Genomic DNA, 49,149 nt, shown 5'->3' with positions numbered 1-49,149 from the left:
ATACGCAAAGAATCGTGATCCCGGTCACGGTGACTGACGGTAGTGGCGCTTCTGATACCAAAGCCTTGATGATGGCGGTTAGTGGTACCAACGACGCACCAACAGTCTCTTCAACAGTCGTTTTGCCCGCAGGTACAGAAGATCAGTTGGTTACCCTACAGGCGTCAGACCTTCTGGCTCACGCGACTGATGTGGATCATCGTGCCCGACTTAGTATTCACAACCTGTCAGCAGACCATGGTCGGATTACTGATAACCGTAACGGCACATACACCTTCACCCCGACTACAAATTACAACGGCCCGGTGCAATTTAGCTATGAAGTGCAGGACGAGCATCAAGCCTCTGTTGCCCAAACGGCTTCTATGAATCTGGCGGCTGTTGATCATCTTTCGATTATATCCGGAAATACTGTTGCCACCGTTGCTGAAGGTGACATTGGTGATATCAATAATGTTAGAGGCATGCTCACTATTAGTGATGTTGATGTTGGTGATAATCCCGTTTTCCCGAATGTGTCGCCCACGGCAACGACCTATGGTCATTTCACCATGGTTAATGGCTTGTGGACCTATCTGCTTGACCAGAGCAAGGTGCAGGATCTAAACCCGTCTGCTGCGGATGCCAGCAAGCGCCAGGTCACAGACTCTTATACATTTACGGCCAGTGATGGCAATGCTCAAACCGTTAATATCACCATCACGGGTACTAATGATGCGCCCACGATTGCGACGGTTGCTCTAAGTGGTACTGAAGACATACCTTATACCTTCAGTGCCGGTGACTTTGGCTTTCAGGATGTGGACGCAGGTGCAGTTTTGGACCATCTCACCATCACCCGGCTGCCTGACGCCAATGAGGGCAAACTCCAGTTAAACGGTGCAGATGTCACTGCCGGACAGAATATAGTGACCGGTGATATCCCCAACTTAGTATTCACCCCGGCCGCCAATTTTCACGGCGATGTGCATTTTGCTTATACCGTTAACGATGGTACGGCAGATTCAGCCGTTGCTACCGGCAACATCAGTGTTTCGAGTATTGTTGATGCCGCTGACATTTCGACAAGTGCCCCACCTGCAGGAGATGAAGATAAGGCCATCGCACTAAACCTGATTGTTGCATCACACGGTGATACCCCGGAAAGCATTACCCTCAAAGGTTTTTTAGCAGGTACTCAGTTTTCATCAGGTCATAGCGATGGTTCCGGTGGGTGGGTGGTAAATGCGGGCGATGTCTCATCATTGACTTTAACACCTCCGGTGAATTATCAGGGCTCCATGCCGTTATACGTCAGTGCAACGACAAGTGATGGCAGCCAATCTGTTACCTCTCCTCCCCAAGCTGTTTCGGTCACGGCCAACCCGGTAACCGATGCAGCGTCAGTTGATTTAAATTTTACCGCTGAGCAAAAAGTTATGACCTTTGGCAATGCGGGAACCGGGGGGGTTTTGAACCAGGGTCAGCTTGATACACCAGATCATATTACAAAGTTGGCCGTTGAGTTTGACGTTATCGGTAGTCAGCAAGTTGCCACAAGTGCTCATCATGGGGCTACGTTTCTAAGTTATGCCGTCCCCGCAGATCCAAATGAGTTTTTTGTCTGGAGACCAGATAACCTGACCCTTGGAATAGGCCACCATGAGTACGCTACCGGCATCGATACAACTGACGGAAATAGCCATCGCTACTCAATATTATGGGACTCAGTGACTGGTCACCTGGATCTTCTTGTCGATGGCCAAAGCGCGTATAGTCATGACAACGTCGCAACAGGGTATCAGATCCCGGGGCATGGCGTTTTTGCTCTTGCCCAGGATCAGGATCATTATGCAGAAGAGTCGGGGCCCGCTGCCACAGGGAACCATGGATTTAACCCTAATGATGCCTATCATGGTCAGATATTCAGCGCAGCGATGGCTGCTAATGTCGATGTTGACAAAACTCTGTTGGCTCATTCTCCCCTTGGCAAAGTTATATCAAAAAGTGCAGGCCTGGTTTTTGATATACAAGCAGATCAGGCTGGCACACCCGTCGATGTAACGGGTCACCATCAGTTGTCTCAGGCCGGAGCATTGACCGAACAGAAAGTATTAGTCGATACCAATATCGCTACTCCAAATAGCTCAGCACTATTGCATTTACAGCCAATGATAACACCACCTGCTGATCCGCAAGACCATATCAGTAAGATTGAACTCACAGGTTTTGATGTCGGAACGGTATTAAGTGATGGCCGTGGTCACACTCATACTGTTAGCCGAATGACAGAACATATCGATGTTCAAAACTGGACGACCACCAGCGTGACAGCACAGTTACCCGGTGGGAATGCACAAAATATGGATATCCGGCTAGTCGTAACAACCACCGGTGCAGGAGGTGATGCTGTGAGTGAACATTCTGCACCGCTGATAATGGACCCGACTCAGCCCTTGCCAGCCCCCCCGATTTCGAACCATGATCAGGCTCCAGACATTAGAAGCTCTGACGTTACCGACCAACTTGATATACGGGCACATGAAGGTAGCCTTTCCGATAAAGAACCTCAAATCAATCTGGAGTCACTGCGTGATCAAAATCAACCCCATGCTCTGGCCTCAGGTGATATCGACAGAGCTCAGCTTGTAAATGCCGGGTTCGTCCTTAGCGGAGCTTCCGAAAATGAAGCCGGGGGCTCCTTACTGCGTCAGGTTGAGCAACATCTCAATGAAAAACAAAGCAAGAAGAGTGATGAACAAAGCGTTTCGAATGAGATAAAAGGCGAATCATCACCGTCGACTGATGAAAAGCTTTTGGCAAGCAGAACTGCAGATACTGACCATGGTGATGCAACCATAGGAAGCTCAGGCTCGCACATAGATAGTTTGGTACCAAAGCCCACTGATGACTCCTTACCACTGATTTAACGGCACAACTGACAATCGTTGCAGACGTTGATCGCAGATAAGAACAGTTCCCACACTCAAACTTTGGAGAATAAATGGCAGATCAGAACAGCAATGTGGTCACTGATCGATGGGATACGGGATCTCCGGAGCCGACACACTTTGATGCCTTGCTCGACAGTTTGGTTATCGTGACCAAGTTATATGATAGACCAAGTACGGTGACTGCCTTGAGCGCTGGCTTGCCTTTGATTGAGAATAAGCTCACCCCCGCCCTGCTGCCACGGGCGGCAGAGCGGGCCAGTTTATCTGCGCGCTTATTAAATCGCGAACTCGATGCAATACTTCCCGAAGTCTTGCCTGCTATTTTGTTGCTTCATAATGGCAATGCCTGTGTGCTGACCAAGCTCGACATTACAGCGAATAAGGCCACAATTATTCGCCCGGAAGCTGGCTTTGGTATGTCTGAAATGGACCTTGATGATCTGCGTGTGTTGTACACCGGCTTCAGTTTTTTCATTAAACGTGATTACAAGTTTGATAAAGACCGTCGTCTGATGACCGGTGAAGCAGGCAAGCATTGGTTTTGGGACACCTTGCGATTGTCTTTCCCAATTTATCGTGATGTGCTCATTGCTTCTGTTGTTATTAATTTATTTGTACTCTCTACCCCCTTTTATGTCCGAAATATTTATGATCGGGTCGTCCCTAACTCAGCCTTTGATACCTTATGGGCATTTTCAATTGGGATAGCCATTATTTTTTCCTTCGATCTTTTGCTTAAATTGATCCGAACCTTTTTCCTGGATGTTGCGGGAAGGAAGTCGGACGTCATTCTTTCTTCCAGGATTTTTGCTCATGTTCAGGCTTTGAAATTAGAACACCGACCCAGATCAGTGGGTTCATTTGCTAAAAGGGTGAGCGAATTTGAGAGTATTCGAGATTTTATCACTTCTGCAACACTGACTACATTGGTTGATATACCTTTTGTAATTATTTTCCTGATCGCCATTTATATATTCAGTGGCTACCTCGCTATTGTTCCGGTGGTTTCAATTTTTATTATTTTAGTCATCACTCTGTTGATCCGCCGACCTGTTGATGAGGCTATCTCCCATAGCTATGGTGCATCCGCGCTAAAGAATGGTTTGCTGATTGAGACCCTTAATGGCCTGGAAACTGTTAAAAGTAACCGAATGGAGGGGTTAAATCAGCGAAAGTGGGAACAGAATGTTGGCGAAGCTTCATACTGGAGCAACCGTTCCCGGCTTTATTCAACGTTTGGTACAAGCACGTCTGGCTTTATCCAGCAAATGACGACAGTTGCCTTACTTATTGTGGGTGTCTATGAAATTGCGAACCATGACCTGACCATGGGCGGGTTGATTGCAGTAAGCATGTTAACAGGGCGTGTAATTTCTCCAATGACGCAGGTAGCAGGCTTAATCGCACGATGGGGACAAACCAAAGAAGCATACAACGGCATTGCCGGTATTATGGCAATGCCTGTCGAGCGCGAAGATGAAAAACAGTACCTTCAGTGTGACCTTACTGAGGGCCATTTTCAGCTTGAAAATGTTTCGTTAACGTTTCCTGAGCATACCGTTCCTGTGATCAAATCGGTGTCAATAAATATTCCCGCAGGAAGTCGATTGGCGGTAATCGGTCGTATTGGCTGTGGAAAAACCACTCTGCTCAGGCTTTTAATGGGACTTTATACGCCTACCGAAGGTGTCATTAAGCTTGATGGTATCGATATTCGTCAGCTTGATCCAAGTGACCTGCGCAAAATGACAGGCTGTGTTGAGCAGCAACCTACCCTATTCTCTGGAACGATTCGTGACAACATCGCCACGGGTACACCCTACGCTACCGACGCACAGATTCTTAAAGCCGCTGAGATGGCGGGCGTCGTCGAATTTACAGCAACTCACCCGGAGGGCTTGAACCGGGAGTGCGGTGAGCAAGGCAGAATGCTTTCCGGAGGACAACGACAGTGCGTGGCTCTCGCTCGCGCTTTGCTCCGAGATCCAAAAATTCTGATCTTTGACGAGCCAACCAGCGCACTTGATCAAGACTCGGAAAGGAAACTTATACAGCGCCTTAACCGGCTGGCACCTGATAAAACCATCATTGTTTTTACACAACGGCTTGCCATATTGAGTTTACTCGATTCCATCGCAGTTATGGATGATGGCGAGATACTGATGAAAGGCACGAAACAAGAAATTCTTGATCAGCTTGCGGGTGAGCCTCCCGGCCAGAAGAGAGCTGTATGAGTTTATCAAGGCTAAAAGGCAAATCATTCACTCAAGCCGATCTCGATTTTATTACGGACGCCTCCCAAGGCGAGTTAATGCGGACACCGTCTGCAGCCAGAGTGACGCTCTGGATATTGTTTGCCATGGTGTTGTTTTTGCTCCTTTGGGCCTATTTCGCCAACATCAATGAGATCGTTCGCGGCCAGGGTAAAGCGATCCCGATTAGCCGTACACAAGTCATTCAAAACCTCGAAGGCGGTACAATTAAAGCAATCCACGTGCGTGAAGGACAGTCTGTTATGCAGGGGGAGTTGCTCATGGAGCTTGATCCAACGGTAGCGAGTGGTTCATTGACACAATCGGTCGTGGAGACTTCATCGTTGCTTGCAGAAGAAACTCGCCTTGCGGCAGAAGTCGCAGGCACTCGCCCTGAATTCGCCCCTGAACAAGTTGCCACCCACAACACTTTTATCGACACGCAGTTAAAGCTTTATAAAGTGAGACAGGATGAGCTTCATATGCAGCTTGATAATATCTATCTGAAAACAAGTAAGGCTCGCCAGGAACTTGTCTCAGCTCAACAGCAGGCGGAAGACCAGCAGCGCCAGGTTGATTTGATCCGGCAGCAGCTCAAAATGAACGAGCCCTTACTTAAAATGGGTGCGGTGTCTGAGTCTGCTGTGATTGATATTAAACAACGACTCAGTCAAGCACAATCAGAGGTTAATAAAACAAACAATCAGATCCCAAAGCTGAAAGCAGAGATTCAGCGTCTCAAGAAAGAAGAAGGCAGTACTTTGTCAGGCTTCCGGGCAGAAGCGCAGGAACAGCTATCTGAAGTACGAACGCGTCTTGGTATTGCCCGTGGTAAAAAAACCGTCAATGAGGCAAGCGTTCAAAACACCGAACTGCATTCGCCGGTTGATGGGGTGATTCAAAAATTGTATGTCACAACGATTGGCGGTGTCGCAAAGCCAGGGGCTGAGCTTATTGATATTGTGCCAGTGGATGATGAGCTAATGGTTGAGGTCAAGGTAAAACCGAAAGATATTGGTTTTGTGCAGCACGGCCAGCATGCAAAAGTGAAAATTTCGGCGTTTGATTTTGCGGTTTATGGTGGTCTCGATGGCAGAGTACAGACCATTTCCGCTGACTCCATTACTGACCAGCGTGGCAATAGTTATTACATAGTCAAAGTCAGAGTCGAAAAAGCATACTTTGGAGAGGGTAACAGCCACCTGAATATCATTCCTGGCATGCAAGCAACTGTCGACATTAGCGTAGCAGAACGCAGCGTATTGCAGTACATCATGAAGCCACTATTGAGAGCTTTACAGTGATGACCATCTAACGCAGTGGCGATTATATGTTTATATTCGGAGCTGATAACAATGAAGCCAACATTACGCACCACGCTTATCGTTCTTGGTATGTTCTGGTGGAACAACACTTGTGCACAAAGCCTGGAGCAAACGGTTAATGATGCCATACAGACCAATCCGGATATGGCTGCAACGTTACAGGCTTACTACGCATCGCAGGCTGAACTTGACATTGCCGAGGGCAGGTTCCTGCCAAGTATTGATTTGAGTGCTGATGGTGGGCGGGAAGATCTGGACCGGGCTAATGTTGGAGAAACCGATCAAACTCGCAAGCAGGCCAGACTGAAATTCTCACTCCCGCTGTTTCGTGGCTTTGCCAATACCAGTGAATACTCGCGCGCTGACTTCAACATGCGGGCTCATTATTATCAGACACTGGCACAGGCTGAATCACTCGCTTTACAGGTGGCGCAAGCCTATACCAATGTAATGAATGCTCAAGAGGTGCTGCGTTTGTCGCAAGAAAACCTGAAGCAACATCTCGAAACTTACGATATGGTGGCTGCACGCAAGCGACAGGGCATATCCGATAAATCCGACCTTACACAAATTAAAGGTCGCATTGCCAGAGTCAGAGCTAATTTACTTGCAGCCCACAACAACCTGTCCGATGCAGAAACCTTATACAAGCAGCTCACTGGTAACCAACCTGGCAACTTTATCCGTCCAGAGGTTAATCAGTCTTACTTACCTGAAAGCCATGATCGAGCCGTTGAATTAGCACTTCAGAATAATCAGCTGCTCATCGCCAGCAAACTTGATGTGAATGCTTCAGCAGCCAATGTCAAGGGGGTTCGTTCTGAAAACTATCCCAGCTTTGACTTAGTCGCAGATCGTAGTTGGAAAGATAATGTGTCTGGTTTTGATGGTCGGGAAGACGAATGGCGAATGCTTGTAGAAATGAACTGGAACCTCTACTCCGGGGGACAAAGCAGCTCTCGTTATCGTCGTGCTCTTTACCGGGAGGAAGCCTCTCGGATGCTTTCGAATAGGGTTTATCGAGAGGTGCAGGCCAATGCGCAGTCATCGTGGGACGCTTTCGAAACACTGAAGCAATCACGCGTCCATTTGCGTGATTATGTTGAGCAATCTAAAGAGAGTGTGAAGTTATATCTGGCGCAGTTTAAGGCTGGTCAGCGCACTTTATTGGATTTACTTGATACTCAGAACGAGCTGTTTGAAGCACGCAAGCGATACCTCGCTGCTGATTATCATTACATTTATGCCCAATACCGTGTCCTTGCGAGCATAAGCAATATCCTGAGCGCGATGCGAATCAATACTATGCTGCCACTTTTGCAAAAAGGGCCACGAAAGACAATTCCACAAGTAGATGAAACGTGAAGGAACTTGTTATTGCCAGGCTGAGGCCCGGCATCCTTTTCTGGATTAAGCGAGAGCGGCTGCCAGGCATGCTGCCTGATGGCCAGTAGGCCCAGTGTCACCAGAGATTCTGTGAGAGTGGAGGTTTGTTCTGGCAGACGGTAGGCAGCCACTTCCCTTGGATCCGCAAAAGGCTACCGGGCTGAAGTCAGGCAATCACCCGCTTCTTCAGGTTTCATCGGATTATCCTTTTATTATCACTGGCTCAGAACCTGTGGCCGACCCGCATACCCTTTGTCAGCCTATAGACACTCCTGAGAACAGAACCTGGCAATGCTCTGGCCTGGAGTCCATCACCAGCGTGGCGCTCGACACCGGAGAGCCTCTTTACCTGAAAACCGATCCTCACCAGAGTATTGTCCTGCACTACAACCATGGATCCGAGCTGTTATTTCCGGAATACAACCTCTCCGATTACCGAACTTTTTTTAAAAAGCAGCAAGCTGAAAGAGAACGAATTCTTAAAATTACTATCAAAAAAATGCCCACAAACAGGCTGAAGATAAAGATCGCCGGAGAAGTAATAGACGACGACAGTTCCCGAAGGATGCACATTGCAAAAACCGAGGGAATCTCCGTCAGGGAGCAAAAAGACATTGAGGAGGAATATAAACGACGCCGTGAAGATGCTCACACCCAGTCAGACCGCTCTGTTATGGAACAACTTCATCTTATTGATACTGACTTGTGCCTGGCAACCACCATGGAAGCCTGCCGGGAGGTTCTGTCCAAAATAGTCACCAGCGTAACGACCAGATCAGGCACAACCTATGCAAACACCAGCCCCCCATCGCAGAAGAAAACACAAGGCGCTCCGAAAGGACGCAAACGCAAACGCTCCGGTGAAGGTCGGTCTGTTATCGCAGAAGCTGACAGCACAACTCAGGATCCGGAACCTCCTGCTAAAATACAAAAGCTCCAACAAGTCGGCTCTGAACCTGAATTGACAAAAGACGACCCTCAACAGCTGTTAAACCATTATCTTGAGGGATTCCATATTATGCACACTCCCAAAGATAACTTTTGCTGGCTACATGCCATCCATTTATCCGGAGGTCGAAGCGTCTCCTCACTGATTCAAATACTCAAAGTCATGATTAACCATTCTTTAAATGATGATCAGCAGGAACCGGACACTGAACTTTCAGATTTTCTATCAGGCTGGGTAACGGCAAAGGGCTTGGAAAAGGTCCAACTGGTCAGGCAACAACTCCTCGAAAATAAATGGCCAGACTTCGATATTTTATTGCCACTGCTGAGCTACCTGTTCAAGAAAACATTTGTCGTTGTCAATCTGCAGGCCAGTGGCTTGACTCAGGATCAGGTTTTCACCTACGCCACTTCTGGTGATGTTGAAGTCCACGTAGTCTCACAAGCATCGGCTATCAATACCTCAGAGGAAACGGTATATCTGGGACTTCTACTCAGGGATAATCACTTTGTTGGTATTCGGCCTGACACCCGGAATGACGATCTTTCACATCGCTGCCCTGTTTGCCTGGACAAGTTTACCAAAAGCAGTGTTGTCAAGATTACCAGTTGCTTTCACTACTTGTGTGGTGCGTGTTTTAAAAAATTCAACAAACCTCAAACGTCCGAATGCCCCGAATGCGGAACGAAACTTGAAATCACCATTGATCTGCCCAGATGGAAATGCCCCGTATGCAGGAAGCAACAGGAGTTTATTGAGCCCGAGGATCACCAATAGCCGTATTGCATGAGCCAGTCAACGTCCCAAAATGTAAATACTGAACAAAGGTGAATGCAGCTCATCCTTCCAGGGCATACCATCTTCAGGTTTCCCCAGAGGCTGATGCCAGGCCAGTACCTTGAGACCCGATTGAGAAAACACGCTGCGGTAGTCTTCATCGGTCCAGAAGAAATCTTCAAAAACCACCCCGTAGCCTGCCACAGAGCATTTAACACGACAGCCACTGGCAAGCGCCCTGTTTTCGGGAAAATCATTATTGACCATTAAAAGGGTCGATAACCCTCCTGAGTTTACCCTGGAAAATCTGTCGTGCATAAAAAAGGCAGCTGGCATGTCACAGACAGGGCAGTCATGAGCTAATGAAAAGCGAGTCTGCATCGATGAAATACACTGGTGTTAAGACTGAATCCGATATTCAACGGCGGAATTTGACAGATCCGACAATCTAACCTAATTACTCTATCTGTTCCGTTTTCCTCTCAACACCTTGCGTGTTCATTTCTCAAACCCTCTTTAGGCTCGCCATGAATACACGACTCTCACTGTTTATTGCTTTATTTTTGTCACTTTCTGTCGCTCATGCTTCTGCCGACAAAGAATGTTCTGACATTAACACTCTGGGCCTGAAGGAGAAGGAGCAAAGGTTGACTGATATGAAAGAGCGCTTTATCGGCACCCTCAAGCCATGGAAACATCTGGATCATATTCGTGAAGAGACCACCAAGCTCTCGCAACTGGATGAAGCAGGGGATCTTACCCTGCAGAGCATCCCTGACATCATTCAAAAAAATTATCCGGAAGTGCCCAAAACCGTTCAGGAAGATATCACTGAGCAGATAGAAGAACTCGACAGAGTGGCAGACTGTTTCCACCTCGGTAAACGAAGCAAAGACTCTCTGATGAAACTGCGTTACCGCAGAGTCAGGGAAACCGGTAGCCCCTATATTGGCTTTCTGTTACCAAAGGAGCGGGATCAGCCCCGCAAAGCGAAAGTAGCCAGTGCTTCATCCTGCCAGGATAAACACTGCGACTTCACCATAAAGAATGTCGATGACCTGGATAAAGATGTCATCCTGCTGGTTTATCGCCCTGCCCGACTCAGTACTCCGGTGGTCCATACAAAACCTATTGTCGACCCCAATACCACCGCCACAGAACGCCTGCCTGAACGTGCTTATCTTCTGGAGCTGAACCTCCGGAAGGTCGGCGAATATTTCACTAAGCCTGAGATCTACATGCATCTGACCTATTACAATGGCGACCAGCCAATTCGTGAAGATACGATTGAAATCCCCTGGGCAAAAGAAAAAGGCGTCAATAAAGGCAAAACAGAGCTGATTATCTGGTTAGATGCAGACTCTGTGCAACTGACTCTGATGGAAAATGACTGGGAAATCCCCTTCAGACTGATCGGCAAAATTCTCAGCAAGGCTGTAGCCATCGGAATGCAGATGGCCAGCGCCAGTTATCCTGAAATAGACCATATCCAGAATGCCCTTGGCACCCTCAGTAATCGCTCTTCAGCAGAAGAAACAGACTTCTACGATGCCCTGGACAGGACGAATGCAGACGACCTTCTGGATACCGTTCGCCTGCAAAGAACCAACGTACAAAGTTATGTCATTATGAACACCGGGATAGTAAAAATGACACTGATGCCTGTCTACACCCCCAAAACAGGATTAAATGACGAACTGTAATCGGGTGCTTATCACGTAATCCCTTCATGGAGTGTCAGAGATATTGCTCACTACCTTCCGGTGCTCACTGCCGCTATAATGGCCAGCTTTCAACAGCCAGATCAGTCATCACTGGTTTTGCTATCCTGAGTCACCTGATGCCTGAATATAGCAGCTTCAAGGTCTCAGGCCCGTTACACAGCAGACAGGAATCCGGTTTTGGCGTCTGAAAAAATCACAACAGACGTGAGCCCAGAAAGCGAAACCATGAGCGCAACAAAAAAGCTTTATATCAAGACCCACGGTTGCCAGATGAACGAGTACGACTCAGCCCGAATGGCTGATCTGCTCGGAGAAACCCACACCCTGGAGTTGACAGACAATCCGGAAGAAGCCGATGTTGTGCTGGTTAACACCTGCTCTGTCAGGGAAAAAGCCCAGGAAAAGCTCTTCCATCAGTTGGGTCGCTGGAAAAAACTGAAAGAAGCCAATCCCGACCTGGTGATTGGAGTGGGAGGCTGCGTAGCCAGCCAGGAAGGGGAAGCCATCCGCAAGCGTGCGCCACAGGTAGACGTTGTCTTCGGACCACAAACCCTGCATCGCCTGCCAGAAATGATTGATGCGACCCAGAGCAATCATATTCCCGTGGTCGATGTCACCTTTCCGGAAATTGAAAAGTTTGACCGGCTTCCGGAGCCTTCTGTGGAAGGACCAACCGCTTTCGTTTCTATCATGGAAGGGTGCAGCAAGTACTGTACATTCTGTATCGTACCCTACACCCGTGGTGAAGAAGTCAGCCGCCCCATGGATGACGTGATTGCCGAATGCGTGGGTCTGGCCGGGAAAGGGGTTCGCGAAATCAATCTGCTGGGTCAGAATGTGAACGCTTATCGTGGCGAAAAAGACGATGGTACTGTTTGTGATCTGGCTGAACTGATCACCATTGTCGCGGCAATAGATGGCATAGATCGCATTCGTTTCACCACGTCTCATCCGAAAGAGTTCTCCCAGAGCCTGATCGATGTTTACGCTGAAGTGCCCGAGCTTGTCAGCCACCTGCACCTTCCTGTTCAGGCCGGATCTGACCGGATTCTCTCCCTGATGAAACGTAACCACGAAGTTGAGATATACCGGGACAAGATTCGTCAGTTGCGTGAACACCGTCCTGACCTGAGTCTCTCTTCAGACTTTATCGTAGGCTTCCCGGGTGAAACCGATGAAGACTTTGAAGACACCATGAACCTGATCAGCGAGATCGGTTTCGATGCGTCGTTCAGTTTCATCTACAGCAAACGTCCGGGGACACCAGCATCGGATATGTCCGATGACGTTCCTGAGTCCACCAAAAAGCAGCGACTGCAAATTCTGCAGGAGCGAATCAATCAACAAGCCATGCAAATCAGTCGTCGTTTGGTAGGCAGCACTCAGAAAATTCTGGTAACGGGCTACTCCAAGAAAGACCCTGGTGAACTGAGTGGCCGCACAGAGTGTAATCGTGTCGTTAACTTCAAGTGTGCAGAGCCTCGACTGATTGGTCGATTTGCCGAGGTTGAGATTGTTGAGGCTTTCCCTCACAGTTTGCGTGGCAGCCTGGTTGATTCTGAATTGGGTGTCGTGGCCTGATACTTTGTCAGGATGGCTGGTCTCAAACTCACCGGGGTCAGCCATCAATTGTCTTTTCCCGTCTTACTGAACTAATGGCAAGGCGGATGTCCTAAAATGCCGTTTGGGGTGGTTTTTCTAAAGACTTGTCAGGTGTTTCCGTAAAAAATAAACTTATGAATAAAATAAGTGTTTAATATTTTTCTGCATTTGTCTGGGAAGCATTGTCAGTTCCTGTCCCCTTGAATTTCTATCTACAGCACAAATGCAGCGATATTCAAGAGGGCGAGCACAAAAATAGGCTTTGTGTTTTTCTAACTCATCGTTAAAGTCACAGTCCAAGTTTGGTTTTTCTGCTGCAGATTCTTCAGATGCATCTTCTTTCAAAACAGGAAGAACTCCATATCTAATAATGCTTCTGAGACCTAACTTAGAATGCTGCTCTGGATACTCTGACATAGCTGTAAGTAGAGGTTTGCCATGACCCATAAGAGAGTCAGGCTCAATTCCATTATTCCTTATTTGTTCAAACGCAAGTTCTCTGAGCTTTGGAAAATCATCCCATTTTTGTAAGCAAAGACTTTCTAGAGCAGTATCACCAGCGCCATTTGCTTCATTGCAATCTGCTCCACACTTAATCAAAAGTTTAATAATGCTTTCCAGCTTTTGGGAACGTTCGTCATCCATAGGGTTACGATCCATTGAATAGATCACATACCTCAATGGACTGATTCCGAATCTATCAGAAATATTAGGATTTAGCCCTTTATGCAACACAGTTTCCCAAGTCATTAAAGAATACCGATCTGGATAAATTGACATACCTAAAAGTAGACGTTCGCCATTAGACATAAGAGAGTCAGATTCAATTCCATTATTTCTTTTTTGTTCAAGCGCAAGTTCTCTGAGCTTTGGAAATTCATCCCATTTTTTTGAGAAAAGTATTTGTAGAGCAGTATCGCCATTGTAATTTGCTTGATTGCAATCTGCTCCATGCTTAATCAAAAGCTCAATAATAGGTACTAGTTCTTCAAAAGGAACATTTTCATTAGTGCTACTTTGTATTACTTCAATCAATGGGATCTCTTCACAATAAGAAATATTAGGATTTATCCCATTGTTCAACACAGTTTCCCAAGCCGTTAAAGAATACCGATCTGGATGAATTGACATAGCAAAAAGTAGAGGTTTGTCATCAAACATAAGAGAATCAGGTTCAATTCCATTATTTCTTACTTGTTCAAACGCAAGTTCTATGAGCTTTGGAAAATTACCCCATTCTTTTGAACAGAGTATTTGTAGAACAGTATCACCAGTGTTATTAAGTTGATTGCAATCTGCTCCACGCTTAATCAAAAGTTCAATAATAGGTGCTAGTTCTTTAAAAGGAACATCGTACTTAGTGCTACTTTGTATTACTTTAATCAATGGGGTCTCTCCAAAATAACCAGAAACATTAGGACTTAGCCCTTTATTCAATACAGCTTCCCAAGCCATTAAAGAACACCGATCTGGATGATGTGACATAGCTAAAAGTAGAGGTTCGCCATCAGACATAAGAGAGTCAGGTTCAATTCCATTATTTCTTACTTGTTCAAAAGCAAGTTCTCTGAGGTGTGGTAAATCATCCCATCTATTTGAGCAAAGCATGTGTAAAGGAGAATTAAGAGAGCCATTTGAATAATTGCAATCCGCCCCATAGCTAATCAAAAGTTTAATAATGCTTACCAGCTTTTCGGAAGGTACGTTATCCGTAGAGCAATAATCTATTGAACGGATCACATACTGCAATGGACTGATCCCAACAGCATCAGAAATATCAGGCTTAATATTTTTCAAAACTTCTTCCCATCTTTCTAAGGAGTATCGCTCAGGACCAATACTCATTAATAGAAGGTCTGCTCTTCCAAGCCCACAATGAGAGTACTGTTGCATACCAACACTTTGACCAATTGCTCCAAACATACTGCATTCCTCCTTCTTTAATTCTCATATCATGACATTTAGATTGTTGGGTAGCTTGTTAGTTTCCCGGATAACCTAACCATATGGTTAAAACACCTAACAGAATTTTTCAGGGACTGTGAACCTCCTCCGTTTTAACAGACACTCAAACCTAACTGAAACGGTCAACTCATGCCTGCTTACAAAAACCGGGAAAAAACTCGCCAGCACACCAACGAATTTCATGTGTCGGCCGTTAGAATGTCCATTAGACCCAACAAAATGATGAAGGATGGCGCAAGATCGGATACTGGTTTACCTACGGGGGACTTTCACCCCATGAGTTCATGCTCATGCCGGACCAAATGCCTCCGGTTCCGTGCCTGGGCGGCATGGCTAAAGCAGGCGTCAGCCCTCCAAAATCGAACCAGGATCAATCTCTTGACATTAAAGGTATATCTTACAAATCCTTCAATGAGGGCAGCTCTTTTTGGTCCTGTTGAGGAAAGCCATGAAGCAATGGGGCCCTGACAGAACCGCAATCTTCAGTCAGTGGGTACATAATACCGATATAGAAAACTTACACTATGCTCGTTAGAAGGCAGGTGAAGTTGATATCGTTTGGTTAAATCTTGCAACTCAAAAACCTTGCTGGTGTGTCGAAGTAAAGTGGTCTGATTTACCATGTTCTGACTCCAGAGTTCTAAAGGGGATTATCGCGTTCATAAAACAGCATGATTTAGTTGATGGCTTTCTGACACTCCCCGCCCTATCGAGGGTGTCGCAAAACTCCAACAGCTCGTTACCATGCTCTGAGGTCGTCATTCCCGCGAAGGAGGGCGTTGCAAAAGCCCTACTTCGCGGGAATGACGAGAATGAAGGCGGGAATGACGATGACGAGGCATCAGTTCTTCCGCCTGGCATCGTCATGGCTTTTCACAGGGTAAGTCATAAAAATTGGGAAACTTTTCTGCCAGTTTTTTATCTCATTATTTACTAATAAACAGAAATGGAGTTTATTTTATGACAATGAGTGTTGCGGATGCATGTCAAATCTGTTTCGGTTCTTTTAATGAAAAAGATAATGAAGATCTTCGATGTGATAATAAAAAAGTGATTCTTCCGTGCCATGAATCTCATGTTTTTGGAAGAAAATGTATTGCTAAATGGTTTGACCAATCTGAGACTTGTCCTAGTTGTAGGTCTGCAGTGCCGTCATATATTCTTGAGAACATGCCTCGATCATTGCGTGAGCGGGTAACCAGAAAATTATCTCAAATTGCTACCTATGCTTTTATTGGTGCTGTTGGCTCTGCTCTTATTGGGGCAACTTTTATTGGTACCTCTGGCATTATTAATATTGCCACTTGTTTGGTTGGGACTGATGATGTTATGACTGTCGGTGTTTTTCAAGATAGTTGTCCCGCAAACTGAATTTTAGGCCGCCTGTTTCAAGCGTGCCTCCGACTCCGGAATTCTCTCCGGGTTCAATGCTACCTCTCCTGCAGGTTGCCAGTTACTGGTTTGCCCTGACCACCGTGAAGGGTTCGCTTCTCGAGCTATGCTGTAAACCCGGTCCCGATGCTCAAGAATCTTTTGATCCCTTTTCTCGTGCCGTTGTACAGGCGTTACAAAGCGGATAGAAGCTTCTGTAAAACAGCAGATTTACGTTTCTTTGAATAGCGAGGCATATTAAACATCCACCACCCACTGTTTAACATTACTGGTTAATCAGTAACCGGGACATTGACAGGCTCAAAGAATAGTACATTGCGTTGAAACTTATTTTCTTTTCTTACAGGCTATCCGGTCGACCATTGACAGTTTCACCTGATCCGCTACAGTGTCCTCACTCCACCTGCATGCCACCTGACGCCCCTCGGGCGGCATTCCCATGACATCAGACAATATTGCGGAGCATACCATGTCAGTTTTGAGAGTCGCTGTGAACGGAGCCAAGGGCAAAATGGGACAAACAGTGGTTGAGTTTGTTCAAAAACACAGCCGTCTGGAACTGGCCGCTACTATCGATCTGGGCGACGATCTGGCCGCGGAAGTGAAAAACAACGCCGCCGATATTGTGGTTGACTTCACCCGTCCGGAAATTCGTATGGAAACCGTGAAGAACACCTTGTTCTCTGGTGCTTCTGCCGTAGTGGGCACCACCGGCTTTACGCCTGACGATCTGGAAACTATTCGTGGCTGGGTCAGGGAAACCGGCAAGGGCTGCTTTATTGCGCCTAATTTCATCGTGGGTAACGTACTCATGCAGCAGTTTGCCAAACAGGCTGCTCGTTATTACGAATACGCTGAGATCATTGAATACCACCACCAGCATAAAGTGGACTTTCCATCGGGCACGGCCGTAAAAACAGCCGAACTGATGAGCGAAGAGCGCGAGAAATTCAATAGTGGAACTCATGATCAGGTTGCCAACATTGAAGGCTCACGAGGCGGTGATTACAAGGGAATAAAACTTCACGCTATACGTATGCCGGGCTTTGTAGCGTCTCAGGAAGTGATCCTGGGCGACAGTGGTCAATATCTGACCATCCGTCATGATTCCATTGAACGCACGAGCTATATGCCTGGCATTCTTATGGCCAGTGAGTACATTCATGACAAGGCTGAATTGGTTTATGGGCTGGAACATATTCTCTGATCAGAAAGAATGAAGTGATTAACAGATGACATTATCAAAACCTTCGGTAAAATCAGACTTGTCGGCAGTCTGATTCACGCTTTATGCCCGCTATGAGTATCCTGCAAAAGACAGCCATAGCGAATAAACAACCATGGCGAATAAAATGCGGCAAGAATCGGACTGCAGTATATGCTTACCCTATATGAATCGCAGTAAGAGCTGAACTCTCGACTTGAATACCCAGATCCAGGCAACACCGACAAAAAATGCAGGTAGGACCTGCCAGTTTCTCCTAGAACCGGACGATCCACGTCGATTCGCAGAGCTCTGCGGACAATTCAATCAGCACCTGAAACAAATAGAACAGCGCCTTGGCGTTGATATTCGTTATCGTGGCAACCAGTTCACGGTCAGGGGTGAAGATCGAAATGCCCAGGCGGCTTCTGAGATTCTCAAGCGTCTCTACAGGGAGACCGGAAAAACGGGACACCTGACGGCTGAGACAGTGCACCTCTACCTCCAAGAGTCTGCGGTTGAATGGATCCACGAACCCAGGTCCGACAACCTGATCGCTCTGCGAACCCGCAAGGGTACAGTCACCCCAAGGGGTGAGAACCAGCAGAAATATGTTCGCTCCATCCTTACTCACGATATCAATTTCGGTATTGGCCCGGCGGGCACCGGCAAGACCTATCTGGCTGTTGCAGCCGCCGTCCAGGCCCTGGAAGACGAAGAAATACGTCGAATCCTGTTGGTCAGGCCTGCTGTCGAAGCCGGCGAAAAGCTGGGTTTCCTGCCGGGTGACCTGTCTCAAAAGATCGATCCTTATCTTCGCCCTCTCTACGATGCACTCTATGAAATGCTCGGCTTTGAACGAGTAGACAAGCTGATCGAGAAAAATGTGATCGAAGTTGCACCCCTCGCTTACATGCGTGGTCGCACCCTTAACAACTCATACATTATTCTTGATGAAGCCCAGAACACGACGCCGGAACAGATGAAAATGTTCCTGACCCGTATCGGCTTTGGCTCGACGGCCGTGATTACCGGTGACATTACCCAGGTCGACCTGCCCAGAGGTACCCGCTCTGGTCTGGCTCATGCCATCGATGTTCTCAAAGGTGTGGACGGTATCGGTTTCACCTGGTTTAGCGCTAAAGACGTTGTTCGTCACCCGATTGTCCAGAGAATTGTGCAGGCTTATGATCGCTTTGATCAGGCGAATCAGAACAAGTCTTTTGCAGGGGTACAGTAATGTCTGCGAACGTCCTTGTCGACATTCAAATAGCCAGCGAGAGCCCCAGGCTCCCCTCAGAAGCTGATCTGCACAAATGGGCAGCTGCGGCTATCGGTGATCATCGCAAAGAAGCCGAAATCAGCCTGCGAATTGTTGACAGCGACGAAGGTGCAGAACTCAACCGACAATGGCGTCACAAAGACGGGCCTACCAACGTTCTGTCTTTTCCCTCTGACCTGCCGAAAGCACTCAATCTGCCTCTTTTGGGCGATCTGGTCATCTGCACACCCGTCGTTGAACGTGAAGCAAGGGAACAGAACAAAACCCTTCAGGCACACTGGGCTCATATGATGGTTCATGGCACACTGCACCTGCTGGGTTATGACCACATTAAAGAAGACGAAGCCGGGGCGATGGAATCTCTGGAAACAGCGATTCTCGAGAGCCTGGGTTTTCCTGATCCGTACCAGTCTGAAAAGAGCGGATCATCATCATAGGAGAGGCTGGCCGAATCATGAAGATGTTGCCATGAGAAGGCCTTCACGGTAATACAAGGTAATGAACGACGACACTGCTCCGGGCGACTCGCCCGCCCCGACATGGAAAGACAAACTGGCGGCTCTGTTCACTCAGGACCCTCAAAACCGGAATGAGTTGCTGACTCTGCTCAATGATGCCGGACTCAGGGGCATTATTGACCATGAAGCTCTCAGTATTATCGAGGGAGCTGTTCAGGTAGCCGATATGCAGGCCAGGGAGATCATGATCCCACGCTCGCAAATGGTCTGCGTTGATGAAGATCAGGCGCCCCGGGACTTCCTGCCCAAAGTGATCGAATCAGCCCACTCCCGCTTTCCCGTCATCGGCGATACCAAAGACGAGATTATCGGTATTCTGCTGGCCAAGGATCTGCTTCCGCTGATTCTTCAGAATGGCAAATTCAATATCAAGGACCACCTTCGCCCTGCCACTTTCATTCCTGAAAGCAAACGTCTCAATGTGCTCCTGAAAGAGTTCCGGACCAACCGTAATCACATGGCTATCGTCATTGATGAGTTTGGTGGTGTAGCCGGTCTGGTGACGATTGAAGACGTTCTCGAGCAAATAGTTGGGGACATAGAAGACGAACACGATGTGGAAGAAGACAGTTTCATCAAACCGGTTGAGGAACAGTCCCGTACTTTTATAGTCAAAGCCCTGACCCCCATAGAAGACTTCAACGAACACTTTGAATCCAGCTTCAGCGACGAAGAGTTCGATACCATTGGTGGGATTGTCCTGCGAGAGTTTGGACATATGCCTAAAAGGAATGAGTTCGTGGAAATTAACGGCTTCCGATTTGATGTTCTGAATTCTGACGGTCGTCGAATTCGACTGTTGCGAGTCAGCTCCGCCTAGTTCTGGCAAACTGGCCAAGAGGACTCATGATGACTGGCTTTAATACTCAGACACTCTCCTGGCCAGTCATTGCTGAGGAAACTGACTTTCCCGTATTCCATTTATGAACAAAAAAACGCTTTACTTCGGTCACTTTGCCACGCTCTTGGCCGGAAGCTTGTTTCCACTGGGCTTTAGTCCCTTTAACATCTGGCCTGTTCTGATCGTTGCCACAGCAGCAGGCTTTGCTTATACACGTACAGAAACTGTAAAAACGACCACAGTCCGAGGCTTTTTGTTTGGACTGGGCCTCTTCGGCACAGGGACTTCATGGGTTTATGTCAGTATCCATCGTTTTGGTGCTGCCTCAGCGCCTCTGGCCAGTCTGCTCACAGCCCTTTTCGTGATGATGCTGGCTGCCTTAATGGTCATGCCGCTGTTCTATCTCTATGCCAGACTCAGACACCGATTCAATATTCGGGCACCCTGGCGACAGGCCCTGCTTTTCGCCGGATTATGGACACTGTTTGAATGGGTTCGCAGCTGGCTGCTTACCGGCTTTCCCTGGCTTCTTGAAGGCTACGCGTTGCTTGACACACCTGTTCAGTCGTGGGCACCTGTCGTAGGTGTTTTTGGCTTGAGCCTGCTCATGGCAACCGCCGCTGCCCTGATTACTGCGACACTGGTCACAGATCGCGCGGATCGGAACCCACCTCTGATCGCCCTGTCAATCACTTTAGCGCTCTGGTTTGCATCGGTTCCACTGGGTAAAGTACAGTGGACTCGTCCCGTAGGAGAGATTAACTTCAGTGCTGTTCAGGGGAACATCCCTCAGCTCTTGAAGTGGGATCCTGGCTATGTTGAGGAAACAATCAATACTTACTATGGACTGTCTAAAGCCGAGTGGGACCAAGAGCTGATCATATGGCCTGAAAATGCCATACCTCTTTTCTACAGTCAGGCCAGATCCGTGCTCAACCGGCTCAATCGTAAGGCAGCTGAACACAGCAGTGCCTTGATTCTCGGGTTACCTATTGATGAACGATCTGAAGACACGCCATCTTTATTCGAAGAAAAATATTACAACGGCATCATCGCTATGGGTCTGGGAGAAGGTCGATACTATAAGCAGAAGCTGGTTCCCTTTGGGGAGTACGTTCCTTTCGATTCAGCCCTGCGTGGCCTGATCAGCTTCTTTGACCTTCCTATGTCGGCATTCAGTCCGGGACATAGCAAACAGGAAAAACTGCAAGTCCCCAACGCTGTGATTACCACCTATATTTGTTATGAGGTGGTCTACCCTGACTTTGCTGCCCAGCAGGCAAAAGACAGTGGGTTGTTAATTACTATCAGTAATGACACTTGGTTTGGCAAATCCATTGGCCCTGAGCAACACTTCCAGATGGCCCGTATGCGCTCACTGGAAACGGGTCGATACATGATTCGCGCGACCAACGACGGCATCAGTGCTCTGATAGACGATAAGGGTCAGGTTGTTGAAAGTATCGAACGTTTCAAACCCGGAGTACTGAGAGGTACTGCTGAAGTCATGACAGGCAGTACGCCATTCATGTTATTGGGATCCTGGCCTGTTTTATTCCTGTGTTTGTTAATGATTGCAGTGGCAGGTCTGTGCGCAAGAAGATCGGGCTCTGATTCAAAGCAATAAGAATGGTCCGTCAGCCGCCCCTCTTCTGATTTAAAAAAACATTAAACAACACCCAATTCTTTCAGTCGTTCCATCAGGTAGCTGCGATGGGTATGACGCTCAGACAAAACCACCTCATCGCGTGGATGCAGGAACAGAGGCAGGGACATTCTGGATTTACCACTCTTACCACCAGTAGGGTTGATCACCCTGTGACTGGTGGAAGGGAAATAACCACCGGAAGCTTCCTGCAACATATCCCCTGTATTGATAATCAGGTAGCCGAACTTTGAAGGAACATCGACCCAGCGGCCATCTTTCAGCTTGACCTGCAAGCCAGGCTCACTGGCGGCTGGCAAAATAGTCAGCAGATTGATGTCTTCATGAGCCGCTGCGCGGATAGCTCCAGGTTCTTCTTCGCCAGTGAGCGGAGGATAGTGAAGTATTCTCAACAGCGTATTAGGCGTATCCTCAATCATACGGGAGAGCGGCTCGGAAAAGCCTTCAGACACTTCAGAAGGTGCATTACTTTCAACCCAGCCCAGCAGCTCACCCGCCAGACCAGAGGCTTTCTCATAATAATCTGTAATGTCTGATTTCAGATCAGCAGGAATCCTTCCCCAAGGGTAAATATGGTAATACTCTTTAATATCTTTCTTCTGATGCCCCTTGGCCACTTCAGACACTTCTGGCGGGAAATAGCCGTCCTGTTTCACGGCATCAAACAGAAAATCCTGTTTGGCCGGAGAATTAAAGAAATTCAACCAGTTATCGTAAATTGACTGAACCAGATCCTGACTCAGGGGGTGATTGGTTAAAACCGCAAAACCGGTTTCGCGGAGCGATTCGACAAATTTTTGAGCCGCATCTGTGGCCGTATAGTCGACTACCTGAACGTCCATTAACTTGATATCCGGTGAAAAAAAGTGACGAAGTATTATCGTTTAGTAAAAGAAAAGAACAAGCTTTACGTAGCAATAAAGGCATTTAACCGGCTTTATACAAAAGATTGATTTTTTATTCTCAACAACCGCCGATAGGCTATAAGGATCTATGATATTGGCGTTCGCGTCCGAATTCCGGACTGGATTGAGTTCCGATTCAATGAAAAACTCCAACTTCATGCTAAAGCCCTGGCGACATTTGACTCTGGCACTACTAATGGGACAGTCGACAGCCATGTACAGCTCTACAGAACCCCTATCCGGGGTGCGAATTGAACGAGATAGTCTGGGAGAAGTGACTGTTCCCAGGGATGCCCTGTACGGTGCCCAGACCCAGCGAGCGGTTGAGAATTTTCCTGTCAGTGGCCAGTCATTGCCTCACCCTTTCATTGAAGCCATTGTCCGCATCAAAAAAGCCGCAGCCCGAACCAATCAGTCACTTGAGTTACTGGCTGATGACAATGCTCTGGCCATTATTGAAGCGGCAGACATTCTTATTGAAGGAAAATACGCTGATCAGTTTCCTATCGATGTCTTTCAGACTGGTTCTGGAACGAGCAGCAATATGAATGTGAACGAAGTGATCAGTAATCTGGTCAATCGTTCTTCCGGATTAAAAATCTCGCCCAATGATCACGTCAATATGGGCCAAAGTAGTAACGACGTGATTCCTTCTGCTATTCATGTATCGTCTGCATTGCTGATTCATAATCAATTGCTGCCCGCTTTGGATCATCTTCTGAAGGTCATGGAAAAGCGTCGGATAGAGCTTGAGAATACTGTGAAAACCGGCCGAACCCATATGATGGATGCCATGCCAGTGACTTTTGGTCAGGAAATCAGTGGTTGGATAGCGCTGCTCAACAATGACAGACAGCGAATCAGGCAGACCCTTGAGCGTCTCTCTCAACTCACCCTGGGTGGAACCGCTGTGGGAACCGGAACCAACACCCATGAAGACTTTGCAAAAAAAGTCAGCAAACAGCTGAGCCAGGATACCGGCCTGCTTTTCAAGCCTGCCAGTAACTTCTTTGCTGCCCAAAGCCTGCCGGCCACAGCACTTGAACTGTCTTCTGACCTTCGCAGTGTAGCGGTGTCACTGATGAAGATCGCCAATGATCTGCGCCTGATGAACAGTGGACCTTTGGCGGGGCTCGGTGAAATTGAACTGCCTACCTTGCAGCCTGGCTCCAGTATCATGCCAGGTAAGGTGAATCCGGTTATCTGTGAATCAGTTACTATGGCGGCCGCCCAAATCACAGGACTGGATGCAGCCATTGTTATTGCAGCCCAATCTGGTAATTTTCAGCTCAATGTTATGCTGCCACTGATCGCCAACAACCTGATCAATAGCATTACCCTGGCCAGCAATAGCAGCCTGATTCTCGCCGATAAGGCTATAGCCAATTTTACCGTCAGAGAAGCTCATATCAAAGAGACCCTGAGCCGCAATCCGGTGCTGGTGACAGCGTTGAACCCCTTGATTGGCTACATGAGGGCGGCAGAAATTGCCAAACAGGCGTATCGTGAAAAACGCCCGGTCATCGAAGTCGCTAAAGAAAAAACCGGCATGTCAGAAGAGGCTTTGAAGAAGATTCTGGACCCGGGACGGGCTACCAAAGGCGGCGTTGCCAAATAGCTCTGTCCTTCGATACTCTTTCTAACGGTTGGTCAGCCGGTACCAGATAAGCCCCAGATATTCGTGCAGGGCCAATTCACTCACCCTGAGATTTCGAACCCTTGGTATCCAGTAAGTCCCCTTCTGCCAGGTAATCTCTTTCGAGGCAAATGACATGGGAGCCGGAATCACTTTGAAGCCAACCCTTTCAAAACTCAATACTGACCTGGGCATATGCCAGGCATGAGTGATCAGGACAACGACAACCTGCTCTTTACCCGGTAGCTTTTTACCCCTTAGCTCTTTGCTCAGTAGTTTTTGACTGTTTCGGGCATTTTGCCGGGTTGACGTGCTCTGAGTTTCTATCCATGTCACATCAACGTTGTAGTCATTCTTCAGAACCCTGACCATCACTTCCGATTCAGGTCGTTTCCCTCCTCCAGCGACCAGAATGGGGACTTCACACTGCCGGTGCAGCAAGGCAGTATATCGAATGCGTTCAAGTGACAGAGGGGTGGGCTGATAGCCCTCCAGTTCAGGAGAGCTTCTGGGCCTTCCAGCCCCCAGTAGCACCATGGCGTCGGCCTTTTTACAAACACCTATATCAACAGGAGGATATATCTCCAGCCCCCTGGCCAAGAGGTTAGCAACAGGCGCAACAGAGAGTAGATAGAGAAAAATCAGAGCGACCCACGCCAGCCAGCCCATTGTTGTTTTAAAGATCATTCCCACAATCAGCATCCATACAATATTCAAGGGGGGTAACAGGCTTAGCTTGAGAAATGACCGAAGCGGCGACCTTGTGGCATTCAGAAAACCCTGCAATCGTCTATCCTCAGTCGATTATACCCATTGCCTGCGAAGATGTGGGATATTGGCTGCTTTCGCCAGCCCGATGACCTACTATCAGCAACCACAATATAACACCATCGTTGAGAAAAAAGCTTAACCTTGAGTAGCCACATGACCGAAAAAGAGAAAATGCTCGCAGGACTGGATTACCTCGCATTTGATTCTGAACTCACTCAGGATCGCCTGGAGGCCAAGAGACTGTGTCACCGCTTTAATCAAGTTTCACCGGACGACAAGACACAACAGGCAGAAATCCTCAATGAACTTCTGGGCACCCTTTCAGGTGTCTGGATAGAGCCCCTTTTTTATTGTGATTATGGTTATAACATCCATCTGGGAGAGAACTTCTACGCCAATCATCACTGCACGATTCTCGACGGCGCTAAAGTCACCATTGGTAATAATGTGCTGTTTGGCCCCAATGTCACCCTTAGCACTGCAGGACACCCTCTGGATGCAATCACCCGAAACACAGGACTGGAGTTCTGCAAACCCATCACCCTGGGTGATAACGTCTGGCTGGGAGCCAATGTAAGCGTCAATCCGGGAGTCACAGTTGGCGATAACTCTGTGATTGGAGCGGGCAGTGTGGTGACTCGTGACATCCCGGCAAACAGCGTGGCAGTGGGTGCGCCCTGCCGAGTGATTAAATCACTTCTGTCATAGAGAGCCCCGGATTCACGACTTCGTTTCTACTTTCTTTGATTTTCGACAAGTCAGACGAGCAAACAGAATGCCCACCTCAAAGAGCAACCACATCGGGACCGCCAGCAGAGTCTGGGAAATCACATCCGGAGGTGTAAGCAACATGCCCAGAACAAAGCAACCTACGACAATATAAGGACGCTTACCGGACATAGACTCGACGGTTGAGATTCCAGACCAGATCAGAAGCAATGTGGCGACAGGAATCTCAAACGCCATACCGAAGGCAAAAAACAGTTTCAGAATAAAATTCAGGTAACTGTTTATATCGGTCATCACCGTGACACTCTCAGGGCCGGTACTGGTAAAGAACCCAAAGATCAACGGAAAGACCACGAAGTAGGCAAACGCAACTCCGGTATAAAACAATACGACACTGGCAACCAGCAGCGGTATTGCCAGCCTTTTCTCATGCTGGTATAGCCCTGGTGCAATAAAACCCCATATCTGGTGCAGAATAAATGGAACAGAGGCAAACAGTGCCAATACCATGGTCAGTTTGAATGGCGCCAGAAAAGGCGAGGCAACATCCGTTGCGATCATGGTGCTGTTTTCCGGCAGGAACACTCTCAGAGGTTCTGAAAAGAATTCATAAAGCGAACTGGAGAAATAGAAAAGCCCGGCAAAAATAATCAGCACAACAACCATGCTGCGCAGGATACGGGTTCTCAGCTCAAGCAGATGTTGAACCAACGACTGCTGCTCGTCATTGCTCTCGGTGGTAGATGACATTAGTTTATAATCCTGACAAACCCTGCTGAAATATGTTCACAAGTGCCTGACCAGTTAGTCTCACAATCAGGCTTTATGGGAAACTTCTTTTTGAGCACTGTCGTTCTGTGCGGCCTTTTTTACAGCGGCGTCGTTCTCTTCTTCGGTCAACGCCTGCTTGAAGCTTTTCAATGCTCCCCCCAGGTCGGCGCCCAGACTCTTCAGCTTTTTCGTACCGAACAGCATTACGACAATCAACAGAATAATTAATAGCTGCCAGATACTGATTCCACCAAGACCCATTGTTGTTCACTCCGATGGTTAATCCCTATGAAGCATACTCAACTGCAACCCCTGCTCACAATCAGTAGATTCAATGGGACAGCCGCTATTTGCGAAAAAACAGGCATCATACCTGCACAGAACCCTACCGCAGAGGTTTTCCAAACACCAATTTCATTCGATTAATGATATGTCCAACCTTACAATAACGGGCAATATTTATAAGGATGGCTTATGAGACATTCAATTCTTGAGATCTTCTGGCGTTTCCTGATGCTGGGTTGCTACTCCTTCGGGGGACCCACAGCCCACATCGGCTACTTTCATAAAGAGTTTGTAGAACGTCGCAAGTGGCTTGGTGAAAGAGATTACGCAGACACCGTAGCCCTCTGCCAGATGCTGCCCGGACCGGCCAGCAGTCAGGTAGGGATGAGTATAGGCTTTGAACGTGCCGGCTTGCCGGGTGCTATCGCTGCATTTCTGGGTTTCACCCTTCCTTCTGCCCTGATTATGATCCTGCTGGCACTGGGCTACAGCGAAATATCCGGCATCCCTGCCGCTATGGGAATGCTTCAGGGCATTAAGCTGTTTGCCGTCGCTGTGGTGGCTGATGCCCTTATCAAAATGGGCAAATCATTATGTCCGGATCGTCCCAGGGTGACGATAGCGGTGCTGTCAGCAGGAGCCATGTTACTGCTTCCCCATGTATTCACCCAGATTGGGGTCATTGTTTTGGCGGCAGCCTTTGGGTTCATCATCTATAAAGATCAGTCAGTGGATGACGAACACGCCCGGGTGAAAGGCAGCAAACGGCAGGCATGTGCTGCCTTTGTTCTGTTCCTTGCCGGTTTGCTCTTACTGCCTTTCATAACAGGTATGGCAAACTCAACCAGCCTGAACCTCTTTGACAGTTTCTATCGGGCCGGCGCCCTGGTATTTGGCGGCGGCCATGTCGTTCTGCCAATGCTTCAGGCTGAAGTTGTGCATGCTGGCGGTGTTACTCCAGATGCTTTCCTGGTAGGTTACAGCGCCGCTCAGGCAGTACCCGGCCCTATGTTTGCCCTGGCTCCTTTTCTGGGCGGTGTATACGGTGGCACCTACAATATTTCCCATGCACTGGCCGCTCTTTTTGGTATTTTTGCCCCCTCTTTCCTTCTGCTGGCAGCAGCCTGGCCTTTCTGGAATCGTCTAAAGTCGATGCCAAAGCTGAGAGCCGCTATCAATGGCATTAATGCCGCGGTGGTGGGCCTGCTTCTGGCAGCCTTTTACAACCCGGTCATTACTCTGGCCATCAAGGATGCCCAAGACGTTGCCCTGGCATTAATGGCTTACCTGCTTCTGGCAGTCTGGAAGCTGCCCATTGCCTGGATGGTTCCCCTGTTTGCAAGCATTGGTTTTCTGTTGATCTAATCTTCTGGCACCTTACAGGCTCGGGGAACTATTCATTCCCCAGAGCCTCTAAGGTATATAAGCTGTTTGGAGGGTAAGATTATGCAGTTCGTAGTGTTTTGGAATATTAACTGGTTAAAAGAGCGACTGAGGCAGAAGCCTCTCTCTGGTCAAGAAACCTACCTGTACCTGTTATGTTGGCTGGTGTTTCTAACCTTGTTTTTTTTTCCTGAAAACATTAATGACAGCTTTTCCCATTCGGGCTGGCTCGAAGTAATAGAACTCTCTATTCCCTTTATTGCTATCTTTTATGCCTGGCTTTGCAACGGGGGTCGTCAGGGAGAACAGTTCTGGACTCGACTGATTTCAATAGGTTGGGTCGTCACCATGAGAACCTTGGTATTCTGCCTTCCGGTCTTTTTAATATTGGCGTTGGCGCCGATGGAACAGTCAGAACTTATTTATGAATCAGCCGCCACATTGGCAGGGTTATTCATTATCTGGCGGCTGGGGAGTCACATTGAAGGGCTAAGGGATGTCAATAAAAAAACTTTCCTATGAACGCATTCCATGTTGATGATTTTCCTTCTTAAGAGCGGCGATAGCGGCTTCCTTCGTCCCAATATCCCGCCACAGATTGAAGCTTTCTTTAGGGTTCTTATACCACTTCAGTGTGTCTCTTTGTTTGATCAAATTCTTCAATACACCTTCTTCGTTGGATATTTTAATTTTCCGATCATGCAAACGTTTAGCCTGTGACAAATCGTCTAGAAAATCTTCTGCTTCATGTTTGACTGTATCAACAGTCTTACCCATCGCTTTTTTAATTTGATCCAGAGGACTCCTATGCCTTTTTCTCCTCATTTCAGCCATTTGTTTTTCGGCTTCCTCAAGCTTATTTTCAATATGGAGCTCAGCATTGGTTTTAGCGTTTCTAGCGTCGATTTTCAGACTGCGAGCCTTCATGAGCTCCACGTCTTTCTCCATCTGGGTTACACACTTTGCAGCCCGCTCTTCACACCTTTTAGCCTCAGCCATAATTTGTTCTCTTGAGCCCTCAAGGATGGGTCTGCCACCTGCATCCTTAGCCTGCTTGCTTTTGACCCGATCCACAGGGACCGTATGCTTTTTTCTCCTGCTTTCAGCTAACCTTATGTCTTGCTCAAGCTCAGCATCGAGCTTAGCATGGAGCTCAGCATTGGTTTTGGCACTTTTGGCATGGTTTTCTGCCTCTTGAGCTCTTTGAAGTGCATTGTCTTTCGCATACCTCGATCTGTACTCCCCAGCCTGCTTTTTCAGCTTGTTAGCTTCAGCGATATAGTATTCTTTTGATTTCCTCAGGATGGGTTTGCCATCCAGAGCCTCAGCAGTACGATGATTATATCGCCCAACCCTTTCGCTTTTGACACTCTCTGGACTCTGTGAAGATGATGCCCCAACCAAGCCTTTTAGAAAATTTATTGGTCCAGCCATTGCTCACTATCCTCCCTGAGAGCAGAAAATCGCTTACATCTAACTATCGACAATTTTCCAGTTTCTTCCATTAATAGAGGGAGTCTATGGAAATTCTTCTCCCATACTCTCCCCAAAAACGTTATATTGTAACAAATCCAATCAGTTTCAGATGTCATGATCAAAGCAATCCCCACTAACCTGATTACCGGTTTCCTGGGATCCGGTAAAACCACTGCCATCCTTCACCTGCTGGCCAACAAGCCCAGTGACGAGACTTGGGGTGTGCTGGTGAATGAGTTTGGCGAAATCGGCATCGACGGCGCCATGATGTCGGGCAAAGGAGCCGTTGTCCGGGAAGTTCCCGGTGGCTGCATGTGCTGTGTTGCCGGACTGCCGATGCAGATCGGGTTGAACATGCTGATTGCCCGCAGCAAGCCAGACCGTATTCTGATTGAACCCACCGGACTGGGCCATCCTGAGCAAATCCTGCAAACGCTTTCAGGTGAGCACTATTCAGAAGTACTGGATCTGAAAGCCACTATCTGTCTGGTAGACCCCAGGAACCTGAAAGACCAGCGTTACCTGGATAACGAAAATTTTCAGGACCAGATGGCCCTGGCAGATGTCATCGTGGCCAATAAAACCGACTGTTGTGAGGATTCCGACAAGGCGCGTTTTGACGAATTCTGCCGCTCCATGAAAAACAAAGCGTTCAAGACAGCCTGGGTAGCTCATGGTGCATTGGAGCACCAATGGCTGGATCTGCCCAGAGGTCATCAGGTCGCTCTGCATCCTGATGCGCACCACTCTCACAGCGCCATGCCGGAAACGGTTCCCCTGCAACTGCCTGATGGCGAACTGTTTATCCGACGGGAGAACAAGGGGCAGGGCCATTTCAGCTGTGGCTGGCTGTACAGTTCAATGCTGGTGTTTTCTTTCGATGCACTGTTTCATCTGTTCAACAGCATACCCGCCAAACGTCTGAAAGCTGTGGTTCATACCAGCCTGGGACCCAGGGCATTTAATGCCCAGGATGGCGTTGTCAGCATCATGGAACTGGAAGAATGCGATAACAGTCGGGTTGAGGTGATTCACAACGAACCTCTGGCATGGAATGAGATTGAAGACTCACTGTGCCGGGCGGCAGGATTGGTCGCCGATTCCGAGTGAAGGTGGTTTCAGATACCACAACGGGATCTCAATCAGATCCCGTTTCCAGAGTGCGATGATTTTTAATGGATGACAAATTTGCCAGAATCAAGCACCACAACACTTCTTATATTTCTTACCACTGCCACAGGGACAAGGGTCGTTCCGACCAATTTTGGTGACAGAAACCGGATCGGGCGTTTCCATAATGGCATCCCAGCGGGTGCGTATTCCCGAACCAAGGGAAGCCAGTTCTCTAGCCACAGAAGGCACGGCAGAGAGCATCTTCTCGATGTTCGGCCCACCCGATTTTTTAGCTTTCTCCAGCAGCTGTTCAGGGTTAGACCAGACGCTCAGGAGAATGGTGCAGGCTGTCCAGGATTCTTCCAGCTCTTTCATAGCCTTGTGCTGGAAGACTTCCTCCCAGAAGTTCACCAGCATGGCATTGGCTTCACCAAAACCTTTGGACCACTGTTGCAGATTCGGGAACCGTTCATCTTCTGGCGTTTCTGACAGACAGTCTTCAGGAATAATATCCAGCCCCATTTCAACAGCACGCTCAATGGTGTCGTATAGATTGAACAATATACGATGAATGTCTTTTTCCTGCTGTTCATCCTTAAAAGCCGGTACTTCGCCAAAGATTTTTTTAAGCCAGCGATTGGGTGGAACTTGCTGAGGTGACCCCCAGATACCAAAGAGGAAACCTTCCACTTCCTGACAAGACATGCGACCATACTCAGACAGCATAGCCTCCAGCATGTCTTTCTGGGCATCGTCAAAACGCCAGTCAGGAATAAAGGAGCGAGTCTGTCTCAGACCCAGCTCAATCTCTATGTCTTCAATATCACCATGAATCTCGCGATCGACTTTACCACGCTCAAAGGCATCGCGAATGACTTTAACCGCTTCTTTACCGTGCAGATCAATCAGAGCACCGACCAGAGCCGTATTGAGATAGGTTCCATCATCTTCCCTGTCTTCCAGAAGCTTCTGAAGGCCCGCCACTGTCTTTTCACGATCCGCTTCATGGTAAGTTGCATTCCAGCGCAGAGACTCTATTGCAAGATCCCGGGCATCCTCATTGTCCTCGTTGTTCCTGGCAATACCCCAAAGCCGATCGGTGGCCACTTCGCCAAGACGACCGACCGCAGAAGGCAGATACTCTGCAATCACAAAGTGTTCATCATCCTTGTAGAACAGATCCAGCAGGGGCTCCACCGCTTCTTTTGCCTGAAGAATACCCAGAACCCTCCAGGCGTGAACGGGTGACCAGACAGTTTCGGCATCGTCATGATCAAACGAGGCCCAATCCTGAGCCAGCTTCAGAAGCTCCGGGATATGCGACTCATTAAATTCAAAACGGCTGTAATCCGTCCAATCCTGCCAGTCGCAGTAGCCCAGGCCGAGAAGTTCAGAAATGGGAGAGGTGTAGGGACTCATGAAGATATCCGAAGGTGATCTGTATACAAAGGCTCGCAATCATAGTAGATCAGTTCAACGAATCCAACACCCCCTGGCCCGGCGGGGCAGCCCGAACCAGAGACTCATGGACTCAGGCAAGGTCATCCTTTGCAGGATTAACTTAACGCCTGAGGATAGCAACCCAGCGGCCAAGATTGAGCAGGCTGCCCAGTGCTGCGGCAACATACGTCATGGCTGCCGCTTTTAAAACGTCTCTGGCAGCGGGCATATCTTTTTCTGAAAGGTAACCCTCCGCCAGAATGGGCAGGGCTTTTTTAAAGCTGGCATCCAGCTCTACAGGCAGGTTAATCAGCTGCACCCAGATAGCCGCAATCATGCCGGAAACACCGATCAGAATCGTTAGCAAAACGCTGTGAGGAACCCGGGTCAGAGCAAAAACCAACGGAGTAATCATGAGCGCCATGGCACTGAAGCGCTCTATAGTCATGGCAAGACTTATCCGTCTCTGGCGCAGCATAAATCCGGCATGTTTCTCCTGATGCTGAAGCGCGTGACCGGTTTCATGGGCCGCGACTGCGACTGCGGAAACTGAGCGTCCATCATAGTTTTCTGGAGAAAGCGAAATCAGAAATTCTTCCGGGTTGTAGAAATCTTCTCCCTGGTTGCCTTTGACGACCTTCACGCCCTCAAGACCAAAGCGCTCTACAAGATGTTCAGCCAACTCGCCACCGGTTCCCTGAAGATCCGGACGATCACCGCTGTGCAATCTGAGTGTTCGCTTTACCCAGATCTGAGGACCAAACACCAGAACAAGAATCAATAATCCCAGGATGACAAAGACCATTTCGTGCTCCCAATCCATTGACCCAATTTTTAACCCGGAAATTTTATAAAGTATCGAGCTTTTTGCTCTGCTACTCTCTCAATCTAAAGCGGCTTTATGCGCTTTCCGGTTTATTTTACCTTGACCTTTTGAGGCGAGCCATCAAAGCAGTTTCAGGATTAAAAAATGGCCTGTTCACGAACCACGTCGGCAATCATTTTCAAGACGACCAGGGCCAGAATCAGCCTTGGAGCCCAGTGCATATTTTTTACATCTTTTAAAAATTGCAGCATGTTTTTCAGCTCATCTTACCGCTTACTGTTTATGGAAAAGTCTTTCATCAGGGAGGATGCATTTACTTTTTCACTCATAGTTGTGAGGCTTTATATCATATCTGAGCCACCAGCCCATATAGGGACCATCGCTGGTATAAGCCAATGAAGGTATTTCTCTCTCCCTGCTATTTGCTCAAATCCTGTCTGAATCAGGGAACTTCGCATCCTGAGACGCTATATTTCTTAATAATTTTGCCTGGCCCCAGAATCTGCTTTTCATGGCTATACCCAATTCTGTCCCCGAGTACGATCACCATACCGTGTCCCGCCTGCTGCTGGATATTGCTGCCCTGCTGATGTCATCCGGCGCTCATACAGACCGGGTCGATCGCAATGTACGAAGAATCTCCCATGCTCTGGGTTATGACATTGAACTGTTCTTCTCCTTTGCCGGGATTACTTTGACTCTATCTGACCAGAAAAGCCCCCACCTTCAACACACGGCTTTTCGAGGAGTCGGCCATTACGCAGTCAACCTCAGTGTGGTATCCGCCATTAGTCGAATGAGCTGGAAGGTCTCCTTTGAAAACTGGCCTCTGACCGATATTGCCACAGAAATAGAACGTATCCGAAGCATTCCTCATTACCCAAAAATGGTATTACTGGCCATGGTAACTCTGATGGGTATGGCCTTTTGTCGACTGGCCGGTGGAGAAATTCAAGCCATGTTGCTGGCAGGTGCGGCAACCGCCATTGGCTTTGCCACCCATAATCAAATGGTGGCCAGGGGTTATAACCTTGCCCTGAGCATCGCCTCTGCTGCTTTTGTCGCCAGTACTCTCAGTGGACTGGGGCTGGTGTTTCACTGGGGACATTCGCCGGAAATAGCCGTGGCCACTTCCGTTCTTTTTTTGATTCCGGGCGTGCCCCTGATCAACGGTGTTATTGATCTTCTGCATGGTCATATCATTGTCGGACAAGCACGAGTCACCCATGGCATCGTTATCGCATTGGCTATTGCCATGGGTATCGTCATCAGCTCCGCACTGTTGGGGGTTCATCAACTATGAGCGGATTGCTGTTAGAAAAGTGTGTTTGGGCTGCTCTGGCTGCAATGGGCTTTGCCACACTGTTCACTTCGCCCCTTCGGGCATTCTGGGCTTCGGCTTTTCTGGCCGCCCTGGGATACGGACTGAGAGGCATAGCTCTGCATTTTGGTCTCGATATGCTGACATCCACACTGCTGGCGTCGTGCACCATCGGGCTGCTGTCTATTCAGTTAGCACATTGGGTGCACACGCCCACAACTGTGTTCATGGCACCTGCCGTTATTCCGATGGTGCCGGGTGTCTACGCCTACAGAAGTATGATGGGGCTCATAGAAATGAGTCAGACCGCCACGTTCTCAAGCGATCTTTTAATGCAGACCATCAGTGATGGGCTGAATACGATATTTATTCTTTTATCCCTGGCCGTCGGTGTCACGATTCCATACCTGCTCTTTAAGAATCGCAGCGTCAAAGACATCCGTTTGTTGAAATCCCGCCGACCCAGAGTTTAGTGCCCCCTTCATAGATGCGCAGCGGCTTAAGCTGTCATCCAGGGAGTCTCAGGCAGTTTGTCGAGATTCTGCTCATATCTCCTCAGATTAAACGATGCATTATTTTGAATGACATCGATAATTTCAACAGAGAGCGCGCAGGCGATGTAGTCCATGGCTTCCTGTCTCTCCATACCCGTCATAGTCAGCCTGAGTAGCGTCTCCTTGACTCTTGTGGGGTTATTCTCAGTCACCTGATTTTCAACGATTTCCAGCAAATGGGCCTCGGTGACCAGATCATCATCACTCATAACGGTTTTCCAAACGAACAAATTAGTTAATCTTAGCGTTTTAACCCATTGATTGGCAGCTTGGCGATGACTGAAGTGATTGAGATACGGGAAGACTATTATTTGATCAACTTTCAGTCGCTGCTGGATTTCGTTACTTATCAATATGAAGACCTTTTGGTGGATGATGAGAGCACTTTTATCAACCACTTCCGTAATGCCTCTGAACCTGCCCGGCGTCTCTACGTCCGTCTGATTTGCAGAAAGGGACCTTTGTTTCGTTCAGACACATTGAAATATCCGGAGATATTGGACATAACCCCGGCGGCCCGTGAACTTGAGAAACTGGGGTTAATGGCCATCAATACTGATACTGACGTCTCAGAAATGGTGAAGCTTGGCACCAAAGCGGAGCTTTTAAAGTGGTTCAGCTCAGTCAGTGACATTTCCTCAAAGCTGAAAAGACCTGATCTCGTTGAACGGATTGTGACCGAAGTCTCTCAGTCACCCACTCTGCCTTTTGATATCTATGAGCCTCTTTTCGCAGAACAAGTTAAGAATCTACAGTTCCTTTTTTTTGGCAATCTCCATCAGGATTTGACTGAATTTGTGCTGCAGGACCTGGGGCTCAATAAGTTTGAAAATTATTCTTTGGAAAAAAACAGTCGACTTTTCAAAACCCGATCAGAATTGAACGACGCTTTAAAACTATCACAATTAGGCATTCTCGCTTACGAGGCAGAGTTTGAAAAAGACTCTAAAGCCCTCTGCTATTTACAACATGAACTACCCGATCAACCTGCCAGCCCCATTCTAAAAAGACGGTTCAGTCGCCTGGTCAACCGAATCGCCAGAGCCTTGGAGCGAACAGAGCAGTTTGATGAAGCTCTGAGGCTGTTTGCACAATCAAACCTGCCTCCAGCCACCGAAAGAATGGCTCGCATCCGCCACAAACTTGGAGAGATAGAAGCCAGCAAAGCTATTTGCACAACTATTGTGAACAACCCTGCCAGCGATATGGAGCTGGAGTTTGCCAAACGATTTATCAGAAAATTAAAGGGCGACAGAGCCTCACGAAAACAACCCCGGTTTTCTGAAAAACACCTTTCCCTTTCGGACAACAGTGAAAGGGTTGAACTTCAGGTTCAAAAACACTTCCAGAATAAAGGCTGGGAAACGTTCTATGTAGAAAACACACTGATCTGTGGATTAGCGGGTCTGCTGTTCTGGGACATTCTGTTTGCCGATATTCCAGACGCCTTTTTCCACCCTTTCCAAAGTGCGCCTGCTGACTTATCGACCCCCGACTTTTATCGTAAACGACAAGCCTTGTTTGAAAACAGATTCAGACAACTGGAAGCGTCCAATGTGACCCGGGAGGCTCTGACAATTTACGAACAAAAGCAGGGCATCGCCAACCGGTTAGTCTATTGGCCTCGACTGTCAGAAAAGTTAATCACTCTCGCCTGCGATCTGATTCCCTGGACTCACCTGAAAGCGATGCTGGAAAAGCTGGTTTTCGACTTTGCCCATAATCGTACTGGCTTCCCTGACCTGATTCTGTTCAAGCCAGAATCTCAGGAATACCGATGGGTGGAAGTAAAAGGCCCTGGCGACCGGCTTCAGGAAAACCAGAAGCGCTGGCTTGCCTTTTTTGCTGAACGCGATATGCCGGCTGAAGTGATTTATGTGGATTGGCTTAAAAGGGTCAGGGAACACCCAAAGCATGTGAATCAGGGTTAATGCTTTAGATGCTTTTTCAGACTAAATTTCATACAAAAGTTTCCTCTTGCCCATCCGACTCTGGATTATTCCTTCGATAAGGCGGTGGAGGGTCTGCAGGTGCAGTTAGCGTGTCTATTTCTCGATAGGGTGGCGGTTGCATTGAAATAATGGGCGAATAATTACAGCTACCGGAATTTTCATCAGCCCCTGGTAAATCCTCAGGCACGGGGGCACTTACGGGCTGGTTCGTAACTGGCAAATGCCTCTGACAGGCAACACTTGCCTCAGTTATACGACGGCAACGGATACTGCAGCCATCGTTCTGATATGCATTGTAAGCGGTGTAAGCCAGGCAACCAACACAAGAACCAGTAGGAAAACCGGCAATCAATCCTGTGTAAGTATTAGTTGTTGCGAGAGCAATCAAATTCCCTGAAAATCCACCAAGCGCAGCTCCTAAGCCTGTAAAAACTCCACCACAAATCGCGTGTTTTCTGGCACTTTGCGACGTTGGGTCTGGGCAAATGCATTCTACTACGGTTGCACTTCCTGCTGCCTGCATAACCTACCTCCTTTAATATTTTGTTTCGTGATTATTTAATTGGACTTAAGTACAATAAAAAAGTTCCTCAGTTTTTTGTTAGAAAAAAATGAATATTTCTCTCTGTCATAACCACGGAGCAGCAGGCACTACAAGGTCAGCCGGATAATCTTGTCTGTAGTCTTTGATATGTGAAGTGGCGGAGTTGACTGAGCCCTGAAAGGATCGCTATTCGGTGTAACCATGGCCAATCAATGAAATGGCGCTCTCGTAGGGAATCGAACCCCAATCTCAGCCTCCGGAGGGCCGCGTGTTATCCGTTACACCACGAGAGCATTAACTAACGCAGCTTCGACAGGGCTGAATGCGGTTAGAGTTCTTATCCAGCTGAGCTGCGGCTGCTTGAAACCACTTTACTACAGTGCTTTCAGCGGAGGCCAATATTACTGATCAGCTTCCTGTCTGTCTATGGCTTTTTGCCGCAAACAGGGTTTTAGTCACTGGTATCTAAAGCTGAACAGCTTTTGGCTGATTCGACAACTGTCAACAAATAACCTTTCCCGTGGCAAGAGTCTGCAAAGAAAGCATGGCGCTTTCATATGGCCAATTGACACCTTTCCCCACCTGAAGAGGGTGTCTTACGCGAATTGAGGATAATATGAAATCTGATCTGGACGAACATGACACTGGCCTCTATACATAATGCATAAATCTGAAAGCATCACTTAATAACAAAGTCAGGGACTTCGAAGTTGATGCATTCCTTTGGAGTTTTTTGTAATGCTTGTTCTCTTGATTAAAATTAAAATGGTGTAGCCGTTTATGCGCTTGTTTCTTTCTTTAGTTTTCAACTTAAGTTTAACAATCAGCATAGGCTACGCGGACGTGTGTCCAATTTGTCTACATGAAATTGACAGTGGTCAGCAAAGTACCAGCCTTTGCTGCGGACATGATTTTCATGAGGATTGCATAGAGACATTACGATCACATCATCATGATCTATTATGCCCGGTTTGTAGGCAACGATCCCGAGTACATCGTGGTGCAAGTTCAGCAGATCATAGAATTTGTTTTGAGCAAGAACCTATGTCACAGGCACTTACCAGACCAGAGTCTCAGGCATCAATGATTGCTGTACTACAAAAAGGGCCGGCAAGTCCAAAATTACTGGTTTATGCTGCTCCATTCGTAGAATCACAAAAAGATTTCCCAGCAAGAGACGATACTGGCAGAGAATTATACGAAACATTATCTACTTTGTTTTTTCAGCGTTTATCAGAGTTAAGCGAAGCCGATAAATCGAAATATGAAAAAGGTCTTGAAGAGCTCGTGAATTTTCTAAACGAGCCAGAGACAGAGACGCAATGACAGCTGGTTTTATTGAGTGCATGTTCTGTAAGTGTTATAGCAATAGTAACTTATCTTTAACTTTATAATGGCCGACTCCGTCGTTTCATGCTGCTCAAAGTCAACCAGCATTTGAACGTTTTATTCTGTTGTAAAACCAGGAGCCATTCGGTTGCATACTCCCGAACCTCTTCCAGAGACTCAAAGAGGTGTTCGTTTACCCAGCTGTATCGAACGACTCTAAGTACCAATGTTTATATTTATATAAAATATACAATAAAATCAATTAGTTAAACAATTAGCTGATATAACAAACGTTTTGTTCTATAATCCGCGTTGCTTAAAAAGAATTCGGTTACTGGCGGTGCCCTGAGCACACAATCAATAAAATCATCGCAATGGTTTATTCAGGTCCACAAGATGTAACCATAAACAGCATAAGCGTTGAGATGTCTGCCGTAGCCGCTGGCTAATTACATGGTGCCGCAGACCTTTGTCGATATAGGGGATAAGTGAGTGTCTCGGGTAACTCAAGTACGTACGTTAATGGCCTTGGTCGGTGGCCTGTTTTCTATTCTGGCGTTCGCCAAGCCTGCTGAACTGGATGAAATTTCCCGTAAAGAAGTAGCCGAGCGAATTGCACCTGTTGGCTCAGTGTGTCAACAAGGTGAAGAGTGCGCTGCCAATGTGGGCGCTTCTGCCAGCACCAGCAGTGGTCCTCGTTCCGGTGAGCAGATCTTCAATCAGTTCTGTACAGCCTGTCATACTTCCGGTCTGCTTGGCGCTCCGAAAAAAGGTGACAAGGCTACCTGGGAAACCAAACTGTCTGCAGCGGGTGATTTCAATAAACTACTGGCTAGCGCCATCAAGGGTGTCGGCAGCATGCCTCCAAAGGGAACCTGCATGGATTGCTCCGACGAAGAGATCAGCCACGCTATCGAATATATGAGTGGCCTCAAGCCCTGACAGGCTTTCAGTCCACAGGCCTTCAGGCCAGTGGACTGACGAAACCCTCCGGCTTCACTGCCAGAATTGAACAGTAGATATTGTTCAGAATATTCTCAGCCGTATTCCCCATCAGCATTCCCCGGGCATGACGGCTCAGAGTTCCCATTACGATCAGATCCACATTAATTTCATTGGCTAAATTCTGTATTTCTCTGGCAGCGCTGCCTTTCAAGAGATGTACTTTTACCTTGTCAGAGTCAGGATCAATGCCCGCGTCCAGCAGTGTTTTATCCAGTCTCTGCTGGTAGCGCTGATGGGTACTCTCCTGAAGATCATAGACCTCTTCGTCACCCAACATCCTTAATGCAGGTTGGTTCAATGGTAGATTCCAGACCGACACTATATGCAGCTCCGCATCTTCCTGACTGCTGAGGTAATGGCCATGGAGGAGCAGACTTCTATTGAGGGCCAATGCATCACTGTCCGGATCACCAACATCGACCGCTACCAGAATTCTACCAGTGAAATCAGGTAACTGATCCCTGCAGGCCATCATCAATACGGGAACCGGACATTTTCTCAGCAATGCGAGATCATTACCCGTTAACTGATTACGAACCAGTGCCCCGCTAGGATCCGCGAGTTTGATGACCAAATCCACACCGAACTCTTCAATCAAACCCGCGATGAGCTGTCTGGGCTTGCCAGCGACAATATGAACTTCAGCATCAATGCCTTCTTCCCATGCCAGCTGCCTGAGCTTTTCGGCATCCAGCTCCAGCTGTTTTTTCATAACGGCCTCAAGCTTGCCTTCCAGAGGGATAAACTGAAGCTTGCGCATGACTTCCAGGCTTTGATCAAAAAAGGCCATGATCAGTCTGGCGTTATTGTCAGCTACCAGCCTGAAGGCCTGTCTTAACTCGAGTTCGCTGGTATGGCTTCCGGTGATGGCAACCATAACGGTCTTGAAGGCATGCATTGTCAACCCCTCATAAGATCATCTCACCAATAACCGGAATAATAGACAGCACCAGTAAAAGCGCCATAGCGATGTTAAACGCCCTTTGATAAGACGACTGTTGCAACATCTTATTCAGACGAACACCGAAGAATAACCATACACCTACACAGGGAACCGCAGCGACCAGAAAGGCCAGCGCAATGACAAGCACTTGCAGAAACACATCTCCGGACACCGTTGTATAAGCAGCCACGGCACCTGTCGCCATAATCCATGCTTTCGGGTTTACCCATTGAAACAGGGCTGACTGCATAAAAGTCAGTGGTCTGGATCTGCCGCCATTGAGATCGACAGGTGAAGACTTTGCAATGAGCCAGGCAAGGTACAGAAGATAAGCGACACCCAGAACCTTGATGATATCGTGCAGAACCGGAAAAAGATCAAACACCGCCCCCAGCCCCAACCCCACAAACAGCACCATCAAAGGAAAGCCCAGACAGATGCCTAAAAAGTGAGGGATGCTCTGCCGGGTACCATAATTCATACCTGAGGTCATGATCATGACATTATTGGGTCCCGGGGTAATCGTACTGGAAAAAGCAAAAGCCAGCAGGGGCCACAAAACAACACTTAACTCACCACTCATCATAAGCCTCCTGTTACGGTTATCAGGCCTTTCAGGTAGAGTAAAGCGCGACCACGCAGCAAAACCCTGTCCTCACACCATTCACACTCCAGTTGCCCTGTTCTCGGGGAAATTTGTTCAGCTTTGAGTGTTCTTTTGCCCAATAGTTCAGACCAGTAAGGAGTTAGCATAGTATGAGCTGATCCAGTGACCGGATCTTCTTTTATGGCGACCTCAGGTCCGCCAAACCAGCGGAAGACGAAATCCACACCCACTCTTTCCGAACGAGCAGAAATAACCACACCGCGCACCCTGCTGTTCTTCAGGCCGGTGAAGTCCAGGTTCAGACTGGCTACTGTTTCTTCATTGGGAGCAACAATTAACAGATCATCTTTATTGAATCCGGAATCCAACGCTTCAAAGGGAAGCTGTTTTGCAACTTCTTCTGGAATGGGCTCATGAGCAAAGGAAGCCGCCGGAAAATCCAGTTCAATCAGGTCTTCTTTGAATCTGACGTTTAAAAGGCCGGATAAACTATCAAAAGATAACTCTTCTGATTGATCTCCCAGCTCATGTCGGATCACATAACTGGCTGCCAGTGTCGCATGCCCACACAGACTGACCTCTGCACCCGGTGTGAACCAGCGAATGTAATAACGTCCATCCGCGCCAGCAATAAAGGCTGTTTCTGAAAGGTTATTTTCCAGAGCTATGCTTTGCATCAGTTCATCAGACAGCATCTCTTCGACCGGGCAGATAGCAGCTGGATTACCTCGGAACAGTTCACTGGTAAAAGCATCGACCTGATAGATGGGAAGCACTTTCATTGTTCATTCCTTTCTTATGTTGCCTGGTGAAAAGCGATTTACACTCTCTTGTTTTGCTTGCCTTTGCTTTCAACGTTGGCGACCCTGACCAACCCTTTTTAAACGATTATTGTCGTATGCTTGCTTCTGCATAGCTGAAAGTTCCAATGATTCACGCATAAATTGTCACCATACAATTTTATTTTTATTTTACTTTTCCATTTGATTGCAGTGTAGAGGGTGCTTAGAATCGATCAACTCTTTTATTGTCACCATGACAATCATGCAAAAAAACTAAATCTATGATCGACTGGCAACCAAATCTGGATCGATTTTCCGGACCCAAATACAAAGCTTTGGCTGACGCCATAGAAGAGGCCATAACAGGGGGAGAGCTGAATAGTGGCGATCGACTGCCCACACATCGCTCTCTGTCTGACCAACTGGGCGTCACCGTCGGGACAATTACACGTGGCTACGCTGAAGCTGAACGACGACGGCTTGTTACCGCAAGAGTGGGAAGCGGTACTTTTGTTCTTGGTAAGGTCTGGAATAAAAGAGACTTCTCAATTCCGCAGCCCCGGCCATCCGACCTGATCGACCTCAGCCTCAGTTTGCCTGTCCCGGCCAGCCGAGAGCAGATTCTGGCCAATAGCCTGAGTTCAGTGGCCGAAAAATGGCAACAACTTTCATCTTTACTGGACTACCACCCGGAAACGGGCATCTCCCGGCATCGTGAAACCATGGTGCGCTGGATGCGCTATCACGGTATGGAAGCGGAATCAGACAACATTCTGATAACATCCGGTGGACAGAACGCCAATATGCTCACTCTCCAGGGACTGCTGAGGCCCGGAGATGTTATCGCATCAGAACATTTGACCTACCGCGGATTTATTAATGCTGCCAGACAGTGGCAGCTTCGCCATATCGGGTTGGCCATGGACCAGCATGGTCTGACGCCTCAGTCGCTGGACCAATGTTGCCATCAATTCAAACCGCGCCTTCTTTATCTGATGCCAAACCTTCAGAACCCAACGGCCACTTTGATGCCACTGGCCAGACGTCAGGAAATTCTGGACGTTGCTGCTGTGCATAATCTTGTGATTCTGGAAGACGATGTGCAGTTTATTCCGCCTGAAGAGCGGTTACCATCTCTCTACAGTCTTGCCCCGGAACGGGTGGTTTATACTACGAGCTTTTCCAAATCTCTGGCAGGAGGGCTGAGAGTCGGTTTTATTTGCAGCCCGGAAGACCTTAACCAGAAAATCAGGATCGCCATGCAAAACAACTGCTGGAGCACTCCCCCGCTGATGTCAGAAGTAGTAACAGAATGGATTGACTCCGGAGAAGCCCGGCAACTGACAGTCTGGCAGCGGGAAGAAATTCTGTACCGGCAGCACATTTTGGAAGAAACTATCGGGCATCTGGATATCCAGTCACAGCCTTACAGTTTTTATGCCTGGCTCAAGCTGCCGGAACCCTGGCGGGCAGAAACATTTGTCCAACAGCTGGAAAGTAAAAATGTTAAAGTGCTGCACTCTGAAGTGTTTGCGGTTGGCAGCTCGGCTGCACCTCAGGCCGTCAGAATCTGCATCAGCAGTCCATCATCAAGAGATCAACTCAGAAGAGGTCTGGAAACTATCAGCGCAATGCTGGCCTCTGAACCCAACCCTGTTTTAAGACCCATTGTCTTTTAAATAGCCTATTGAATGGTTTTTTAGATGAAACAATTGAACACTTCCTGGTTTAACGGTGTCCTGGCTTTAGCAGGCTGGCTGATCTGCATGACGACCCAGTCAAGCTGGGCTGTCGCCGCGACGGTAGTCATTCTAATGATCCATTTCTCCACCTCCGGTTACTGGAAAAAAGAGCGGGAGATTCTGGTTATCACCCTGATTCTGGGTAGCGCCCTGGATAGTGTGATGAGCAATATAAGTGTTCTTCAGTTTTCCGGTGAGAGTCGAATTCTTCCTTCATGGCTGGCTTGTATCTGGCTAATGCCAGGGTTGACCATTCGTCATAGTCTCAATTGGCTTGGTAAAAACAGACTGACTGGTAACTTGTTTGTTATTATTTTGACCGCAGTACATTACTTCCTGTTGTTACAGTTCACCTATGTTACCTCCCATCTGCCAACATGGCAGGCAGTGGCTATTCTTTCAATATTCGCAACACTAGTTATTAATATTATTCTGACATTTTCTGATATCTGGCTAGAAAAATATGAACGACAGACTACCGAATGATCGCTCATTGCTGAGGCAGAAAAATCACCGCCACTGGATTTCTTCGACAAAAACAGCTCCGAAAGGAGCCCAGTATAAAATACACTTACATAAAAGCATCACTTTCCTTACATAAAATATTGCAAGATAACGTCATTTCTGTGTAGCCTGACAGCATTTCCAGGCGATGAGTGCTACTAGTGCGCGCACAATAATAAAGGAACGTATTTTATGACCGTCTCAGCATCCCCTGTTAACGCCAGTGACTTCCTGAATCAAAAGGCAACTGATATCAGGTGCTGGTATGAGTCCGGCACTCAACCCATAGAGGGCCTGAATGTTCGTAAAATGCCGGCTCGTGCAGAGCCTCTTGAATATATACCCAGCCAGGGTAAAGCCAAAAACAAGGCTCGTTTCAAACTGATCGTCAGTAAGAGCTTTAAGCTCTGGTCGATAGACCTTGAAATGAGCTTTTTCTGCCAGCCCTGGTTAAGCAATGACGGTATAGCCAACCCACCTGGTTTGCTTTTCTCAGTCATTGATGACGAAAATACAGCCCACCCGATTGAATACCTGCCGATGGTGTTCGACTGTGATGAAGAGGGTATGAACGCACAACAGTGGTTCAGCTTCTGGATTCAAAAGATTCTGAAAAGACCTTCCATCAAAATTGTCTTTGCCTATAAACAACTGATTTCCTCTGAGCTTGACGACTGAAGGATTGTTTCATTAACGTGACACATGCAGTATTACTAATGAGAACCGGAGCCTGATTTGAGTTATTCGTAACCAAAGGCTCCTTTCTTTTTATTTCCGGCTATGTATACAATATTTGCTAGTACTTAATAGAAACAGACAGGGCTTTCTTAGTCTGGAAAACGCGGGGTTAGTACTTTAGTTTTTCCTGCCATCTAACACTTTTGAAGGAACAATATGCATCGTCTACTCCTGTTTTTCTTCACTGCTTCACTGTCGTTCTTCTCATACGCAGAATTCGGTCAATATACTCATCGCTGGGTTGCTGTATTTGACACTGGCCTTGTTAACAGCTGCGACGCACAACGTCTTATTGACAAGTTGAATGGCCTCTCTTCAGAGACAACGCTGTCACTGTTGCGCCCCTTCGGTTCCTGCGGAATTATTTTTCTGTCCGATGCACTGTTGGATCCTGAAACCCTTATTAAGCAAGACTCATCCATTCGATATATTGAACCCGATGGAATTAACAAAATCCTGCCGGTAATGCCAACCACCCATTAACAAAAACATATAAAATCTACTGCATTAACTAAAAGGGACTTTGACCTCCCTCCCCTAAAAAGAAAGTAGCAATGTCAATATAATCGGATAAAAGATCATACTCTTATTAGTCAAAACGATGGTTGAGACATCACTTTCCTAAAAAACTTTCTGCACCGCACAGACAACCCAGTGCATTTAAAAATGTCAACAATGGCAGCAACATCAACCTGGTGACCCGTTGCCTGACATTAAACTCCCCGAACCCCCATTATTCCCTAATTACTTCTACTTCTGTTAGTGCTAAAGTGCGCAATTTTTTCGCTTATCTTTCTTGAGCACCCCAATGAGTTCTATAGACATCAACAACATCAAGCTGACTGAATACAGCAGTGGCGCAGGTTGCGGCTGCAAGATATCGCCTCAGATTCTTGACGGCATTCTGAAAACCAACCTTCAGTTGCCCGACTTCCCGGGGCTGATTGTCGGCAATTCCAGTAAGGATGATGCTGCTGTTTTTGATATGGGAAATGGTGAAGGAGTGATCAGCACCACCGACTTTTTCATGCCTATTGTTGATGATCCCTTCGATTTTGGCCGAATTGCTGCCACCAATGCGATCAGTGATATCTATGCCATGGGAGGTACGCCGATGATGGCTATTGCCATACTGGGCTGGCCAGTGAAAATTCTGCCCCCTGAAATTGCCGCAAAAGTTGTAGATGGGGGTCGCCAAGCCTGCGCAGATGCCCGCATTCCTCTGGCAGGTGGACACAGCATTGATGCTCCCGAACCCATTTTCGGACTGGCGGTCACCGGCAAGGTACCGCTGGAGCAGCTCAAGCGCAATGACCAGGCCCGGGCAGGTAGCAGGCTTTACCTCACCAAACCTCTTGGTGTGGGCATTCTGACTACAGCTCAGAAGAAAAAGCTGCTCAAGGATGAACACCGCCACCTGGCTCGTGACGCCATGTGTACTCTTAACAAGATTGGCGCAGAACTGGCGCAATTACCGGGTATCAGTGCCATAACTGATGTCACAGGATTTGGCCTGCTGGGTCACCTGATTGAAGTCTGTGAAGGCAGCAAAGTAGCGGCCACTATCAAAATGAACAGTCTGCCACTGCTCCCACACGTCAGTGAATACCAACTTCAAGACTGCATTCCGGGGGGCACTTTACGCAATTTTGACAGTTATGGACATAAGGCCGGGGCGGTCACAAAAGAGCAAAAACAGCTCCTGTGCGACCCACAGACCAGTGGTGGCTTACTGGTAGCTGTTGATAGAGAGAGTGAAAAAGCGTTTCTGACCCTTACCCGCCAGTATGGCCTTTCACTAGAGCCTATTGGTGAGCTGGAAAAGTATGCACAAGGCCCTTTGGTGAGGATTCAGATTTAAGCGGCCCAAAAAAAGCCCGACGGAAGTGTCGGGCTTTAAAATTGGGTTAGATTGTACGGTTACCGTATTCGCTCGAAGGCTTTTTGGGCGGATCAGCGGTAACGTTTGATGGGACTTCTTCTATCTCACCACCGGATTCAAGAAAGGCCTCTACCTGAGCGTTGAGACTCTCTCTGAGTTTTTTCCGGGACTCTACTGTGCGCTGATCAGCGGGTTCGTCTCGACTCCCCAGAAAACTGATATCAACCCCGTCAAAACCAGCAGCAGCTTTTTTCGGCGTTTTCCGTGCCATAGCTATTTCCTCTTGGATACTGGTCAATGGAGCAATCTGTGCTCCAACCCATATTTTTAGACTTTAGTTCCGATTTTTTTAAGTTATAGTCCAGCGTTGTTAAAACGCCAGTCGGTCTGAGTCCTCCGTCAATATACTGCTATTAAAAAAATCAATGAATTTATAATTACCTATATAGATTACCTTGTAAAGTCACAATCAATAGACGTTTTCCACCGCGCTCTTTGTGCTCTCCCAACCAGAGCCCCTGCCGGGTTCCCAGATTGAATCGGCCCTCAGTGATGGGCACCATGACACCAGCGCCCCACAGGCTCGACTTTATATGGGCCGGCATATCATCAGCCCCGCCAAGAACATGGCGATAGTAGTCGGCATCATCCGGAATAGCTTGAAGGGAAAACATTTCCATATCGTGACGAACATCCGGATCTGTATTCTCATTCAGAGTGAGGGATGCGGACGTATGCTGAATAAAGATATGAGCCAAACCCATCTGATACTTCGAAAGCTCGGGAAGCTTTGACTCTAACTCATCAGTTATAAGATGAAAGCCCCTGTCTTTTTCCGATAGTAGAATCAATTTCTGATACCAGGCCATATAAAGTCTTCTCCTGTCTTGCCGAACTGCATTGAGCCATTGAAGCCTTTTACTCAGCTTAACGGGCCTGCTTAATGATTCAGAGATATTGGCTCAATCTTTTACTGTTTCTCTCTTTTCTGGCCACATCGTCCTACGCCAACGATTTGAATAAGTTTGGTTGTGATTTTCTCGACATGCAGACTTTTTACATGGAGGAGCTGGGCGTCAGTGATGTCATTATTATTCATCTGACTCAAAAAATGGATACGCCTGAGATAAAGGGTTTTACCCAACAACTCGGGCCGAAAAAGTACCTTATAGCCCTGGCAGAAGGTCTGGAACCCAGCGAAATAAGAGTCACCATGGCTCACGAACTGGTCCATGTCCGGCAGCTGGAAGAAGGCTCTATCGAAAACAAGGAGTTCGAAAAACATTATCTGGACAGAAGCTTCGAAGATGAAGCCTTTCGGCTAAGCCTGCCAATGGCTGCCCGATTCTACACCAGCCATTCATGTAATGATCAAGAGTCTGGCAATAGCCTTTAACCTGAAAGCTATGAAGACGTCCCATCTCGCTCCAGGAACCTGCGAAGCTCCGGAAGTTAGCTTCATTCAGAAATCCACTGCCCCATTTCCAGAAGCCTTATAAGTGATAAATGAAGCCACTCACGAAGACTGCTACCAACAGGCTATGCCAATTTTTTATGTCGTAGCAGAAATGATCATAACTCTTGATACCCATCCGCGGCATCACCTAATGGAACGGGTAGTTTCCTCTTGAACTTCTTAACGGCTACGATAGCTGAAACCACGGCAACCAAGACCACAACACCCGCGGTAATAAGCCCAATACACCAGTCTGGAAATTTTGGACTCAATACAGGCGGCAGTTTGTCAAGACCCAGAGAAATCACTTGCATCCGCACATGCCGGACACCCTTCTCAACATCAGCGTCTGCAACTGCCAGATAGGCTTTATTGCCCACAAAGACCGGGCGCATTGACCTACGTGCCGGAGCCTTGAATGCGGTGTCAACACGATGGACATTGACCTGGTTTTCATAAGTAACGACAGACAATTGCCCATTACTGTTGTAAATAATGGTGTGCAAAGAATTTTTCGCAGTCACCAGTCTAAGAGTTAAAAACCTATCCGATGTGCCTGAAGAAAAACAAACTGTATCGTCAAGAATAAAAGCGCCATCCATCTGTCCATTGTCAGTGGCGAACCGGCGAATAGAAAGC

Annotated in this window: 46 protein-coding genes, 1 tRNA gene and 2 pseudogenes; 30 read left to right on the top strand and 19 right to left on the bottom strand. The window is 47.7% G+C overall.

The window, feature by feature from the left end:
* The 5 genes from KDK19_RS17020 to KDK19_RS17000 all read left to right on the top strand — a co-directional run.
* A partial coding sequence (locus tag KDK19_RS17020; protein ID WP_257292432.1) for a cadherin-like domain-containing protein occupies positions 1-2,909 on the top strand: 2,909 nt, incomplete at its 5' end.
* Positions 2,910-2,983: 74 nt separating this feature from the next.
* Positions 2,984-5,167, top strand: a complete 2,184-nt coding sequence (locus KDK19_RS17015; protein WP_257280886.1) for a type I secretion system permease/ATPase — start codon at positions 2,984-2,986, stop codon at positions 5,165-5,167.
* A complete protein-coding gene (locus KDK19_RS17010; RefSeq protein WP_257292431.1) occupies positions 5,164-6,489 on the top strand; it encodes an HlyD family type I secretion periplasmic adaptor subunit in 1,326 nt (441 codons plus the stop codon). Before KDK19_RS17015 ends, KDK19_RS17010 begins: the two co-directional genes overlap by 4 nt.
* A gap of 51 nt (positions 6,490-6,540) precedes the next feature.
* Positions 6,541-7,875 (top strand): TolC family outer membrane protein, encoded by a 1,335-nt coding sequence (locus KDK19_RS17005; RefSeq protein ID WP_257280887.1) that lies wholly within the window; start codon positions 6,541-6,543, stop codon positions 7,873-7,875.
* Between the two features lie 157 nt (positions 7,876-8,032).
* On the top strand, positions 8,033-9,622 hold the full coding sequence (locus KDK19_RS17000) for a zinc finger, RING-type domain-containing protein (protein WP_257292430.1): 1,590 nt from the start codon (positions 8,033-8,035) through the stop codon (positions 9,620-9,622).
* Positions 9,623-9,640: 18 nt separating this feature from the next.
* Here KDK19_RS17000 and KDK19_RS16995 read toward each other — a convergent pair whose 3' ends face one another.
* Entirely contained in the window at positions 9,641-9,940 is a 300-nt protein-coding gene (locus KDK19_RS16995) for a hypothetical protein (RefSeq protein ID WP_257274631.1), read from the bottom strand.
* Positions 9,941-10,149: 209 nt separating this feature from the next.
* On the opposite strand from KDK19_RS16995, the gene KDK19_RS16990 reads away from it, so the two are divergent.
* Positions 10,150-11,325 (top strand): hypothetical protein, encoded by a 1,176-nt coding sequence (locus KDK19_RS16990; RefSeq protein ID WP_257274632.1) that lies wholly within the window; start codon positions 10,150-10,152, stop codon positions 11,323-11,325.
* A gap of 246 nt (positions 11,326-11,571) precedes the next feature.
* Positions 11,572-12,927 (top strand): tRNA (N6-isopentenyl adenosine(37)-C2)-methylthiotransferase MiaB, encoded by a 1,356-nt coding sequence (gene miaB, locus KDK19_RS16985; RefSeq protein WP_257288593.1) that lies wholly within the window; start codon positions 11,572-11,574, stop codon positions 12,925-12,927.
* A 153-nt stretch (positions 12,928-13,080) separates the two neighbouring features.
* Here the strand turns inward: miaB and KDK19_RS16980 are convergent, their stop codons facing one another.
* Complete coding sequence (locus tag KDK19_RS16980; protein ID WP_257292429.1) at positions 13,081-14,871, bottom strand: hypothetical protein; 1,791 nt, start codon at positions 14,869-14,871, stop codon at positions 13,081-13,083.
* Positions 14,872-15,873: 1,002 nt separating this feature from the next.
* On the opposite strand from KDK19_RS16980, the gene KDK19_RS16975 reads away from it, so the two are divergent.
* The 6 genes from KDK19_RS16975 to lnt all read left to right on the top strand — a co-directional run bounded on the left by KDK19_RS16975 (position 15,874) and on the right by lnt (position 21,777).
* The gene (locus KDK19_RS16975; RefSeq protein WP_257280893.1) at positions 15,874-16,284 is read left to right on the top strand and encodes an RING finger domain-containing protein; all 411 of its coding nucleotides are present in this window, start codon (positions 15,874-15,876) and stop codon (positions 16,282-16,284) included.
* Positions 16,285-16,774: 490 nt separating this feature from the next.
* Entirely contained in the window at positions 16,775-17,512 is a 738-nt protein-coding gene (gene dapB / locus KDK19_RS16970) for a 4-hydroxy-tetrahydrodipicolinate reductase (RefSeq protein ID WP_257292428.1), read from the top strand.
* Positions 17,513-17,726: 214 nt separating this feature from the next.
* A complete protein-coding gene (locus KDK19_RS16965) occupies positions 17,727-18,749 on the top strand; it encodes a PhoH family protein (protein ID WP_257292427.1) in 1,023 nt (340 codons plus the stop codon).
* Positions 18,749-19,228, top strand: coding sequence for an rRNA maturation RNase YbeY (gene ybeY / locus KDK19_RS16960; protein ID WP_257276497.1), 480 nt, complete (start codon positions 18,749-18,751; stop codon positions 19,226-19,228). Before KDK19_RS16965 ends, ybeY begins: the two co-directional genes overlap by 1 nt.
* 61 nt (positions 19,229-19,289) lie before the next feature.
* A complete protein-coding gene (locus KDK19_RS16955) occupies positions 19,290-20,129 on the top strand; it encodes an HlyC/CorC family transporter (RefSeq protein ID WP_257280896.1) in 840 nt (279 codons plus the stop codon).
* 103 nt (positions 20,130-20,232) lie between these two features.
* A complete protein-coding gene (lnt, locus tag KDK19_RS16950) occupies positions 20,233-21,777 on the top strand; it encodes an apolipoprotein N-acyltransferase (RefSeq protein ID WP_257280897.1) in 1,545 nt (514 codons plus the stop codon).
* Between the two features lie 41 nt (positions 21,778-21,818).
* Here the strand turns inward: lnt and KDK19_RS16945 are convergent, their stop codons facing one another.
* Positions 21,819-22,658, bottom strand: coding sequence for an isopenicillin N synthase family oxygenase (locus tag KDK19_RS16945; RefSeq protein ID WP_257280898.1), 840 nt, complete (start codon positions 22,656-22,658; stop codon positions 21,819-21,821).
* A gap of 277 nt (positions 22,659-22,935) precedes the next feature.
* Here KDK19_RS16945 and KDK19_RS16940 point away from each other — a divergent pair, with 277 nt between their 5' ends.
* Positions 22,936-24,339, top strand: a complete 1,404-nt coding sequence (locus KDK19_RS16940) for an aspartate ammonia-lyase (RefSeq protein ID WP_257280956.1) — start codon at positions 22,936-22,938, stop codon at positions 24,337-24,339.
* 21 nt (positions 24,340-24,360) lie between these two features.
* Here the strand turns inward: KDK19_RS16940 and KDK19_RS16935 are convergent, their stop codons facing one another.
* Entirely contained in the window at positions 24,361-25,044 is a 684-nt protein-coding gene (locus KDK19_RS16935) for a YdcF family protein (RefSeq protein ID WP_257280899.1), read from the bottom strand.
* Positions 25,045-25,281: 237 nt separating this feature from the next.
* On the opposite strand from KDK19_RS16935, the gene KDK19_RS16930 reads away from it, so the two are divergent.
* Entirely contained in the window at positions 25,282-25,836 is a 555-nt protein-coding gene (locus KDK19_RS16930; protein WP_306671227.1) for a sugar O-acetyltransferase, read from the top strand.
* Between the two features lie 12 nt (positions 25,837-25,848).
* Here KDK19_RS16930 and tatC read toward each other — a convergent pair whose 3' ends face one another.
* Together tatC and tatA are read right to left on the bottom strand one after the other, a co-directional pair.
* Positions 25,849-26,607, bottom strand: coding sequence for a twin-arginine translocase subunit TatC (gene tatC / locus KDK19_RS16925; RefSeq protein WP_257280900.1), 759 nt, complete (start codon positions 26,605-26,607; stop codon positions 25,849-25,851).
* A 66-nt stretch (positions 26,608-26,673) separates the two neighbouring features.
* Positions 26,674-26,889 carry a twin-arginine translocase TatA/TatE family subunit gene (tatA, locus tag KDK19_RS16920; protein WP_257276486.1) on the bottom strand — a complete coding sequence of 72 codons (216 nt, stop codon included), beginning with the start codon at positions 26,887-26,889 and terminating at the stop codon, positions 26,674-26,676.
* Between the two features lie 213 nt (positions 26,890-27,102).
* Here tatA and chrA point away from each other — a divergent pair, with 213 nt between their 5' ends.
* Both chrA and KDK19_RS16910 read left to right on the top strand, forming a co-directional pair.
* On the top strand, positions 27,103-28,278 hold the full coding sequence (gene chrA / locus KDK19_RS16915) for a chromate efflux transporter (protein WP_257280901.1): 1,176 nt from the start codon (positions 27,103-27,105) through the stop codon (positions 28,276-28,278).
* Positions 28,279-28,359: 81 nt separating this feature from the next.
* Entirely contained in the window at positions 28,360-28,818 is a 459-nt protein-coding gene (locus KDK19_RS16910; protein ID WP_257275616.1) for a hypothetical protein, read from the top strand.
* Here KDK19_RS16910 and KDK19_RS16905 read toward each other — a convergent pair.
* Complete coding sequence (locus KDK19_RS16905) at positions 28,813-29,730, bottom strand: hypothetical protein (protein ID WP_257288822.1); 918 nt, start codon at positions 29,728-29,730, stop codon at positions 28,813-28,815. The two genes, KDK19_RS16910 and KDK19_RS16905, sit on opposite strands and share 6 nt — an antisense overlap.
* Before the next feature lie 156 nt (positions 29,731-29,886).
* On the opposite strand from KDK19_RS16905, the gene KDK19_RS16900 reads away from it, so the two are divergent.
* Entirely contained in the window at positions 29,887-30,882 is a 996-nt protein-coding gene (locus tag KDK19_RS16900; RefSeq protein ID WP_257292426.1) for a GTP-binding protein, read from the top strand.
* Between the two features lie 87 nt (positions 30,883-30,969).
* Here the strand turns inward: KDK19_RS16900 and KDK19_RS16895 are convergent, their stop codons facing one another.
* Positions 30,970-32,304, bottom strand: a complete 1,335-nt coding sequence (locus KDK19_RS16895) for a UPF0149 family protein (protein WP_257280904.1) — start codon at positions 32,302-32,304, stop codon at positions 30,970-30,972.
* Positions 32,305-32,446: 142 nt separating this feature from the next.
* Positions 32,447-33,130, bottom strand: a complete 684-nt coding sequence (locus KDK19_RS16890) for a zinc metallopeptidase (RefSeq protein ID WP_257292425.1) — start codon at positions 33,128-33,130, stop codon at positions 32,447-32,449.
* Positions 33,131-33,662: 532 nt separating this feature from the next.
* Here KDK19_RS16890 and KDK19_RS16885 point away from each other — a divergent pair.
* On the top strand, positions 33,663-34,454 hold the full coding sequence (locus tag KDK19_RS16885; RefSeq protein WP_257292424.1) for a threonine/serine exporter ThrE family protein: 792 nt from the start codon (positions 33,663-33,665) through the stop codon (positions 34,452-34,454).
* Positions 34,451-34,945, top strand: a complete 495-nt coding sequence (locus KDK19_RS16880) for a threonine/serine exporter family protein (protein WP_257292423.1) — start codon at positions 34,451-34,453, stop codon at positions 34,943-34,945. The genes KDK19_RS16885 and KDK19_RS16880 overlap by 4 nt, the downstream gene beginning before the upstream one ends.
* Positions 34,946-34,971: 26 nt before the next feature.
* Here the strand turns inward: KDK19_RS16880 and KDK19_RS16875 are convergent, their stop codons facing one another.
* Positions 34,972-35,235, bottom strand: a complete 264-nt coding sequence (locus KDK19_RS16875) for a hypothetical protein (protein WP_257280906.1) — start codon at positions 35,233-35,235, stop codon at positions 34,972-34,974.
* A gap of 66 nt (positions 35,236-35,301) precedes the next feature.
* Between KDK19_RS16875 and KDK19_RS16870 the strand changes: the two genes are divergently transcribed.
* Entirely contained in the window at positions 35,302-36,957 is a 1,656-nt protein-coding gene (locus KDK19_RS16870; protein ID WP_257288542.1) for a VRR-NUC domain-containing protein, read from the top strand.
* Between the two features lie 28 nt (positions 36,958-36,985).
* Here KDK19_RS16870 and KDK19_RS16865 read toward each other — a convergent pair whose 3' ends face one another.
* Positions 36,986-37,501 (bottom strand): hypothetical protein, encoded by a 516-nt coding sequence (locus KDK19_RS16865; RefSeq protein ID WP_257292422.1) that lies wholly within the window; start codon positions 37,499-37,501, stop codon positions 36,986-36,988.
* Between the two features lie 239 nt (positions 37,502-37,740).
* Positions 37,741-37,815 (bottom strand) — tRNA-Arg (locus tag KDK19_RS16860).
* A 487-nt stretch (positions 37,816-38,302) separates the two neighbouring features.
* On the opposite strand from KDK19_RS16860, the pseudogene KDK19_RS24460 reads away from it, so the two are divergent.
* A pseudogene (locus KDK19_RS24460) lies at positions 38,303-38,488 on the top strand (RING finger domain-containing protein); the annotation flags it as partial.
* A gap of 78 nt (positions 38,489-38,566) precedes the next feature.
* A complete protein-coding gene (locus KDK19_RS16855) occupies positions 38,567-38,848 on the top strand; it encodes a hypothetical protein (protein ID WP_257292421.1) in 282 nt (93 codons plus the stop codon).
* A 100-nt stretch (positions 38,849-38,948) separates the two neighbouring features.
* Here the strand turns inward: KDK19_RS16855 and KDK19_RS16850 are convergent.
* Positions 38,949-39,069 (bottom strand): annotated as a pseudogene (locus KDK19_RS16850) (IS3 family transposase); the annotation flags it as partial.
* Between the two features lie 274 nt (positions 39,070-39,343).
* Between KDK19_RS16850 and KDK19_RS16845 the strand changes: the two are divergent.
* Positions 39,344-39,793, top strand: a complete 450-nt coding sequence (locus KDK19_RS16845; RefSeq protein WP_257280910.1) for a c-type cytochrome — start codon at positions 39,344-39,346, stop codon at positions 39,791-39,793.
* A gap of 22 nt (positions 39,794-39,815) precedes the next feature.
* Here KDK19_RS16845 and KDK19_RS16840 read toward each other — a convergent pair whose 3' ends face one another.
* Genes KDK19_RS16840 through KDK19_RS16830 form a run of 3 tightly spaced genes read right to left on the bottom strand, consistent with a single transcriptional unit; the run spans position 39,816 to position 42,188 of the window.
* A complete protein-coding gene (locus tag KDK19_RS16840) occupies positions 39,816-40,754 on the bottom strand; it encodes a universal stress protein (protein ID WP_257276393.1) in 939 nt (312 codons plus the stop codon).
* 10 nt (positions 40,755-40,764) lie between these two features.
* Positions 40,765-41,385: a LysE family translocator gene (locus tag KDK19_RS16835; protein WP_257292420.1), complete on the bottom strand. Its 621-nt coding sequence runs from the start codon at positions 41,383-41,385 to the stop codon at positions 40,765-40,767.
* Positions 41,382-42,188, bottom strand: a complete 807-nt coding sequence (locus KDK19_RS16830) for a PhzF family phenazine biosynthesis protein (protein ID WP_257292419.1) — start codon at positions 42,186-42,188, stop codon at positions 41,382-41,384. The genes KDK19_RS16835 and KDK19_RS16830 overlap by 4 nt, the downstream gene beginning before the upstream one ends.
* Before the next feature lie 281 nt (positions 42,189-42,469).
* Between KDK19_RS16830 and KDK19_RS16825 the strand changes: the two genes are divergently transcribed.
* From KDK19_RS16825 to selD, 5 genes are all read left to right on the top strand, one after another.
* A complete protein-coding gene (locus KDK19_RS16825) occupies positions 42,470-43,867 on the top strand; it encodes a PLP-dependent aminotransferase family protein (RefSeq protein WP_257276390.1) in 1,398 nt (465 codons plus the stop codon).
* A 24-nt stretch (positions 43,868-43,891) separates the two neighbouring features.
* Complete coding sequence (locus tag KDK19_RS16820; protein ID WP_257292418.1) at positions 43,892-44,416, top strand: DUF2878 domain-containing protein; 525 nt, start codon at positions 43,892-43,894, stop codon at positions 44,414-44,416.
* Positions 44,417-44,626: 210 nt separating this feature from the next.
* A complete protein-coding gene (locus tag KDK19_RS16815; RefSeq protein WP_257276388.1) occupies positions 44,627-45,112 on the top strand; it encodes a hypothetical protein in 486 nt (161 codons plus the stop codon).
* Between the two features lie 216 nt (positions 45,113-45,328).
* Positions 45,329-45,655, top strand: a complete 327-nt coding sequence (locus KDK19_RS16810; RefSeq protein ID WP_257292417.1) for a hypothetical protein — start codon at positions 45,329-45,331, stop codon at positions 45,653-45,655.
* A 325-nt stretch (positions 45,656-45,980) separates the two neighbouring features.
* Entirely contained in the window at positions 45,981-47,033 is a 1,053-nt protein-coding gene (gene selD / locus KDK19_RS16805) for a selenide, water dikinase SelD (protein ID WP_257288545.1), read from the top strand.
* Between the two features lie 46 nt (positions 47,034-47,079).
* Here selD and KDK19_RS16800 read toward each other — a convergent pair whose 3' ends face one another.
* Positions 47,080-47,325, bottom strand: a complete 246-nt coding sequence (locus tag KDK19_RS16800) for a hypothetical protein (RefSeq protein WP_257276385.1) — start codon at positions 47,323-47,325, stop codon at positions 47,080-47,082.
* Between the two features lie 166 nt (positions 47,326-47,491).
* Positions 47,492-47,923: a secondary thiamine-phosphate synthase enzyme YjbQ gene (locus tag KDK19_RS16795; RefSeq protein WP_257276384.1), complete on the bottom strand. Its 432-nt coding sequence runs from the start codon at positions 47,921-47,923 to the stop codon at positions 47,492-47,494.
* Between the two features lie 74 nt (positions 47,924-47,997).
* On the opposite strand from KDK19_RS16795, the gene KDK19_RS16790 reads away from it, so the two are divergent.
* Positions 47,998-48,450 carry a hypothetical protein gene (locus KDK19_RS16790; protein ID WP_257288546.1) on the top strand — a complete coding sequence of 151 codons (453 nt, stop codon included), beginning with the start codon at positions 47,998-48,000 and terminating at the stop codon, positions 48,448-48,450.
* A 176-nt stretch (positions 48,451-48,626) separates the two neighbouring features.
* Here KDK19_RS16790 and KDK19_RS16785 read toward each other — a convergent pair.
* Positions 48,627-49,149: hypothetical protein (locus tag KDK19_RS16785; RefSeq protein ID WP_257292416.1), on the bottom strand; the 523-nt coding region annotated here is incomplete at its 5' end.

It is taken from the genome of Endozoicomonas sp. ONNA1 (assembly GCF_024606325.1).
Classification (GTDB): Bacteria; Pseudomonadota; Gammaproteobacteria; order Pseudomonadales; family Endozoicomonadaceae; genus Endozoicomonas_A.
This window is presented reverse-complemented; position numbering and strand designations above follow the sequence as displayed.

Coding starts and splice junctions, on each gene's coding strand:
- KDK19_RS16830 (WP_257292419.1), bottom strand. CDS start 42,188: ATGAAAGTGCTTCCCATCTATCAGGTCGATGCTTTTACCAGTGAACTG.
- KDK19_RS16895 (WP_257280904.1), bottom strand. CDS start 32,304: ATGAGTCCCTACACCTCTCCCATTTCTGAACTTCTCGGCCTGGGCTAC.
- KDK19_RS16995 (WP_257274631.1), bottom strand. CDS start 9,940: ATGCACGACAGATTTTCCAGGGTAAACTCAGGAGGGTTATCGACCCTT.
- KDK19_RS16900 (WP_257292426.1), top strand. CDS start 29,887: ATGATCAAAGCAATCCCCACTAACCTGATTACCGGTTTCCTGGGATCC.
- KDK19_RS16810 (WP_257292417.1), top strand. CDS start 45,329: ATGCATCGTCTACTCCTGTTTTTCTTCACTGCTTCACTGTCGTTCTTC.
- KDK19_RS16935 (WP_257280899.1), bottom strand. CDS start 25,044: ATGATCTTTAAAACAACAATGGGCTGGCTGGCGTGGGTCGCTCTGATT.
- KDK19_RS16890 (WP_257292425.1), bottom strand. CDS start 33,130: ATGGTCTTTGTCATCCTGGGATTATTGATTCTTGTTCTGGTGTTTGGT.
- KDK19_RS16930 (WP_306671227.1), top strand. CDS start 25,282: ATGACCGAAAAAGAGAAAATGCTCGCAGGACTGGATTACCTCGCATTT.
- KDK19_RS16840 (WP_257276393.1), bottom strand. CDS start 40,754: ATGCATGCCTTCAAGACCGTTATGGTTGCCATCACCGGAAGCCATACC.
- KDK19_RS17005 (WP_257280887.1), top strand. CDS start 6,541: ATGAAGCCAACATTACGCACCACGCTTATCGTTCTTGGTATGTTCTGG.
- KDK19_RS17015 (WP_257280886.1), top strand. CDS start 2,984: ATGGCAGATCAGAACAGCAATGTGGTCACTGATCGATGGGATACGGGA.
- KDK19_RS16865 (WP_257292422.1), bottom strand. CDS start 37,501: ATGCAGGCAGCAGGAAGTGCAACCGTAGTAGAATGCATTTGCCCAGAC.
- KDK19_RS17010 (WP_257292431.1), top strand. CDS start 5,164: ATGAGTTTATCAAGGCTAAAAGGCAAATCATTCACTCAAGCCGATCTC.
- KDK19_RS16800 (WP_257276385.1), bottom strand. CDS start 47,325: ATGGCACGGAAAACGCCGAAAAAAGCTGCTGCTGGTTTTGACGGGGTT.
- KDK19_RS16945 (WP_257280898.1), bottom strand. CDS start 22,658: ATGGACGTTCAGGTAGTCGACTATACGGCCACAGATGCGGCTCAAAAA.
- dapB (WP_257292428.1), top strand. CDS start 16,775: ATGTCAGTTTTGAGAGTCGCTGTGAACGGAGCCAAGGGCAAAATGGGA.
- KDK19_RS16975 (WP_257280893.1), top strand. CDS start 15,874: ATGACAATGAGTGTTGCGGATGCATGTCAAATCTGTTTCGGTTCTTTT.
- KDK19_RS16885 (WP_257292424.1), top strand. CDS start 33,663: ATGGCTATACCCAATTCTGTCCCCGAGTACGATCACCATACCGTGTCC.
- KDK19_RS16955 (WP_257280896.1), top strand. CDS start 19,290: ATGAACGACGACACTGCTCCGGGCGACTCGCCCGCCCCGACATGGAAA.
- KDK19_RS16815 (WP_257276388.1), top strand. CDS start 44,627: ATGACCGTCTCAGCATCCCCTGTTAACGCCAGTGACTTCCTGAATCAA.
- KDK19_RS16795 (WP_257276384.1), bottom strand. CDS start 47,923: ATGGCCTGGTATCAGAAATTGATTCTACTATCGGAAAAAGACAGGGGC.
- KDK19_RS16990 (WP_257274632.1), top strand. CDS start 10,150: ATGAATACACGACTCTCACTGTTTATTGCTTTATTTTTGTCACTTTCT.
- KDK19_RS16835 (WP_257292420.1), bottom strand. CDS start 41,385: ATGATGAGTGGTGAGTTAAGTGTTGTTTTGTGGCCCCTGCTGGCTTTT.
- chrA (WP_257280901.1), top strand. CDS start 27,103: ATGAGACATTCAATTCTTGAGATCTTCTGGCGTTTCCTGATGCTGGGT.
- KDK19_RS16870 (WP_257288542.1), top strand. CDS start 35,302: ATGACTGAAGTGATTGAGATACGGGAAGACTATTATTTGATCAACTTT.
- miaB (WP_257288593.1), top strand. CDS start 11,572: ATGAGCGCAACAAAAAAGCTTTATATCAAGACCCACGGTTGCCAGATG.
- KDK19_RS16910 (WP_257275616.1), top strand. CDS start 28,360: ATGCAGTTCGTAGTGTTTTGGAATATTAACTGGTTAAAAGAGCGACTG.
- KDK19_RS16790 (WP_257288546.1), top strand. CDS start 47,998: ATGATTCAGAGATATTGGCTCAATCTTTTACTGTTTCTCTCTTTTCTG.
- KDK19_RS16820 (WP_257292418.1), top strand. CDS start 43,892: ATGAAACAATTGAACACTTCCTGGTTTAACGGTGTCCTGGCTTTAGCA.
- KDK19_RS16905 (WP_257288822.1), bottom strand. CDS start 29,730: ATGGCTGGACCAATAAATTTTCTAAAAGGCTTGGTTGGGGCATCATCT.
- tatC (WP_257280900.1), bottom strand. CDS start 26,607: ATGTCATCTACCACCGAGAGCAATGACGAGCAGCAGTCGTTGGTTCAA.
- KDK19_RS16980 (WP_257292429.1), bottom strand. CDS start 14,871: ATGTTTGGAGCAATTGGTCAAAGTGTTGGTATGCAACAGTACTCTCAT.
- ybeY (WP_257276497.1), top strand. CDS start 18,749: ATGTCTGCGAACGTCCTTGTCGACATTCAAATAGCCAGCGAGAGCCCC.
- KDK19_RS16875 (WP_257280906.1), bottom strand. CDS start 35,235: ATGAGTGATGATGATCTGGTCACCGAGGCCCATTTGCTGGAAATCGTT.
- tatA (WP_257276486.1), bottom strand. CDS start 26,889: ATGGGTCTTGGTGGAATCAGTATCTGGCAGCTATTAATTATTCTGTTG.
- selD (WP_257288545.1), top strand. CDS start 45,981: ATGAGTTCTATAGACATCAACAACATCAAGCTGACTGAATACAGCAGT.
- KDK19_RS16825 (WP_257276390.1), top strand. CDS start 42,470: ATGATCGACTGGCAACCAAATCTGGATCGATTTTCCGGACCCAAATAC.
- lnt (WP_257280897.1), top strand. CDS start 20,233: ATGAACAAAAAAACGCTTTACTTCGGTCACTTTGCCACGCTCTTGGCC.
- KDK19_RS16940 (WP_257280956.1), top strand. CDS start 22,936: ATGTACAGCTCTACAGAACCCCTATCCGGGGTGCGAATTGAACGAGAT.
- KDK19_RS16880 (WP_257292423.1), top strand. CDS start 34,451: ATGAGCGGATTGCTGTTAGAAAAGTGTGTTTGGGCTGCTCTGGCTGCA.
- KDK19_RS16855 (WP_257292421.1), top strand. CDS start 38,567: ATGTCACAGGCACTTACCAGACCAGAGTCTCAGGCATCAATGATTGCT.